A 57671-nucleotide genomic window follows, 5' to 3' on the forward strand; every position below is an offset into this window, starting at 1 on the left:
GGGCGGCTGCGCCGCCCCAACCCACAAACATAAAAAGAAACAGGACCAAAACCAATGTGAAACCGGACATTTCTATCTAGCCAGAAACCGGACATTTCAATCTGGCCTCGACAAAATTTGTGAGTCCCAAGTTCAGATGTAGGGTTTCCGCTAAATAGAAATGTCTGGTTCAGGTCTGCCCGAGGCGCATGCTATCCGCGCGCAACCCGGCGGAGCCTGCCATGAACGAGCCAGGACTGGTGACGATTAACCAGACCGGTAACGTCTCCAGAGCTTCAGGATCGCCACGTAGGCCAGAATCGCGACGATCAGATCGATGATGACCATGGTCGGAATATAGAGATTATCGGAGTCACTAATGCCGAGTCGGTCAGAGGCGTCAATCCAGAACATTATCTGGCCCTCAGGCATCGGTAACGGATACGTATGGACGTAGCGAACAGAAAGAAGAAATAATCCGATAAATAACGCTACTTTAAATATTCTACGGACAAGTGTCGCCATGCGCCGTTACCTCAATCGTTCCATATGCACGAATGCCTGAATTGCGAGCGGGGATAGTGAAGGTGTGCAGGAGTGCGCGTCTTATTTTTTCGAAATCTGCATAACCAGGGAGGGTAATGCAGCCTTTCGATAGACCGCGACCGCCTGCTGGATGCAAGCGGAATTGTCCGCGCTCGACACCATTAATCCAGGTGTGGTCATCGATAATGCCGTCGTCACGATAAAGTGCGAACCACTCTTCATGATTAGTACGTCGGCCGACTACGCCGCTCCAGATGTCTTTTGCATGCGCTTCAGTTCTGGATCTGAATCCGCCTGTTGGACGATCTACTATCCAATAGATCCCTGTTGGAAGCGGACCATTATCAGGCACCGTAGTACAGCCTCCTTTGTTCCGATAGATACCGTCACCTGAGTATGCTTTAAATGTACCAATGCCGGGAATAATCAATGAAGATCTGTCCTTATCGATTATAAATTTTCCATAAAACGCCAATTGATGCACTCCCCTTGTGTCGATTATTTAATCAGAATGCCACGTAAGAGAAAGCGCAAGGTATCTTAATAATGCCCTGTTGCTGATTAACATCAGACAATATGGAATTATTAAAAATCAGAAAATTCCTAATCCCACGGACAGAAAATTCCTGTATCGGCCCCCTGCAGGTTACTCGATCACCGTTGGATTTTCAGGCAGCGGAGAGTATGTACCGAATTACCTTGGGCTCGGCGCCGCCGAACCTGTCCCACTCGCGCGACCTCACTGATAGCCGTGGCTGCCGAGTACCTGCTGCATGTTGGAGCCTTCCCACGAACCGGACCGGCTATTCGTCATAGCCGCGTCCTCGGCCAACATGGCAAGCAACTTCGGCACAGTCATCGAACCGTGCGTCGTCTCGTTCGGGTCAACCCGGTTGCAGCTATCGACCACAACCTGCAGATCATTGTAGACAGCCTGTGGAATCTCCATCTCGATCTTCACGATGCCAGTCATCACGTCACTCCTGGATAAGCCGGAACGTATCCATACTCACACTGACTCTGTAGCGTCGCAGCTGGTCCGGGTGCGCGACGATCTCCGTCGTCACCTCGACGTCGTGGCCATCGTCGCTGAGTGCGATGAGGTGCTCACCCGGCACGACATACAGGTGGACTTGCTGCGACGGGCGCCGCGCCGCGGCTTCCTTACCGTCGACCCGCACGCGCTCCGGGGTCTGAGATATCCAAGCCTTAAAATATGTTCAACGTAAATTAAATTACCCCCCCCCCCAAATTTGTAGGTCCCAAATAGAAATGTCGTGTTTGCGGGTTCAGGCTGGTAGCCAGCATTCGTTGAGGAGCGCCGGCCATGAACGCTATTGTAGTGACTCAGTTGCATGAACCGCTCCCGCGGAGCAGCCATCCACTTGCAGTATGCTTTGCGCGTGCCCCCTGGCATGCGCCTTTATTTCGTGCCCGATGTCCCGCGTTGCACCCGGGATCGGGAGCATCCACTCTTGCGAACAGCAAAATGAATCTCAAGCAGCTGGAGTACTTCGTTCGTGTCGCCGAGTTGGGCAGCTTCGGCAAGGCTGCCATGCAACTGAACATGACCCAGCCGGCGCTTTCGCGTCAGGTGCGGCTACTGGAGACGGATCTGCGCGCGACGCTGCTGATCCGTAACGGACGAGGCGTTGTCCTGACCGAAATCGGCAAGCGTCTATTCGATCATGGCGTGAGCATCCTGCGGCTTGTCGCGAGCGTCACCGAAGACATCGAAGCCGCGCGCGACGAGCCGTCCGGACACATCGTGCTGGGACTACCGCCGAGCATGACCCGGCGGCTGACGCCGTTCCTTGTCGATACTTTCCGCCGCGAATTGCCGGCTGCATCGCTGGCCATCGTCGAGGGGCTTTCGACCCATCTCGTCGAATGGATTGCAATGGGCCGGGTGGATCTGGGCCTCATCCACAATCCCCAACCCAATCCGGCTATCGAGATCACGCCCGTGCTCGACGAGGCGCTTGGCCTCGTGAGCCGCGCGACGCGTGGCGATGCGAAAGCCAAACCGCTGCCCTTTTCCCAGCTCGCCGACTATCCCCTGATTCTTCCCGGACACACTCACGCGATGCGCCGGCTTCTCGACACCCAGGCGGCCATGTCCGGGGTGAAGCTGAATATCGCCCTGGAAGTTTCGAGCGTCCCGTCCATTCTCGATCTCGTCAATGCAGGCTACGGCCATGCCGTACTGCCCCAGACAGCGCTTGCCGCCTCGGATCGGCCGAAGGCATTCACGCTGCGCCCGTTCAAGGACCCCATGCTGACCAGTACGCTGTGTCTCGCGGAATCCGCGCACAAGCCGACCAGCCGGCTCGTGCGGCAGACCGCCCGGCTGCTGCGCGAGATCGTTTCCCATGCCGAATCGTTATAGCAGCTAGTAGGATCGTTGTACTAGGCAATGCATACCCCAATGGCCAGAATCGGGCCATGGAAAACTTTGCTGCTTCTGTTCGTTCCGACGCGAGACTTTCCGGCGTCTCGTCGATGGCGACCCGCCTGCTGCTCGCCGATATCGGCACGTTATACCGCGAGCAACGCGGTATCGACGTGCATTTCAGGTCTGTCGGCGGCGTCGATGCCGCGCGGCTCGTGCGTGACGGCCATCCCTTCGATCTTGCCGTACTCGCGAGCGACGCCATCGACGCACTGATCGCAAGCGGCCATCTCGTGAGCGACAGCAGGACCGATGTCGCCCGCTCGAACGTCGCCGTGGCGGTCCGCGCCGGCGCGCCCCATCCCGCGATCCATAACGCAAAGGCATTGCGCGAAGCGCTGCTCGGCGCGCATAGCGTGGGCTATTCCACGGGACCGAGCGGCACGGCCCTCATGAATCTGCTTGAAACGTGGGGGATTCGGGACGCCATGGCCGATCGCTTCGTGCTGGCAGCGCCCGGCGTACCGGTCGGCCAGCTTGTTGCCGATGGCGTCGTGGAACTCGGCTTCCAGCAACTCAGCGAACTCATGAATCTGCCCGGCATCGACGTGCTGGGAACCATGCCGCACGACTGCGCGATCGTGACGACATTCTCCGCCGCGCTTTGCACGGGTGCGGCTCATCCCGACCCTGCGCGCGATCTGCTTCAGGTCCTGCACTCAGCCATCACTGACGAACTCAAGCATCGCCACGGCATGGAACCCGCGTGAGCGAGCGCACTTCCCTTCTTCAAGAACTCCTCATGATTATCGACATACACGGTCACTACACGACGGCGCCCAAGGCGCTCGAAGCATGGCGCAATCGCCAGATCGCCGGCATCGCGGACCCCGCACAGATGCCGCGCGTCTCGGAACTCGTCATCACCGACGACGAGCTTCGCGAGAGCATCGAGAATAATCAGCTCAGCAAGATGCGCGAGCGCGGCTCCGACCTCACGGTGTTTTCGCCGCGCGCGAGCTTCATGGCCCATCACATTGGCGACTTCAACGTCAGCAGCACGTGGGCGGCGATCTGCAACGAACTGATCCATCGCGTCTCGGCGCTCTTCCCCGCTCATTTCATCGGCGCGGCCATGCTGCCCCAGTCGCCCGGCGTCGATCCGCGCTCGTGCATTCCCGAGCTCGAACGATGCGTGAGGGACTACGGATTCGTTGCCGTCAATCTGAATCCGGACCCATCGGGCGGTCACTGGACTTCGCCGCCGCTCACGGACCGGCACTGGTATCCGCTGTACGAAAAGCTGGTGGAGCTCGACGTTCCCGCAATGATCCACGTCTCGACCTCGTGCAACGCATGCTTTCACACGACGGGCGCGCACTACATCAACGCCGACACGACAGCATTCATGCAACTGGTTCAGGGCGATCTGTTCAGTGATTTTCCGACGCTCAGGTTCGTGATCCCGCACGGCGGCGGCGCTGCACCCTATCACTGGGGACGCTATCGCGGTCTCGCGCAGGAACTGAAAAAGCCGCTGCTCACGGAACATCTGCTCAACAACGTCTTCTTCGATACCTGCGTCTATCACCAGCCCGGTATCGACCTGCTCACGAAGGTCATTCCCGTCGATAACATCCTCTTTGCGTCCGAGATGATCGGCGCGGTTCGTGGGATCGATCCGGAAACCGGCCATTACTACGACGATACGCGGCGCTACATCGAGGCGACGCTCAACCTCAGTGCGGAGGAGCGTTACAAGGTCTACGAAGGTAACGCGCGCCGTGTCTATCCGCGTCTGGACGCGGCACTCGAAAAGAAGGAGAAACAGAATGTTTGAACTCGGCGTCGTACATCGCCATATCGAACGCACGGAGCCGGCGCTTGCCGGCGCATTCGCAAGCTACGGCTGTGCCACCGTGCACGAGGCCATGGGCCGTGTCGGTCTCATGAAGCCGTATATGCGTCCGATCTATGCCGGCGCCCAGGTTGCCGGTACGGCCGTCACCGTCCTGTTGCAACCGGGCGACAACTGGATGCTCCACGTCGTGGCCGAACAGATCCAGCCGGGCGATATCGTCGTTGCCGCGGTCACGGCGGAGTGCTCGGATGGCTATTTCGGCGACCTGCTGGCGACCAGCTTCAAGGCGCGCGGCGCGCGCGCGCTCGTGATCGACGCGGGCGTGCGTGACGTCAGGACGCTCACGGAGATGCAGTTTCCCGTCTGGAGCCGTTTCGTCAGCGCGAAGGGGACGATCAAGGCCACGCCCGGTTCCGTGAACATCCCGCTGGTGTGTGCCGGTGCGCTCGTCACGCCAGGTGACGTGATCGTGGCCGACGACGACGGCGTGGTCTGTGTGCCGCGCGGTATCGCGCAAGAGACACTCGAAGCCGCGAGGTCGCGCGAGGCCAATGAAGCGGGCAAACGCGAAAAGCTCGCCAGCGGCGTGCTGGGGCTCGATATGTACGGCATGCGCGAGCCGCTGGCGAAAGCCGGCCTCCGCTACGTTGATTGAGGAGACGCACATGTCCAGCATGAATTCCAGAATCACCACGGGTCCCTTCGAGAAAACGCCGGGTTGGCTCGACTGGTTGGAAAACCCGAGCCGCCCGCTATTCGCCCTGCCCGCCGGCGCCGTGGACACGCATTGCCACGTGTTCGGTCCGGGCGAGCAGTTCCCGTACGCACCGCAACGCAAGTACACGCCGTGCGATGCCTCGAAGGAACAGCTCTTCGCGCTGCGCGATCATCTCGGCTTTGCACGCAACGTGGTCGTTCAGGCGACCTGCCACGGGTCCGACAATCGCGCGATGGTCGATGCGCTGATTCATTCGAATGGGCGTGCGCGGGGCGTCGCCACGCTGCCTTTCGACGTTACCGACGCGGAACTGCAACGCCTGCACGACGTGGGCGTGCGCGGTGTGCGCTTTAACTATGTTCGGCGTCTCGTGGACATCACGCCTGCCGATGAACTGCTGAAAATGGCTCACCGCATTGCTCCGCTCGGCTGGCATGTCGTGATCTATTTCGAGGCACCGGATCTCCCGGAGTTGTGGGACTTCTTCACCTCGTTGCCGACTACCGTTGTTGTAGACCACATGGGGCGCCCGGATGTGACGAAGCCGGTCGACGGTCCCGAATTCGAGCTCTTCGTGCGCTTCATGCGCGAGAACCCGAACGTGTGGTCCAAGGTCACTTGCCCGGAGCGTCTTTCCGTTTCCGGTCCGGCTGCGCTGGATGGTCAGCGCGCGGCCTATCGCGACGTCGTGCCGTTTGCCCGCCGCCTCGTCGAAACTTTCCCGGATCGCGTGCTTTGGGGTACTGACTGGCCGCATCCGAACCTGACCGCGCACATGCCCGACGATGGCCTGCTGGTCGACTTCATTCCGCAGATCGCGCCGACGGCAGCGCTTCAGAAGAGCCTGCTGGTCGATAATCCGATGCGCCTGTACTGGCCAGAGGAAACCTGAACAGTTTTTCCCGCACTGCCTGGATTTCGTGGCGGGCATGGCAACGTGCCGTGACTCTCAGGCCCCTCGGGCCCGCCACTTCACTCATCGATAATACAAGGAGACATCCCCGTGCAATCCGCGCCTACCCAAGCCGCGGGTCTCGTACTCACCCCCTGGCAGAAATCGCAGGCAGTTGCGATGTCCTGTCTTGGCTGGGCATTCGACCTCTTCGACCTCTTTATCCTGCTGTACGTGGCACCGATACTCGCCACGGTATTCTTCGACTCGTCGCGGCAGATGCTCTCGCTGGCCGCAGTCTACGGTGCTTTCACGGCGACGCTGATCATGCGTCCGGTCGGCGGCTATCTGTTCGGCCGGTACTCGGATCGTCATGGCCGCAAGAAGACGCTGGTGGTCGCATCCGTCGGGGTGGGCGTATCGACGGCACTCATGGGCACGATCCCAACCTATCAGAGCATCGGCATCCTCGCGCCGATGCTCTTTTTGCTGTTGCGCCTGATTCAGGGCGTATATATGGGCGGAATGGTTGCGGCCACCCATACGCTCGGCACCGAATCGATCGGTCCGAAGTACCGGGGGTTGGCTTCCGGGATCATCTGCGGTGGCGGCTCCGGCATCGGCAAGCTCTTCGCCTCCCTTATCTTCGTGCTGGTGAGTGCCCTGATTCCGCCCGCGGCATTCACGGCGTGGGGCTGGCGCATCATGTTTTTCTCCGGCCTCGCGAGTTCGCTGCTTGGCCTGTTCGTTTTCACGCGCCTTCAGGAGTCGCCGCTGTGGCTCGCACTTGCGGCGCAACATCGGGCGGAACCGACGAGGCCGCAGAAGAAGGCCAGTGCGCTGAGCGGCGGCTTCGTGGGCATCACGGTCGGGTGCGTATTGCTGACCCTCGCCGGCGGCGGCCTGTCGTATCTCACTTCGGGTTACCTGCCGACATTCCTGAAGATCGTCAATCACGTACCGCACACCACGATGGGTATGATCCTGAGCGTGTCCGCCGTGTGCGTGAGCCTGACGTCGGTGCTGGCGGGCGCGCTCACGGACCGCATCGGCCGGCGGCGCGCGATGCTTTTCTACGGCCTGATCTCGTTGGTGTCGATCCCCTTGCTGTACCTCGGGTTGACCCATGCCGAGGGAATCGGCGCAATCGCGGTCTATACGATTGCACTCAGCTCCATCGGCACGTTCTGCTATTCACCGCTCGTGATCGTGCTCAATGAGCGCTTTCCGACTGCGATCCGTTCGAGTGGCACCGCCATCTCGTGGAACGTGGGCTTTGCCATCGGCGGCTCGATGCCGACCCTCGTCTCGCTGCTCGCGACCGACGTCGGCGCCCTGCCGATGACGCTGGCTACGGTCAGCGCGCTCGTCAGCCTCGTGTATCTGGCCGTCGTATTCCTGATGCCGGAGACGAAGGGCGCGATGGACGAATCTTCCGTGCCGGCGGCATAGCGGGTTTTCGCGGCATCGGGGCGTATCCGCTTCAGCCGGTACTGTCGTCGCTCCGATCCACCTTATCTCTTCGTTTCGATCCTGTCATCGGGGTGCGGCTCGTGGCCGACGCCCCGGACAGGTGTCGAAAAAATAACAATTAATCAGGATGACAAATCATGAATCAAAGCCCGGGATCCGGAAAGCTTCGTGCAATCAGCGTTGCCTCTCTCGCCTGTGCCTCTCTTGCCATGTGTGTGGGCGATGCGCATGCGGCCACGCTTTCAGGCGACGATTCGTCGTCGGTTAACCTGTACGGTTTGATCGGCACGTACGTTACCCAGTCGAAGCTCAGCACGACACCGAAGGGGACGGTTCAGATGGGCGGCGGCGGACTCACGACCTCATACTGGGGCATGAGCGGCAATGGGGCGCTGGGTGGCGGGACTCGCGTCATTTTCAAGCTCGAAAGCTTTTTTCGGCCCAATACCGGCCAGATGGGCCGCAACACCACCGATGGCCTGTTCTCGCGTAACGCGTATGTGGGGCTGGCAAACGACACCTACGGGACAGTCAAGTTCGGCCTGCAGACGACGCAGACGTATCTGAACCAGAGCATGCTCAATCCGTTCGGATCGTCCGTCGTGTTTTCGCCGCTCGTCGTGCAGTCGTACGTGGCAGGCTACAACGGACAGGTGATCGGCGATACCGTCTGGGGCAATACGCTCGGCTACTATTCGCCTTCGTTCTACGGGCTAACGGGTGTCGTTCAGTATTCGGTCAGCAGCGCGACGGGTCAGCAGGGGCGCGACAATCTCGGCCTGCACCTCGTCTACGAGCATGGGCCTGTGCAGGCCGCGTTTTCGGCTCAGCGGGTGCGAGGGGCGCCGAATTCTCCTGGGGTGGATCAAACGCTCTACCTCGCGGGTGCGACCTATAACGCGCAGTTCGCGAAGTTCTACGGCACACTCCAGACCACGAATACCACGACTTCGCACATTGGCACGCATACGTACCAGCTCGGCGTATCCGTTCCGGTGACTGCGGTATCGTACATACTCGCCTCATGGGCCACCACCCGGCAGAGCGCGTCATCAAACCAGGATTCGGTGCATAACACGGGATCGATCGGCTACGACTACTATCTCTCGAAACGCACGGATGTCTATGGTGTGTATTCGTACGACAGGATTTCCGCGCATCCTTCGGGCAGCACCTATGGTGCGGGGATCCGGCATCTGTTTTGATGCGAGGGGATTTCCGGTTCAGCTTCCCGGTCAACTTTGTCGCCATCCAGTCAATGACGCGACTTCGCAGTCTTTCGTGGCCTTTGCCCAATAGCGGAGCAACCACGCCACCGGCACTATGACACCACGGCATTGGTTCGCTGAAAGCGCTTCGTCGTAGAACAGTAGCTACCGCCCGCGAAAAACATGGCAGAAAGTAAAACGCCCGCTATACGCGGGCGTTCGTTTGTCCATCAATACCTGAATCGACCATCCTCGCCACACATTCCAGGACAACCCCGCAACCCGAAACGATCGATTCATCGAACCGCGCATCCCGCCGTCATGACGTCAATCAAACCGTCATCATGGCCGGATACGCGTATTTCCATCAGCCCGCTACCGAGATGCCGAAAACGTGCATCTTGCCGGCGCTGACATTCGCGGGCAGCGTCACGCTCTGCACGATCTTGGTCGGGTCGATCGCGATCGCCTGCGAGAACAGATAGCTCTTCGTGTTGTCACGGGCACCCGACGCGTTGTTGCGATAGGTCATCGTCACCGCGGCCGTATTCGTCAGCGTGCCGCCGCCGCCATTCAACGTGCCGTCGTCGAGCGTCAGCGATGCGGAGAGGCTCGTGCCGTCCGTGTAGTGGACCGTCACCGTGCCGGTGCTCGGCCCGTTGCCCGATGCGCCGAGGAACACGAGGCTCGAACCCTTCGAACCGGCCGGCATGTCGATCGTCTGACCGGCCACGACCACGTTATCGAGCGACTGCTGGTTCTGCGTCAGGTTGACCGGCAACGAGAACGTTGCGCCGAGCGTCGTCACGCTGCCCGACGAACCGATCGCTGCCACGAGGGCCGTCGTCGACAGGCTGTTCAGGCTGCCGTCGAATGCCGCGCCGGTACCGGCGGTAGCGCTGCTGCCGTCGAGGCTGAAGCCCTGGTTGTTGAAGGCGTCGGCGAGGCTCGTGTATTCAGGCAGACCGAACGACGGCGGCGGATTGGACGGATCGGTACCCCAGCTCGATGCCGAGCTGCCCATCGAATAGGCGAGCGAGCCGCCGTTCGAGACGTCGGCAAACGACAGCCACGGCGCATTGGCCGCCTTGCCGTTGACCATCAGCGACTGCACGTAGTTCGAGTTCGGTGCGCCAGGAGCCGTGATCTTGATCTGCTTGCCGTTCTCCAGCGTGATCGTGGCTGCTGCAACCTGCGGGCTATGCAATGCGAAACCCGCCACGCCGGGGACTTCCGGATACATGCCGATCATCGCCCAGACATACCAGCTCGACATCGCGCCCATATCGTCGTTGCCCGGCAGACCGCCCGGCGTCGCCGCGAACTGCGTCGTGACGATTTTCTGAATCAGGTCGGACGTCTTGGACGGTGCGCCAGCCCAGTTGTACACCCAGGGAATCGCAAACGAGGGCTCGTTGCCGATGTACAGGTAAGGCGACCCGTTGCCGGCATTGAGCTGGGTCTGCATGGTGTCGAGGCGTGTCTGCACCGTGCTGTTGCCACCGAGCAGCGAGACGAGTCCGGAAAGATTCCAGGGCACCATCCACGTGTACTGCTCCGCGCTGCCTTGCTCGTAATTGTCAGTACTGCTCTGGGTTTCGTTCGTGTATGCCCCGCCCGTCGTACGCGCGGTGAGCAGCGGCGGCGTATCGGCGGTGTCGATCGAGTACTGCCAGCCGGCCGAACGGCCCAGCGCCTGCTTCGCCATCCACGTGTTGCCGAGCGCGGCCGCAAATTGCGAGGCGGCGAAATCGGTCTGGTTGTATTCGAGGCTCGACGACGCGATCGCGCTTTCGCCCGACGTGATGTAGCCGAACTTCAGATAGGTCGACCGCCCGCCGTTCACGCCGATCGTGCTGCCGCCCGAGTTCTTGCACACGGCCAGGTTGTTCGTGTTCAGCTGCGCCATGATGTGATTCAGCGCGCCGGTCGTGTCGAACTTCTGCGCGCCGAACGCGTACGCGGTCGCCACGATGTTCGTGCCGCCGTCGCCGACCATCGTGCCCGAATCGTAGTTGTCGTTGACCCAGCGCGGAATCGCACCGCACTGGTCCGCGTCGTTGAGCAGCGACTGCACCATGTCGCTCGTCTCGGTCGGGAACAGCATTGCGCGCAACGGCATCTGCGAACGATAGACGTCCCAGTTCGAGAAGCCGGTGTACTGCGCGTTCTGGCCGTTGGCGACCGTGTGGACCGTACCGTCGAAGCCGAGGTACTGGCCGTTCGTGTCGCTGAAGATGCTCGGCGCCCACAGCGCGTGGTAGAGCGCCGTGTAGAAGTTGGTCATCGAGTCGCTCGAACTCGGCGTGATGGCGATCGTGCTGAGGCGCTGATTCCAGGCCGTGTCGGCGGCATTCTTGATGCCGTCGAAGTCCCAGCCGGCATTCTCGGTGTCGAGATTCTGCTTGGCATTGGCCATGCTGACGTACGAAATGCCGACCTTCACGAGCACTTGCGCGCCCGGCGCAAAGGACAGGTCGGCAACGCCGGCGCTGACCGTCGAGGACTGGATCGGCTGGCTGAACTCGGCGTAGAAGTAAACCGGCACGCGGCTCGACGAGCTTTCGAAATTGCCGCCCACCGTATAGCCCGCGACTTCGGTGCTCGAGATCTGGGTAATCTGACCCGTCGTCGATTGCAGCGTATTGGTGCGGGTGGTGTCGATATGGATGAACGCCGGGTTGTTCGCCGGGAACGTGAAGCGCCCGAAGCCCGTGCGCAGCGTGGCGGTCAGCTCGACCTTCACCGAGTTGTCGAGCGCGACGGCGTAGTAGCCGGGCTTGGCCGTCTCGTTCGTGTGCGAGAACGTCGGCGTCAGATTCGCGAGGCTGGTGGTCGCGACAAACGGAATTTCACCGTCGTTGCCCTGCCCGCCGGTGCCGCTCATGTGCGTCAGACTGAAACCCGCGATCGAGTTGAGGTCGTAGTAGTAGCCAGAGGGCGAACCCGGTTCGGCGGTGGAGCTGGAAGCCGGCGTCGTATTGGTATCGGGCCCCCACTGCACCATGCCCGACGGCAGTCCGGCCGCCGGCAGCGTGTTGCCTCCCGCGCCGTGCGCAGTCGGCGTCGGCGAAGTGCCCGGCGCCGTGCCGATCAGCGGATTGACGTATTGCGTCAGCGACTGCGCGACCGGCGGGGTCGTCGAGCCACCCGACGGCGGCGTCGTGGTCGACCCGCCAGGCGAGGTCGGCGATCCGCCCTGCGGCGATGACGGCGACGACGGAGCCGTGTTGTTCGTGCTGCCCCCGCACCCCGCCAGGATTAATGTGGTAAGTGTTCCTACCGCCCCAAGCCGTATTTTATTTAACATACCCAATTGCCCTATTAAAAATAAAATATCCGGCGTACGTTACGCCGCCAGATTCCGTTAATTCATTCTTATTGATCTGAAACTACATGAATAAACTGGGCGGACAACGGCCTCGCCAACTGGAACGGTCTCCCGGTCCGGTTACGAAAAGGCAGCGCAATCCATTTGGAATATCGCGATGGGCGGCATTATCAGTGTGAAATATAACGATTTCGTTTAATAAACATGACTGGGGCGTGAAGGTGTCAGGTATTCGTAAAGTAATGGGGAAAACGCTTTACCGTGTTTCGCGGCGCATGCCGCAGCGGTCGCGACGTGTGTTGATGGTGAGGAGACGACGGATGGTTTCGTGCTTCAGTCCGTTGCGAAGACCGGTATCGCGATAGCGCGTCAGGCACGAAGGTAGCAGTCGTGTCTTGCTGCTTCACTCGTTCTTGAAGCCGCCTGTCACGATCGTTGCGTAGTGCTGCGCTGCGGGCGCACCCATGTGTTCCGCTATAACAAGGATCGCGCACTCTCTTCTTTCCGTGAATTCCGCAAGTGCACATTGCAATAATCCACTTAATCGATAGGAGAGCTTGTAATCGCAATCCGCGAATCCAGATTCTTGCCGTGCATCAAATACGCCACGAGAGAACATCTCCCGCGTCTTTTCGCTGTCGATAAAACCTGCGGATATTTCCCTTTGCTTTTAATCCGGCATACACTGAATTCAACCTTCTTCCATCGGGCTTGCTTCTGCTTTACCGCTGCCGTTCCTCGGGAACGGATGTTGTTTGCCGTGCTTCGCGAGCCGACGCAAGCCGGGCCGGTTCGTGACCCATCATCATCTGAACGGGACGATCATCATGGCCAATACGAATTACATGGCGCGCAAGACCATCGCCGATATCGTCGGAAGCGCCGACGTGGAAGGCGCCCACGCGCTGTCGAAAACGCTCGGCGCGGCCAGCATCACGGCAATGGGCATCGGTGCGATCATCGGCGCGGGCATTTTCGTGCTAACCGGCACGGCCGCCGCACAATTCGCAGGCCCAAGCATCACGCTGTCGTTCGTGCTGGGCGGCATCGCGTGCGCGTTCGTCGGCCTGTGCTACTCGGAACTCGCGGCGATGCTGCCCGTGTGCGGCAGCAGTTACACGTACACCTATGCGACGCTCGGCGAGATCTTCGCGTGGATCATCGGCTGGGACCTGATCCTCGAATATGCAATGGGCGCGGCGACCGTCGCGGTCGGCTGGTCGGGCTATATTGTGAGTCTGCTGCGCAACGTGGGCATCAACATTCCACCGGCTCTCGCCGCCGCGCCCGGCACCGTCGTCAAGCTCGCCGACGGTTCGAGCGTCACCGGCCTCGTCAATCTGCCGGCCGTGCTCATCGTCGCGATCCTCACGACGATGCTCGTGCTCGGCACCAAAGAATCCGCGCGGCTCAACAACGTGATGGTCGCGATCAAGCTCGTGGTGGTGGTGGCGTTCATCGCGATCGGCGTGTTCTTCATCAAGCCCGAAAACTGGCATCCGTTCATTCCGGCCAATACCGGGCAGTTCGGCAGCTTCGGCATGAGCGGCATTCTGCGCGGCTCGGCCGTGGTGTTCTTCGCGTTCATCGGTTTCGATGCGGTGTCCACTGCCGCGCAGGAAGCGCGACAGCCGCAACGCGACATGCCGATCGGCATCCTCGGTTCGCTGGTCATCTGCACGGTGCTCTATATCCTCGTTGCGGGCGTGCTCACCGGGCTCGTGCCCTACGCCGATCTGAACGTTCCCGATCCGATCGCGAAAGGCGTCGACGCGATCGGCCTGAACTGGTTCGCGATCCTGATCAAGATCGGCGCGCTGACGGGGCTGACGACCGTGATTCTCGTGCTGCTCTATGGACAGAGCCGCATCTTTTTCACGATGTCGCAGGACGGCTTGCTGCCGCCGCTCTTTGCGAACGTGCATCCGCGTCTGCAGACGCCGTATCTGAGCCAGATGCTGATCGGCGCGGTCGTTGCGGTGGTCGCCGCGTTGACGCCGATCGGCGTGCTGGGCGAGATGGTCAGCATTGGCACGCTGTTCGCGTTCATCCTCGTGTGCGGCGCGGTGATCTATCTGCGCCGCAGCGATTCGAACGCGATGCGCCCGTTCCGCGTGCCCGGCGTGCCGGTCGTGCCGGTGCTGGGCATCCTGTTCTGTCTGCTGCTGATGGTGGGGCTGCCGCTCATTACATGGTTGCGGCTCGTCGTGTGGCTCGTGATCGGGATGGCGATTTATCTGTCGTATGGGCGCAATCATTCGGCGCTGCGGAATCCGGAGCGGCGCCGGTGAGCGATTGGGGGGCCGGGCGTTTGCGGAAAGTGCTGCGCCTGGCTCTTTTTCTTGTGCTTCTTATGAGGTTGGTCGTTCAACCGAAATCGGCAGAATACTTAGCTCTGCAATTTTTCAGAGTTTTCCGATTTTTCTTATCTCTACCTTGCCCTACTCTGCGCACTCCACGACTTGCTGCTTGAAAGCAGGAGTGCCGTTGTCGACGCGTCAATGAACGGTAAATCCAGCCAGGCAGTTTTTTGAATCAATATAAGAGGCACATTGACCGGTTTCCGTACCGCTGCAAAATATATGAGAAAAATTGCCACGAAGATATTGGCCGCTCCGGTTCTCGTTGCGCTATCCATGATTGGCGGATGGCAACTGACCTATGTAATCGACAGATTGCCTTTCAATATGCCGGACTCGGTGGATAGGTTCATCGCTTCTGTCTGCTACAGGCAACGACGAGCTTGCCAATCCCGACGATATGGAAGTACTCGTCCTGCTGCTCTACTGGGCACTGGCCACGCTATTTGTCGGCACACTTCTGTATTTAGCTGCTCGGGTGGCGTGCCATTTGCATGCGAGAAAAAACTCACAGAAATCCATTTAAAAAGCATCGTCATGCAAAGTTCTCATTTGTGAATTCATTGTCGTTTCTTGTGAAATTTACTTAATTGTGAATTCAATGACATCTCTCCTGTTGCGAGTTTATTCAACTCGCAACACCCAAAATAAATTGACAAGTTATCCAGACAATGTACGATCAACGGAAATCTTTTCGGGCATTGTCGTGTCCGCCCGTTCAATAGCGCCTGGCGCAATCAAGCATAACGCCGTTAAACCGTAGTCGATCTCACGCGTAAAAAGAGTAGTGCCTTCACCGAGGAGTCTCTCTTGCTCTGCTCCGCATACCGTCTGCGTAGTCGTGCCGTACTGCTTCTGATCGCGGGTTTGCCGCTACTCGTTGCCGGTTGCAACGACCGGCAGGAAGCCCCCACCGCCGCATCGATGCCGCCGCTCCCCGTGCTCGTCGAAACGATCTCGACTACGCCTGTCGCCGATGTGGTCGAACTGCCCGGCCGTATCGAGGCGGTGCGCACCGCGGAGATTCGCGCACGCGTCGACGGTATCGTTCAGCGCACGCTCTACCAGGAAGGCACGGACCTAGCGGCCAACGCGCCGCTGTTTCAGATCGACCCCAGCGACTATCGCGCACAATTGCAGCAGGCGCAGGCGGCACTCGCGCGTGCGACCGCCGTACGCGACAACGCGGCTTCGGTTGTCGATCGCTTCAAGCCGCTCGTCGGCCGCCATGCGGTGAGTGCGCAGGAATACGACGCCGCGCTCGCGACGCAGCAGCAGGCCCAGGCCAACGTTGCCGATGCTCGGGCAGCCGTTTCGCTGGCGCAGCTACGGCTCGACCGCTGCATCGTGCGCACGCCGATCGCCGGGCGCGCGGGCCGCGCGCTCGTCACCGAAGGCGCGCTGGTGAGCGCGGGCGCGGCCACCCTGCTCACCCAGGTCAATCAGCTTACGCCGATCAACGCCGTGTTCACGCAGTCGAACACAGCAATCCTCGACATCGAGCAGCAGATCCAGTCGGGCGCGCGCAAGCCGACCGACATGAAGCACGTCGAGGTGCAACTGATTCTCGCCAACGGCCAGGTCTACAGCGAGCGCGGCTTTCTCGACTTCGCCGATCTCGTCGTCGATCCGTCCACCGGCACGCAGACCGTGCGCGCGCAATTCGCCAATCCTGCGCGCACGCTATTGCCGGGGCAGTTCGTGCGCGGGCGCATCATCGCGGCGGGCAATCTGCGCGGCATCCGCATTCCCGAGCGCGCGGTGCAGCTCGATAACGGCGTGGCGAGCGTCGCGCTCGTGGCCGACGACGGCACCGTGGTTCGCCGCAACGTCGATCTCGGCGAACAGGGCGAAGGCCGCTGGACCGTGCGCGATGGGCTCAAGGCCGGCGAGCGTCTGATCGTCGATGGCTGGCAGAAGGTGCAGCCGGGTCAGCGCGTCGAGGCACGGCCCGTGACCGACGGGCCACCAGCGTCGCCCGCCGCCGCTTCGATCACGCACTGACGGGCCCGCCGATGAATCGATTCTTCGTCGCCCGTCCGGTCTTCGCGTGGGTCATCGCCCTCTTCACGGTGCTGTTCGGCGGGATCGCGGTTGCGCTGCTGCCGGTCGAGCAGTATCCCGATGTTGCCCCGCCATCGCTGAGCATCTCGGCGGTCTTCAGCGGCGCCGATGCGCGCACGCTCGAACGCACTGTCACCTCGATCATCGAGGACGAGATGAACGGCATCGAGAATTTTCTCTACATGTCGTCGGTGAGCCGCGCCAACGGCACGATGCAGATCACGGTCGTGCTCAAGCCCGGCACCAATCTCGACATCGCGCGCAGCCAGGTGCAGGACCGCCTGAGCCGTGTCGAGCCGCGTCTGCCGCTCGAAGTCCGGCAGATCGGCGTGAGCGTGACCAAGGCTTCATCCGGCTTCCTGATGCTGCTCGCGCTGCAGGCGACCGACGGCGCCACCAACGCGGTCGCGATGGGCAACTTTGCGTCGAACAATATCGTCAACGAGTTGCGCCGCATCGACGGCGTCGGCGACGTGCAGCTTTTCGGCTCGTCGTACGCGATGCGAATCTGGCTCGATCCGCGCAAGCTCGCGGGCTTCGGTCTCTCCGCGAGCGAGGTGTTGCAGGCGGTCCAGGAACAGAACAGTCAGACCGCGGGCGGTGGCCTCGGCGACCAGCCGATCGCGCCGGGCTCCGAATTCACTGCACAGATCGTCACGCAAAGCCGCTTCTCGACGCCCGAGCAGTTCCGCGAGGTCATCGTGCGCGCCAATCCGGACGGTTCGACCGTGCGCCTCGGCGACGTCGCTCGCGTCGAACTCGGCAACGACAGCTACGGCAACCGGCTGACCGTGAACGGCAAGGCGTCGGCCGGCATCGCGATCCAGCTTGCGAGCGGTGCCAATGCGCTTGCGGTTGCCAGGGCGGTGCGCCAGCGCATGACCGAGCTGGAGCCAACCTTCCCGCGCGGCATGACGTGGACCGTGCCGTTCGACACCACGCCGTTCATCACGACTTCCGTGCACGGCGTCATGCAGACGATGGTCGAGGCGCTGCTGCTCGTGACCGTCGTCGTGTTCCTGTTCCTGCAGGACTGGCGCGCGACCGTGATTCCCACGATCGTCGTACCGATCGCACTGATCGGCACCTGCGCGGGGCTCTATCTGTTCGGGCTGTCGATCAACATCCTGTCGCTGTTCGGCATGGTCGTCGCGATCGGTATCCTCAACGACGATGCGATCGTCGTCGTCGAAAACGTTGCGCGCATCATGCGCGAGGAAAAACTCAGCGCGCCGCGCGCGACCGTCAAGGCGATCGGCCAGATTTCGGGCGCGGCGATCGCGAGTACGCTCGTGCTCGTCGCCGTGTTCATTCCGATGGCGTTTTTCCCCGGCTCGACGGGCGGCATCTACCGGCAGTTCTCGGTCACGCTGGCCGTGTCGATCACGCTCTCGACGCTGCTGGCGCTCACGCTCGGCGCGGCCTTGTGCGCGGCACTGCTGCGCAGCGAAGAGGCCAGCGGGCCGCCGAAAAACGCGGCCTCGCGTCTACTGCAGCGGGTATTCGACGGCTTCAATCGCGGTCTCGACGCGGGCACCGGCCGCTATATCGGCGGCGTCGATTCGATGCTGCGCTCGCCGTTGCGCTGGCTGTTCGTGTTCGTCGCGGCCTGCGTAATCACCGCGTATTTCTTCGTACGCCTGCCGACCGGTTTTCTGCCGACCGAGGATCAGGGGCATATCTTCGTCACGTATACCGGCGCGCCGGGTTCCACCGAGCAGCGCACGCAACGCGCGGTCGATCAGGTCGAGGCGTTCTTGCGGCGACAGCCGCAGGTGCGCAACGTCGCTTCGGTAACCGGCTTCAGCTTCTTCGGCCAGGGGCAATCGGCGGCGATGTCGTTCGTCGATCTGAAGCCCTGGAACGAACGCTCCGGCGAGGCGAATTCGGCCAGCGCGCTCGTGCGCCGCGCAAATGCCGCGTTCCGGCAGATTCCCGAGGCCGTCATCTTCGCGCTCGATCCGCCGCCGATTCCATCGCTCGGCAATGCAACCGGCTTCACGATGAAGATCCAGGACCGCAGCGGCGTTGGCGGCGAAGCGCTGCAGCAGGCCGCGCGGCGCATGATGATCGAGGCATCGCAAAGTCCCCTGCTCGCAGGCGTGCGTACCGAGGGCATGCCCGAAGCGCCGCAGCTTTACGTCGATATCGATCGCGTAAAGGCGCGCGCGCTCGGTTTGCAGATCGGCCAGGTCAATCAGGCGCTCGCGCTGACGTTCGGTTCGAACTACGTGAACGACTTCGTATTCGAGGGCAATGTACTGCGCGTGCTGCTGCAAGCGGATGCCGAGCAGCGCATGCGCGACGAGGACGTGACCTCGCTGCGCTTGCGCAACAACCGCGGCGAAATGGTGCCGTTCTCGGCGTTCACGCGCGTGCGCTGGATTTCCGGGCCGCAGCAGCTCGAACGCTATAACGGCTTTCCCTCCGCGACGCTGTCGGGCCAGGCCGCTGCGGGCCGTTCGAGCGGCGCGGCGATCGCCGAGATGGAGCGTATCGCCTCGCACGTGCTGACCGGCAATCTCACCTACGAATGGACCGGCACCGCCTTCGAGGAAAAACAGGCGGCCGGCCAGATCGGCATGCTGCTCGGGCTCTCGCTCGTGGTCGTGTTCCTGCTGCTCGCGGCGCTCTACGAGAGCTGGGCGATTCCGGTGGCGGTGCTGCTGATCATTCCGTTCGGCGTGATCGGCGCGGTGCTGCTGACGATGCTGCGCGGCCTTTCCGCGGACGTGTACTTCAACATCGGGCTGGTGACGATCATCGGGCTCGCGGCGAAGAACGCGATTCTGATCGTGGAGTTCGCCATCAAGGAGGAATCCGAAGGAACGGATGCGATGACGGCCGCGAAGAACGGCGCACAACAGCGCCTGCGTCCAATCCTGATGACGAGCGTCACGTTCGTGCTCGGCATGCTGCCGCTCGTGCTCGCGACCGGCGCGGGCGCGGCGAGCCGGCGCGCGGTCGGCACCGGCGTGATGGGCAGCATGTTGACGGCGACGCTGTTCGGCATCTTCTTCACGCCGCTGTTCTATGTGGCTACGCGCCGCTGGCTGAGCCGCAAGAAACGGCCTGTCGATCTCGACGACGACGATTCTCCGACACCCGCGTCGGCACCCGTGCCGGGAGCCGGAGAATTAAGCGGAGGGTCACGCGATGCGTAAGCGACCCTACAGGAACTTGCCTACGCGCCTGATGCTTCCGCTTTTCTGCTGTTCGCTGGCCGCCTGCAATTTTGCGCCGAGGTATCAGCAGCCCGATCTGCCGATTGCCGATCACTTCGACATGATGGAGACGGTCAATCCGGCTACCACGCATCTCGCCAGCGAGATCGACTGGCAAACCTTCTTCGCCGATCCGCAACTGAAGCTGCTGATCGAGGCGGCGTTGCAGCACAACCGCGATCTCGCGGCGTCGATGGCGCGCATCGAGCAGGCGCAGGCGTTTTATCGCATCCAGAACGCCGCGCGTTTGCCGCACGTCAATGCCAACGCGAGCGCCACGCGCACCAAGGCTCCGCTCGGCTCGATCGACCCCGAGTTCGACAACACCGACGTATCGGTCAAATTCAATCAGTACAACGTGCAAGCCGCGGTGACGTCGTTCGAACTCGACTTCTGGGGACGCGTGCGCAACATGAGCGAGGCGGCCCGCCGCCGATATCTCGCGAGCGTCGAGGCGCAACGCGCGTTTCGTCTGTCGCTGATCGGCAACGTCGCGGCGAACTACTACGCGATCCGCTCGGGCGAAGAAGGCGTCGAACTCGCGCAGCGTACGCTCGAAACGCGCCGCTATGCGCTCGATGTCGCGAAGCTGCGGCTCGATGCGGGCGTTACGTCGACGGTCGATTACGAACAGGCCGCCGTGCTCGTCACGCAAGCGCAGACGCAGCTCGCGGAGTTGCAGCGGACCACCGCGCAGCAGCGCAATCTGCTTGAAGTGCTGGTCGGCGGACCGCTTGGCGATACGCTGCCGCTCGCAACGCCGATCGCCGACGCGAGGCAGTTCGGCGACCTCGACCCGGGGTTGCCGTCCGGGCTGCTCGTCAATCGTCCCGACATCCAGCAGGCCGAGCAGCAACTGCGCGCGGCGGATGCCGATATCGGCGCGGCGCGCGCGAACTTCTTCCCGCGTATCGCGTTGACGGGCAGCTTCGGCTACGTGTCGCCGGAACTCGGCGACCTGTTCGTGCCCGGCAAGCAGGCGTGGTCGGTCGGTGCGCTCGTCGGCATGCCGATTTTCGATGCGGGTCAACGTCAGGCGCAACTGGCGCAGGCGCGCGCACGGCGCGACGAACTGGTGGCCGATTACCAGCGCACCGTGCAGAACGCATTTCGTGAGGTATCCGATGCATTGATCGGACGGCAGCGCTACAAGGAACAGATCGCGGCGCAGGAGCAGGCCGTCGAGGCGCAGCGGCAACTCGCCGAAACAGCCGAATTGCGCTATGAGAACGGGATCTCGATCTATCTCGAGGTCGTGGACGCGCGCCGCAATCTGTTCTCGGCCGAGCAGCAACTGATCCAGTTGCGCGCGACCGCTTTGCAGAATGGCGTATCGCTGTATGTTGCACTGGGTGGCGGCCCCGATGCGCCTCGTACGCCTGATGCGTCAGGCGACGTGCCGCCCACTACGGTGCAAGGCACGTCGCAGCGAACCTCACAGGTGAACGGAGCGCATCCGCCCAATTGATCGAGGCACGCGCGCTTCCTGGGCGTCGTGCCCGCCGCCGGCATTGCGCCGGAGGGTCAAACCGGTCAGCCGAGCGTGACGTCGACCGATGCTTCTTCGCCATTGCGCACGACGGTGAGGGACACACTGTCGTCGGCCTGGGCGATCATGCGCTTCAGTTGCTCGACGCCGTGAATCACTTTGCCGTCGACCGCAACGATGATGTCGCCGGCCTCGATGCCGGCCTCGGCGGCTGGGCCTGTGGCCTGTTGCACGATCACGCCACCCGGCAACGACGCTTCCTGCTGCTCGTCTTCGCTGAGCGGACGCACGGCCACGCCGAGACGCGGACGGCCCTGTTGCTGCCGAGGCTCCTGCTGCATGCGCGGTTCGGCCGACGCCACGTCGGACGACTGCGCGCCCACCGTGATCGACAGCTTGCGCTCGCCGCCATTGCGCCATACGTTGAGCGTCGCGTCGGTACCGGGCGACAGTTGCGCGACCTGCCCGACCAGTTCGGTCGTGTTGCCGATCCGCTTGCCGTTCACGGCGACGATCACGTCGCCCTGCCGCAAGCCGGCCGCCTGTGCGGGGCCGCTCGGATCGACCGAGCCGACCAGCGCGCCGGCCGCCGAATCGAGGCCGAGCTTCTTCGCCTGCTCGGCGCTAAGCGGCTGCACGCCCACGCCGATACGGCCGCGAGTCACGTGACCGGTACTCACGAGCTGGTCTTTCACGTGCATGGCCGCGTCGATCGGAATCGCGAACGACAGGCCCTGGAAGCCGCCGGTGCGAGAATAGATCATCGAGTTGATGCCGATCACTTCGCCGTTCAGATTGAACAGCGGACCACCCGAGTTACCGGGATTGACCGGCACGTCGGTCTGGATAAAGGGGATAGGACTGTCGTCCGAGAAGGAGCGCGATTTCGCGCTGATGATGCCCGAGGTCACCGTGCTGTCGAAGCCGTACGGCGAGCCGATTGCCACCACCCATTCGCCGACCTTGCTGTTGTCGGGATTGCCGATCTTCACGGTCGGCAGATTCGTCGCTTCGATCTTCACCACGGCGACGTCGGTGGTCTTGTCCTTGCCGATCACACGGGCGCGGAATTCGCGGCCGTCCGTGAGTTTCACGCTCACGCTGCTCGCGCCGTCGACGACATGGTTGTTGGTCAGGATGTACCCGTCCTGGCTGATGATGAAGCCCGAACCGAGCGCTTCGCCACCGCTTTTGCGTTCGCCGTTTTCATCGACGGACGCGGCCTCTTTCACGCCGATATGCACGACCGCCGGGCTATAGCGCGACACGATGCCGGAGAAGTCCGGCGCGGACGAACGGGACCCGATGATGTCCGATGCCGCACGCAGCGATGACACCGGGCCTTGCGCATCGCTGACGGATGCATCGGCATTGCGATGGCTAAGCGTATAGGCGCCGCCGATCGCGAGTACGACGCAGACTGCCGCGCTGCCGCGCCAATATTTCTTGGTGGTCATAGTGGGAGATTGTTGCGATGGGTTACGAGGTGGATGCGTAATGTAGTGGCCCCCACTTAAAGCAGTCTTAAAGATAGTGAGCGATCTGAAAGCACCGCAGAAGGCGCTCGCGAGTCCTGTTTTGCAGGCTTATCCGTACATCACACGCGTTTGCGGCGAGGATTGCGCAGGTCTTTTTTCCGCGCTTTTTCATCTCGGCCCCCGTGATTTCCCCAGGATTGACCTCACCGGAAGCGGTTCCGATAATAGCCATATCGTGGACTTAATATCCACATTGTGGACATTCGGTAATTTCACAAGGAACTCCCATGCCCGAGGCCAATCGCTCCGAGATGACGCCGTACCAGTTGCCGTTCCCCAAGGAAGCGCAGCAGGAAATCGTCGTGCCCTTCGCCATTCCGACCGATGAGCGCGTGTGGGTGCCGCAAGCCGAAAACGTGTCGTTCCGGCCGCTGTGTCTGAATGCGTCGCAGGGTTACTGGATGAATCTGCTGCGCGTGCGCAAGTCGGGCGTGCTGAGCCGTCATCGTCATCCGCAGAGCGTGCACGGCATGGTGCTCAAGGGCCGCTGGCGTTACCTGGAGCACGACTGGGTCGCCACCGAAGGCAGCTACGTATACGAGCCGCCGGGCGAAACGCATACGCTCTACGTGCCCGACGACGTCGAGGAAATGATCACGTATTTTCAGGTCAACGGCGTGATGTTCTATTGCGACCCGTACGGCAACTACACCGGCTACGAGGACGTGTTCACGAAGATCGACATGTGCCGCAAGCACTACGCGGCGGTCGGTCTCGGCGAGGACTACGTCGACCAGTTCATCCGATGAGCGCGCCCGCCATGCGTACCCGCGCCGCCCGATACGATTTCTCCGGGCGCATCGCGGTCGTGACCGGCGCGGCCACCGGCATTGGCCGCGCGATCTGCGAGGCTTTCGCGCGCGATGGCGCGGTAGCGCTCAACTGGGACCGCGTGCCGGGCGCCGAGGACACGCCCGATGTGCCTCGCCACTTCGAGGTCGACATCACGCAGCCCGCGTCGATCGAGGCCGCGCTCGCCGCGACGCTCGACGCTTACGGCCGCATCGACTACCTCGTCAACAACGCGGGTTTCGCGGGGCCGACGCTGCCGCTCGACGAATACGATCCGCTCGAATGGCAGCGCGTGATCGACGTGAACCTGCTCGGCACCTATCACGTGAGCCGCTTCGTCGTGCCGGCGATGCGGCGCGCGAACGCCGGGCGCATCGTCAATGTTGCATCGCTTGCGGGCAAGGAAGGCACGCCGAATGCGTCCGCCTATAGCGCGGCGAAAGCCGGCGTGATCGCGATGACCAAATCGCTCGGCAAGGAGCTCGCGCAGACCGGCATTCTCGTGAACGGCATCGCGCCCGCCGCGGTGCAAACCACCCTGCTCGAACAGATGTCGCCGCAACACGTGCAAACGATGATCGACAAGAGCCCGATGAAGCGGCTCGGCACCGTCGAAGAAGTCGCGCAACTCGTGCTGTGGCTTTGTTCGGATTCCTGCTCGTTCAGCACGGGTGCGATCTTCGATCTGTCGGGAGGGCGCTCGACCTATTGACGCCCACCGGCGAGCTTGCAGAAAAATCTTGTAGAAAAACCGCGGCATGGCAGCACCATTCCTACATCGGCAGGACACCTTGCGCAGGAGACAAACATGCTTCAGAAGTCACAGCGTCTGAAACGGATCCAGGTGGTCGCGGTCGTCTTCCTGACGGTTGCGGGCATCGTCAACTATCTCGATCGCAGCACGCTGTCGATCGCGAATCATCTGGTGAGCGAGGAACTGCATCTGTCGGCCTCGCAGATGGGTTTGCTGCTGTCCGCGTTTTCTCTTTCGTACGCGTTCGCGCAGTTGCCGGTCGGCGCACTGCTCGATCGTTTCGGCTCGCGCGTGATGCTCGGGCTCGGCATGCTCGTATGGTCGGTCGCGCAGGTCGCGGGCGGCTTCATTCAGACGCTCAATCACTTCCTGAGCGCGCGCGTCGTGCTCGGCGTGGCCGAGGCGCCGCTCTTTCCCGCCGGCGCGAAGGTCGTCAACGAATGGTTCGCGGTGCGCGAACGCGGCGCACCGATCGGCACGTTCATTTCCTCGTCGACCGTCGCGCCGATGATCGCGCCGCCGCTGCTCACCGTGCTGATGCTTTCTTTCGGATGGCGAACGATGTTCGTCATCATGGGTGTGCTCGGCGTTATCGTCGCGGTGGCGTGGTACATGGTCTATCGCAATCGCAGCGAAATCGCGCTGACGGAAGAAGAAACCGCGCACCTCAACGAAGGCGCCAACGTCGCGGAAAATCCGCAGGGTCTGAGCTGGGCCGAATGGGGCGCGCTCTTCAAGCTGCGCAACACGTGGGGCATGATTTTCGGCTTCATGGGCGTGATCTACATGGTGTGGCTGTATCTGACGTGGCTGCCGGGCTATCTCGAGAACGAGCGGCATCTGAGCATTGCGCACACCGGCTGGCTCGTGTCGATTCCGTATATCTTCGGTACGATCGGCATGGCGAGCAGCGGCTATATCGCCGACGCCCTGCTCAAGCGCGGCATGGCGCCGATCCGCAGTCGCAAGTGGCCGCTGTGCATCGGCCTCGTCGGCGCCGCGGCGTTCACGGTGCCGGCCGCGTACACGCCGAGCACGACGCTCGCCATCGTCTACGTGTCGCTCGCGATGCTGTTCGTCAACCTGTCGAGCGGCAGCGCGTGGGCGCTCGTCAGCGTCGCGGCGCCGCGCCACCTGGTGGCGTCGCTCGGCAGCATGCAAAACTTCGGCGGCTATCTGGGCGGCTCGTTCGCGCCGGTCATCACGGGCATCGTCGTCGATCAGACGCACTCGTTCGTCAATGCGCTGCTGATCAGCGCGGGCGTCGCGTTCGCCGCGGCGCTCGTCTACCTGTTCGTCGTCAGGGAAGTGGCGCCCGTGCCGCTGTCCGGTTCGATCGAGACGCAACCGACCTGAACCTTCGCCCGACCACCCTCCAGAAGCTGCGACTCACATGACATTCCAGAACGATCTACTCGAAGGCAAGACCGCATTCGTGACGGGCGGTTTTTCCGGCATCGGCGCGGCAATCGCGAATGCGCTCGCGCAACTCGGCGCACACGTCGTGGCAGCCGGTGTGCCGTTGCCCGAAGGCGCGCCGGACGCATTGAACCGCGCGGTCCGGCGCGTCACGCTCGACGTGCGTTCGGACGACGACATTGCCGCCGCGCTGCACGCGTTCGAACGTCTCGACATCGTGGTCAATTGCGCGGGCGTCATCAGCCGTGGCGACGAGCATCGGATCGACGTGTTCGAGCGCGTGATGGACATCAACCTGCATGGCACGATGCGCGTCTGCACGGCCGCGCGCGCCTTGCTGAAGGCGTCGGGCGGCTGCATCGTAAACACCGCGTCGATGCTGAGCTTTTTCGGCGGCGGTCTCGTGCCCGCCTACAGCGCGAGCAAGGGCGCGGTCGCGCAGTTGACCAAGTCGCTCGCGCTCGCCTACGCGGCCGACGGCATCCGCGTCAATGCGATCGCGCCGGGCTGGATCGCGACGCCGCTCACCGAGGCGCTGCAGAGCGACGACGGCCGCTCGCAGGCGATTCTCGAGCGCACGCCGCTGCGCCGCTGGGGTACGCCCGACGAGGTCGCGCAGGTTGCGGTGTTTCTCTGCACGCCGGCGGCGTCGTTCATGACGGGCGCGATCGTCGCGGTCGACGGCGGCTACCTCGTCGCGTGACGGCATGAAGCGGCGTCGCGATCGTTCGGCCGTGCGAATGAAGGCATAATGGCCTCCCCGCGCCCTGCTCCTGTCCGATGCCGACTTCCGCTGCAAAAAACGTGTCCAGACCTGCTGCAAAAACCGCCTCGAAGGCCGTGGCAAAAACCGCTTCGAAGCCGGGTTCAAAGCCCCCCTTAAAGCCCACCTCAAAGCCGGGCTCCCGTCCCGCCACGCGCGCCGCCACGGCCGACGCCGTCGCCGGAAAAATCGGCACCGGAGCCGACAGCAAAGCCGTGGCCGGCGCGGCCGCATTCTCGAAGTTCATCGCGGTGTTGCAACTGATCGCCGATGCGCAGACGCCGCCCAACGTCGCGAAGCTGAGCGCGGCAAGCGGCTATCCGCGTCCGACCGTGCATCGCATCGTGGCCGCGTTGCAGGCCGAGGGGCTGATCGTCGCGACGGGCAGCGGTAGCACGTTCGGCCTCGGCCCGCGGCTGATCAACCTCGCGAGCCATAGCTGGGAGCGCTCGGACCTGCGGCTCGCCGCGGTCGACGCGTTGATGGCACTACGCGACGTCACGGCCGAGACGATCCACCTCGCGGTGCCGAGCCAGGGCGAGATGGTCTACATCGAAAAACTCGAAAGCCCGCACGCGGTGCGGATGGCGTCGCGCATCGGCACGCGCGTCTCGCTGACGTCGAGTTCGGTCGGCAAGGCTTACATGGCGACGCTCGGCACGGCCGAACGCGAGGCGCTGCTGAAGGACGCGCCGCTCGTGCGTTTTACCGAGCACACGCTCACCGATCTCGACGCGGTTCGCCGCGAACTCGACGCTACCGCGCAACGCGGCTACGCGGAAGACCGCGAGGAAAACGAGGTGTCGATCTGCTGCTACGGCGCGGCGATTCGCGGTCCGGACGGACGCGTGGCCGGCTGCGTGAGCATCAGCATGCCGACGTTCCGCCGCCGCGCTGACGCGCGCACGAGCTATATCGAGCCGCTGCTCGCGGCATGCGAGGCTATCGCGCGGCGGCTCGGCCCGGCGAGCGGGCGGTAGCGGCCAGGGTTGCCTGCGGTAATCGTTACCGCCGTTGTATAAGGACCGCAGATCGGCCGCGCGCCGGCGCGAGGATGCCGCCGCGCCGGCCGAAACTGCTATTCTTCCTCTCGCGCGCCCCGATCGGGCCGCCCGCCGCCCACAAGCGGCAGACCCCGACAGCCTCCCGGCGGCGCTCACGCGCCCGACTTCGCAAAGACAGGAATACGCATGTTCGGTTTTCTGCGCGGCTATTTTTCCAACGACCTCGCGATCGACCTCGGCACGTCGAACACGCTCATCTACATGCGCGGCAAGGGCATCGTGCTCGACGAGCCCTCGGTCGTGTCGATCCGCCAGGAAGGCGGCCCGAACGGCAAGAAGATCATCCTCGCCGTCGGCCGCGAGGCGAAGCAGATGCTCGGCAAGGTGCCGGGCAACATCGAGGCGATCCGCCCGATGAAAGACGGCGTGATCGCCGATTTCAACATCACCCAGCAGATGATCAAGCGCTTCATCCAGATGGCGCACGAGTCGCGACTCTTCGCGCCGTCGCCGCGCATCATCATTTGTGTGCCGTGCGGCTCGACCCAGGTCGAGCGGCGCGCGATCAAGGAGGCCGCGCACAGCGCGGGCGCCTCGCAGGTCTATCTGATCGAGGAGCCGATGGCCGCCGCGACCGGCTCAGGCCTGCCGGTGTCGGATGCGACCGGCTCGATGGTTGTCGACATCGGCGGCGGCACGACCGAGGTCGGTGTGATCTCGCTCGGCGGCATCGTCTACAAAGGCTCGGTGCGCGTCGGCGGCGACAAGTTCGACGACGCGATCGTCAACTACATCCGCCGCAACTACGGCATGCTGATCGGCGAGCAGACCGCCGAGGCGATCAAGAAGGAAATCGGCTCCGCGTTTCCGGGCTCCGAGGTCATGGAGATGGAAGTGAAAGGCCGCAATATGTCCGAGGGCATTCCGCGCAGCTTCACGGTGTCGAGCAACGAGATTCTCGAGGCGCTGACCGATCCGCTGAACCAGATCGTGTCGGCCGTGAAGATCGCGCTCGAGCAAACGCCGCCGGAACTCGGTGCCGACATCGCCGAGCGCGGCATCATGCTGGCGGGCGGCGGCGCGCTGCTGCGCGACCTCGACCGCCTGCTCGCCGAAGAGACCGGCCTGCCGGTGTTCGTCGCCGAGGCGCCGCTGACCTGCGTCGTGCGCGGCTCGGGCATGGCGCTGGAGCGCATCGAGAAATTCGGCGGTTCGTTTTCCTACGATTGATGCGTGCGTTGCGGTGCGGGCCGCCTTGCGCGTGGCCGTGCACCGTTACCGCGACCGCCGCAACGACTATCCACCCCGGCAACATGACGACCCTGCCCGACTACGAGCCCCCCGCCAACGAAAACGCGCTGCTGCTGAAGTGGATTCGCCGCGCGCGCGAATCACAGATGAGCCATTACGACATGGCCGACCGGCTGTCGGCGCGCGAGCGCCGCATCGGCTGGCTCGTGACGGTGTTGAGCGCATTCGTCGGCACGGCCGTGTTCGCGTCGCTGAGTACGCCGCCGTTGTCGATCGGGATGAGGATTTTTGTCGGGCTCGTCAGTGTGACGGCCGCGGTATCCGCGGTGTTGCAGACGTTCCTGCGCTATGCCGGGCGCGCCGAAAAGCATCGCGCGGCCGGTGCGCGCTATGGCGCTGTGCGGCGCAGGCTCGAAGCGGTGTTTGCCGGCGACGCCGACGCGCGCGACGCGCACTACCTGGCCTCGATCCGCATCGAACTCGACCGGCTCGCCGAGGATTCGCCGAACGTGCCGCCGCGTGTTTTCTATCGCACGCAACGCGCGCTGCTCGCGGACAAGGCGCGCGGGCGCGATGCGTGAATGTGGCTCATGAAGGTGACCCATGAGGGCGGCACCTGAAGGCGATGCATCACGGCAATTGACGGCAAGGCATGAAAACGCGGCAGCCGGCGCCGCGTGACGCATGCCCTTGCCTTTACCGTTCTCCTTACCCGCCGCTCACAGATCGTCGGCGCTGATCCCCAACTCGCCCGCCATGCGCCGCACGACGGCCTGCAGCCGACTCACCTCGTCGGCAAGGCGCTTCTGTTCGGCCTTCAGCGATTCGAACGCGGAAAGTGGCACGCTGTCGTCCTCGGCCGCGGACAGCGCGGCCTCGCTCACGCTGACCTCGCCGCACAGCAGATGCGTCCAGCGATGCTCGCGCTCGCCCGCCATGCGCGGCAGCCTGACGACGCGCGCCGGATCGTTCGCGGCCAGTTCGTCGAGAAACGCCTCGACCGAGGAGATATCGGCGAAACCATGCAGGCGCGCGCTATTGAGGCGCAGCTCGGCGGCCGTTTGCGGACCGCGCAGCAGCAGCGTGGTCAACAGTGCGACCGACTGCCCCGGCAGACCGTAGACGCGATTCATGTTGTGCTCGAAGCGCGGCACGCGGCTGCTGCTGCCTTCGATCACGAGGCTCAGACGCTTTAATCCGTCGATGGCGGTCATCACCTCGGCCTCGGTCGCGTTCATGACCGGCGCGCGGCCGGTCTTCTGATTACAGCCGAGCGTCAGCGCGTTCAGCGAAAGCGGATAACTGTCCGGCACGGTGTGCTGTTTTTCGACGAGCACGCCGAGCACGCGCCCTTCGAGCGCCGTCAGCGCGCGGATCGAGGGACGGGAAGAAGCGTCGGGAATGGAGTTCATGGGGGAATGCCGGGTCTCGTGGTGGATGCGCGCGCCCTGCTGCGGCTAGCCGCGCGTTCGGTCGGGTGGGCACTATGATAAACGGCCCGGACCGGCGCGCGGCGTCAATCGTGAGGCCCGGCGAGGCGCGGCCTGGTTCGGCCCGCTTCGGTCGATTCCGCCGGCTCCGATTCATCCGCTGCGTTTCCCCAGGTGCGTGTCCTCAGGTGCGTCTCGCATACTTGAACGTGCCCTGCGCGCTCGCGATCAGCAGCCGGCCGTCCACCCAGGCCTCGCCGCGCGAAAAGAAGATCGAGCGGCCCGCGCGTTCCAGAAAGCCCTTCGCGGTGACCGACGCGCCGAGTCCCTTGTCGAGATAGTTGGTGGTCAGCGACAGCGTGAAGCCATGCCGAGGGGGCTGCCCAGGCGGCGCGTAGAGCCCCGCGTAGCCGGCCGCCGCGTCGAGCAGCGTCGCGATCGCGCCGCCTTGCAGCACGCCCTGGCGGTTGAGCTTGCTCGCGTCGATCGGCATGAGCAGTTCCGCGTAACCGTCGCGCCATTGCGTGAGACGCACGCCGAGGGATTCGAGGAAGGGATTGTCGATGGGAAGATCGGACATGGTGCGAGGAGCCTGAACTGTTCTGGAACGAAACGTGAGCATACCCGCGATCCGCCCGCGATTGCGACGATTGCGACGAACCGTGTGCGCCTGGTGCCCTGTCTGTGCCCTGTCCGCGACGCGCGGCAGGAACCGTCGCATCTGCTAGTGTTGCGGGATCAGCGTTTCTTTCGTGGAAAACTCATGCCGTCCATGCGCTCCGCCGCCCGCCGAAGCGCTCGCCTCAGCGATGCGCAGATTGCCGCCGAAGCCGCTCGCCGTCTTGCATGGGACGCGGCCGTCCCGCCGCACGCCGTGCGCGTGAAGGTCCGGCGCGGCCACGTGACGCTTTCCGGCGAACTGCGGGACGCGCGCCAGCGGCGCGCGATGCTCGAAGACGTCGCGCGCCTGTTCGGCGTCACCGGCGTGACGGATCGCACCGTCGCCGCAACGCGCTAGCGCGGGCCCGCACCAGGCGATTGCGCGGTTTCGTCGCGCAGCAATGCCCGGCAATGCCGCGCGATCTGCTTTTCCTCTTCGGTGTGCAGCACCCTCACCTTTCCCGCCAGGTCGTTCGGACCGCTCGGATCATTTTCGGCCAGTCCGAGAAACGCGAGTCCCTCGCACACGCGCCGCCGCACCTGCGCGCTGTGTTCGCCGATGCCGCCCGTGAACACGAGCAGATCGATCCCGCCAAGCAGCGCCGCATAGCCGCCGATCGCCTTGCGCACCGCGCTCGCGAACGCATCGATGGCGAGCGCGGCTTGCGCGTCGCCGGTGGCCGCGCGCTTTTCGAGCGCCTGCATGTCGCTCTCGCCATCGGCGTAACCGGCCAGGCCGCTGTGGCGATTGAGCAGCGTTTCCAGGGCATCGGCATCGAGCTTTTCGGCACGCATCAGATACAGCAGCACGCCGGGATCGAGGTCGCCCGAGCGCGTGCCCATCGGGATGCCGCCGGTCGGCGTCAAGCCCATCGACGTATCGACCGATTGGCCGTCGAGCAGCGCGCAGACGCTCGACCCATTGCCGAGATGCGCGAACACCGCGCGCGGCGGCAACGCCGCGCCCAACTGCGCGACGAGCGATTCGTACGAAAGCCCATGAAAACCGTAGCGGATCACGCCGGCATCCGCATAACGGCGCGGCAACGCGAATTGCGCCGCGCGCGGCGGCAGCGTCGCATGGAACGCCGTGTCGAAGCACGCGAAGTGCGTGGCGTCGCCGAAGATTTTCGTCGCCTCGTCGATCAACGCGAGCGCCGGCGGTATATGCAGCGGCGCGAAGTGCAGCGCTTCGCGTAACCGGCGCCGCACCTCGCCGGTAAGCCGCTGGTGCGTGCGCAGGTGCGGACCGCCATGCACGACGCGATGCCCGACCGCCACGGGCCGCGCATGATGCTGCTGCGCGAGCACTTGCGAGAGCTTTTGCAGCGCGTCGGTTTGCGTTTCGAGTCGTTGCTCCTGCTGCAATAGCACGCGGCCGTCGGACGCCTTGATGCGCAGGCGGCCGTCGCCGCGCCCGATGCCTTCGGCCGCGCCTTCGAGCAGCAGCGCTTCGTCATCGTCGGCATGAGCGGTATCGGCGGCATGAGTGCCACGAGCAGCACGAGCGAACAGCCCGAACTTCAGCGACGACGAACCGCTGTTGAGTACCAGAATCGTCTGCTCCTGAGCGTCGGTGTGCATGGCGTCCTCGCTCAGCCTTTCCACGTCCAGTTGCGGATGTCTTCCTTGTCGATGCCCTCGGCGTGCGCATACGCGAGATGCTCGATGATCTGCCCGCGCAGCCACTCCTTCGTATGATCGCCGACGCCGCGCAGCGCCGGCACGCGGTCGATCGCGTCGATCGCGAGCGTAAAGCGGTCCACGCCGTTGATGATCGCGAGTTCGAGCGGCGTGTTGATGTTGCCCTTCTCGCGATAGCCGTGCACGTGCAGGTTCGCGTGATTCGCGCGGTTGTACGTGAGCTTGTGCACGAGCGACGCATACGAATGGAAGTTGAAGATCACGGGCTTGTCCGTCGTAAACAGCGAATCGAAATCGCGGTCGGACAGCCCGTGCGGATGCGCATGCTCGGGCATCAGCCGGAACAGGTCGACCACGTTGACGAAGCGGATCTTCAGCGCGGCGAAACGCTCCTTGAGAATCTGCACGGCGGCGAGCGCTTCCATCGTCGCGATGTCGCCCGCGCAGGCGATCACGACGTCGGGCTCGACGCCCTGGTCGGTCGAGGCCCAGTCCCAGATGCCGATGCCCTTCGTGCAATGCGTGACGGCCGCGTTCATGTCGAGATACGTCAGATGCGGCTGCTTGTCGGAGACGATCACGTTCACGTAGTCGCGCGAACGCAGGCAGTGATCGGCGACGCTCAGCAGCGTGTTCGCGTCGGGCGGCAGATAGATGCGCACCACGTCGGGGCTCTTGTTCGTGACGACGTCGAGAAAGCCCGGGTCCTGGTGCGTGAAGCCGTTGTGATCCTGGCGCCACACGAGCGACGTGATGAGCAGGTTGATCGACGGCACCGGCTGCCGCCAGTCCAGTTCGCGCTTGGCTTTTTCGAGCCACTTCGCGTGCTGGTTGAACATCGAGTCGATCACATGGACGAACGCCTCGTAGGTCGCGAAAAGCCCGTGGCGGCCGGTCAGCGTATAGCCTTCGAACCAGCCTTCGAGCGTGTGTTCGCTGAGCATTTCCATCACGCGGCCATCGGGTGACAGCTCGCCGCCGTCGGCGTCGCTCTCCTCCATCCCGGCAAGCCAGGTCTTGCCCGACGCCTCGTAGACCGCCTGCAGCTTGTTGCTGGCGGTTTCATCGGGACCGAACAGGCGGAAGTTCGTCATGTTGTTGCGCATCACGTCGCGCAGGAACGTGCCGAGAACGCCGGTGGACGAGATGTACGAGGCGGCGGGCCTCTTCACGTCCACCGCGTAGTCGCGAAACGGCGGCATGTCGAGCGCCTTGCAGAGCAGCCCGCCGTTCGCATGCGGATTCGCGCTGATGCGGCGCGCGCCGTCGGGCGCGAGCGCGCGCAGTTCCGCGACGAGCCGGCCATCGGCGTCGAACAGCGTGTCGGGGCCGTAGCCGCGCATCCAGTCCTCGACGATCTTCAGGCTCTTGCGATTGGTCGCCGGATCGAGCACCGGCACCTGGTGCGCGCGCCACGAACCTTCCACCTTGTGGCCGTCGACTTCCTTCGGCCCGGTCCAGCCCTTCGGCGAGCGCAGCACGATCATCGGCCAGCGCGGCCGCGTCGGGTCGTTGTTCTGGCGCGCATGCTGCTGGATCGCGCGGATTTCGCCGATCGCCTGTTCGAGCGTCGCGGCCATCTGCTGATGCATCGTGTCGGGATCGTCGCCTTCGACGAAATACGGCTTGTGGCCGTAGCCGACCAGCAGCGCTTCGAGTTCCTCGCGCGGAATGCGCGCGAGCAGCGTCGGATTGGCGATCTTGTAGCCGTTCAGATGCAGCACCGGCAGCACCGCGCCGTCGCGGATCGGGTTGAGGAATTTGTTCGAATGCCACGACGTGGCGAGCGGACCGGTTTCGGCCTCGCCGTCGCCGATCATCGCGGTAACGATCAGCCCGGGGTTGTCGAACGCGGCGCCGTAGGCATGCGAGAGGCTGTAGCCGAGCTCGCCGCCTTCGTGGATCGACCCCGGCGTCTCCGGCGTGCAATGCGAGCCGATGCCGCCCGGGAACGAGAATTGCCGGAAGAAGCGCCGCAGGCCGGCTTCGTCCTCGCCGCGGTCGGGATAGATTTCCGAGTAACGGCCTTCCAGGTAGCAGTGCGCGAGACTCGCGGGCGCGCCATGACCGGGACCGGACAGAAAGATCACGTCGAGATCGAGCTGGCGGATCAGGCGGTTTAGATGCACGAGCACGAAGCTCTGCCCCGCGTCCGAGCCCCAGTGGCCGAGCAGCCGGTTCTTGATGTGCTCGGGCTTCAGCGGTTCGCGCAGCAGCGGGTTGTCGCGCAGATAGATCATGCCGACCGACAGGTAATTGCAGGCGCGCCAGTAGCGGTCCATCTTGCGCAGCGTGTCGGCGTCCAGAACTGGCGGCGGATTGGGATGCGAGGTTGCTTCGGCCATGGCGTCACTCCTCGAAAAGGACTGCAAGCAGGTTGGCGGGTGTTGAAGCAGGTGTTGCGGTGGATGTTGCAGCGGATATTCGCGCGGCGGCTGGCGTGAAACGGGCGCGGGCCGCGCTGTCTGATGTGGCTTCGGGTGCGCGTTGCTGTCATGCGTGGTGCATCGCGGGGCGGACACGAACTACGGACACGAACGCATGATTCGACAGCGCGCGGCGCGGCGGCACGGGATGCCCGGTGCGGCGCACGCGGGCGATCCACGGTCGCGCTCGTCAGGAATCTGACAGGCTGGCCGTCGCATGGTTCGGTGCAATCCGGCGTAATTTGGTGCAATTCGGTGTAATCGCGCGGAAGCTGCCATGCGTGACGCGAATGTATTAAGCTGCACAGGCTTCGTGCCGCGCGCAACCGGTGCTTCAGGCGCCGGGCATGGCTGTCATGCATTGCCGCCGCGCATTGTCACGGTATCGGATGCTCGCCATCTCCTCCTTGTTTCAGATCAAGCCCGCCATGTCGACATCTAAAGGTCCACTCAAAGTACTGACCGTTCTTATCCTCTCGCTCGTGTTGCCGGGCATCGCGCTTGCCGTGCTGATCGGCGTGTTCGGGCTGGTCGTCAAGCTGTTCGGCCACGGCTAGCGGCGAGCCTCGCGGCCGGCCCGCGAAGGCATGAGCGCATAGCCCGCGCCCAGGATAACCCGCACCTAAGCCTTCGCGCTGCGCAGCAGCGTATCGATATCGATCTCCGCCAGTTCGCCGATCCGCTCCACCGTCACGTCGGCAGGCGGGTTGTTCGCGATCTCCTTCGGATCGAACGCATAGTGTCCCTGGCGCGGAAAGACCGTCGTCAATTTCGTGCCCCAGGTCTTTTTCATCGCGCTGAGAATCCGCAGCTTGTCGTCGACCATCACGTAATGGCGCGCCGGATAGCACTCCATCACCTGATCGAGCATCAGTTCCTTGTGGATGTAGATCAGCACGCGTCCGTCGACTTCGTCCCACAGGCCCGAGCGCGCGACCTTGCGCGGCTGGAACACGACGTCGCCGTCGGACAGGATCACCGTCGGTCCGCGCGTCGCCAGATGCCGCAGCGCGTCGAGCGCGCCCGGATAGAGCCGGTTCGCAAACGGATAGTCGATCAGGAACGAGGACATCAGCAGCAGGCGCGTGTCGCGCGGATGCTCGGTCCGATAGCGTTGCAGCGCGCCGAGGTAGTCGGCGTAACCGAGTTCCGTGCGCAGGTTCTCGAAGATTTCCCAGTAACGCGCGCTGTTCTCTTCGCCGAACTCGTGCGTCATGTGTTTGCGCAAGTCCTGCAACACGTGATCGTTGTCGAGCAGCGTGTTGTCGCAGTCGAGCAGAAACACGACGTCGTGCGGCGTGGCGGTGGTGACGGGCATTGAGGCTCCTTCTTTCCATGATTTCGCGCGCGCATTGTCGCGCGGGCGGGGTGATCCTGCCGAGGGTTGTGCCGATCGGCTTTGCCGATGGCGCCATGAGGCTACGGCTCAAGTGTCCTCAGGTGTCGTTTCGCCGACGGTTTGCGGACGGGCACGTCGCCGGCTTGCAGCGCGCGCTAGCCGTTCTGCCCGCCGTCCGGCGTGGCGGGTTTCTCGACGTGGCCGCCGAAATCGTGACGCATCGCCGACAGCACGCGGTTCGCGAAATCGGCGTCGCCGCGCGAGCTGAAACGCGCGAACAGCGCGGCGCTCAGCACCGGCGTCGGCACGCCTTCGTCGATCGCGGCCGCGACGGTCCAGCGTCCCTCGCCCGAATCGGACACGCGGCCCGCGTAGTTTTTCAGCTCGGCGTCGCCCGCGAGCGAGCCCGCGATCAGATCGAGCAGCCATGAGCCGATCACGCTGCCGCGCCGCCACACTTCGGCGATCTCGGCGAGATTCAGGTCGTACTGGTAAAGCTCGGGACGGCACAGCGGCGAGGTTTCCGCATCGGCTTCGCGCGCGTGGCGGCCGGCGTTGGCGTGGCGCAGAACGTTGAGGCCCTCGGCATAGGCGGCCATCATCCCGTACTCGATGCCGTTGTGGACCATCTTGACGAAATGCCCCGCGCCGTGCGGACCGCAATGCAGGAAGCCCTGGTCGGCGGTGCTTGCGTGGCGGGTTTCGCTGCCTGCTCCACTACCGGCGGCATGATTGGCCCCGCCATTGACTGCATTGCTGGCGGGATTCGTCGCGCGGCCCGGGGTCGGTGGCGCCGCGCCGACGCCCGGTGCGAGCGCCGCAAAGACCGGTTCGAGCCGCTGCACGATTTCGGTCTCGCCGCCGATCATCAGGCAGTAGCCGCGCTCGCGGCCGGCCACGCCGCCGCTCGTGCCGACGTCGACGTAATGAAGTCCGCGCGCGCCGAGTTCTTCCGCGCGGCGGATGTCGTCGTGATAGTAGGAGTTGCCGCCGTCGATCACGACATCGCCCGGATCGAGCAGCGGCACGAGTTTTTCGAGCGTCTCGTCGACCACCGCGGCGGGCACCATCAGCCACACGGCGCGCGGCTTGTCGAGTTGCGCGACGAAATTCTCAAGCGAGGTTTCGCCGGCGATGCCTTCCTGCCTGAGCCGGTCCACCGCCGCCGGCTGCACGTCGTAGACGACGCATTGCTGAGCGCCCTTCGTCAGGCGGCGCACCATGTCGGCGCCCATACGTCCCAATCCAATCATGCCTAGCTGCATATCTCGCTCCGGAAGGTGCTGCGTTGCGGGTCTGATTTACAGGTTTTCTGACTGTGGCGCTGCGGTTACGTGCCCCGTACGGCCGTTTTTTTATGAGGGAGACCGCTGGCCGCGGTCGGGTCGCATGACGACGCACGCGCCGTGGCACGTCATCGTGACACATCGATCACTGTAGTCGCGCCGATGCGCGCGTGCCGGACAACATGGCCGCTGCGGAACATCGGCGTCGCGACACAACCTATGCATAGCCTACGCGAGCGCGACGGCGTCCGCGTGACGCGACCGCCCGAGGCCTTGCTTTTTTATTTAGGTTACTTCACTCACTTCACTCGCTGCGCTCCGGCATGCGCCCCCCGCGTCGCGCGAGCCACCTGGCATACTGCGCCGCGGCAAAGCGCCGGATCGCGCGCCACATCAGCGGATAGCGATACCCCGGCACCGCGAACAGCACGAGCGCGCACAGCCCGAGCAGACCGCAGAACAGGAACGTGCCGCGATAGCTGAACGCCTGCACAAGCAGCCCCGACAGCACGCCCGACAGAATCGAGCCGACCCGCGCCGCGTTGAAGAACAGCGCGGTCGCGCGGCCCGGCGCATGCGGCATCAGGTCCTGCACGTAGGTCATGCCGAGGCACGAGGTCACGGCGACCACGAACGCGTTGAGCATCTGCATCGGGATCAGCACGTTGATGCTGCCCGCCAGCGACATCGCGACGAAATACACCGCATGCACCGCTGCGCACGCGGCGAGCCAGTTCGGCTTGTGCAGCGACGACGACTTCGCGCCGAGCGCGAGCATCATCGGGATTTCGGTCAGCGCGCCGAGGCCGAGCATGACCGACACGTCGAGATGCGAGCCGTTCAGGCCGTGCACGATGTAGAGCGGCAGCACGATCATCGTCGCGTTCGCGGCGAGACCGAGCAGCGTCAGCGCGGCCACCGCGCGCATGATGTCGTTAGCGGAAGCTGTCGGCAGCGTTTCGTGCGCGTCCTCGCCCGGCGCGGTCAGCGGCGGCACGGTGATCGACGCGGACGGCTCCGCGGCGGTGTCCTCGACCGTGTGATCGCCGAGGTGGCTTTGCGGCTCGCGCATGCGCCAGACGATGAACGCGCAGGTCGCGAAGCTCGCGGCCGCGAACAGGAACAGCCCGTAGAAGCTGGTGGCCGCGAGCACGAGCGCGCCGACCGACGGCCCGAACACCCACGCCGCCGACAGAATGGTCCGCAACGTCGCGCTCGCGAACACGCGCTCGGCGGGGTCCGGCACCGGCAGCGCCGCGCGGCTGAACGAGAACACCATCGAGATCGCCGAGCCGCCCGCGCCAATGAAGACGATGCCGACCACGAGCAGCAGCCGGTAATCGCGCACTACGCAGAGCGAGAGATACCCGAGCGCGGCCGCGACGAGCGCGGCCAGCAGCAGCGGCCGATGCCGCCCGCTCGCATCGCTCCAACGCCCGGCGAGCGTGCTCGCGAGCACGCCGCTTGCGGCGATCAGCGTCATGAAGATGCCGAGCCTGAGCGGCGTCATGCCGGCGCGCTCGACGCCGAACAGCGACAGATACGGAGCGGTGAACGACATCGCCACACCGAGCATGAGGGTGGCGGCGGCCAGCGGCTTGAAGCCAGGGATGTAAAGCAGGCTGAAAAAACGCGAAGTTTTCAACACGGAGGCGGTGAGGTCGGGTGGAGCGGGCCTGACAACGCCGCAAGGCGCCTGACGGCACGATAGGCCCCGGGCGTCGGGGCCGGAACGACCGGGGCATTATCGACCCGGAGCGCGGGTTGCGTAAACTTTTGGGAGGGTGTCCCAAATACGCCGGAATGACCGCCGGCACGACGCCCGAAACCGGGAAATTCACCCAAGCCTCGACCGGCTGGGACGACAGGAACAATACGACTGGCGCCACCCGGACTGATTTCCTGAAATACTTCGAGTTTTACCGCTGGAATTTCATGGAGTTCAACCATTGATAGCGAGTTCTGCGTTTCTGGGCTCGGCGTCGGCGCTGGCCGACGGAGAGGCCGCGTATCTGCTCTGGATAATCGGCGTCTTCTCCGTTGTCGCGTTCCTGGTCGGTTTGCAGAAGGATGCGGGTAGCACGCGCTGGGTGCGCACGCTTCAATCGGTGGGACTGCTCGCCCTTCCCGCGCTGTTGCTCCTCGGGATGGTCGTCTCCATGATTCCTCCGGCATGAACCTAGGTGGTCAGATAGGCTGAGCGATTCCCTTTCGCACCACCCGGCAGGCTTGCCAATAACATCTCTCGAAGAAGGCCACGCTGGACGCGTGCGCTCAACGAGGCAACCCTCGTAGTGCGTTATGGGCCGTTTTCTGAGGCGCCTGCTACTTGCGGTGCTTCGCGCGCATTCGCTGCGCCGGCGGCGTGCCCTTCCCCGTCCACCTCACATCACGACATAACCCCGCTGTTCGAGCGTCCAGCGATGCCACCGGTTGCCATACGCACCGCATGCGATGCCGAACACAACCGACAGCACGAGTCCGATCAGATCGGCCGTTGTGCCCCACAGGCCGAACGCGAACAGGATCAGGTTGATCGCAAGCATCACGAACGCGGCAAACCACATTTTCTTCGACAGCGCCCAGATAAAGCCGAGCAGACACGCTCCCCAGCTGAAGCCGGTCGCGACCGCGACGGTTTCCGTGGCGCCGGGACGTTGCAGATAAATTCGCGCTTCCATGTTCTTTCCTGAATTCCTTGCCCTGATTTGTTTCCGATTCGCTCCTGAACCGTTCCCGCGAGGGCGGGTGGCGCGTGGCGGTGCGATGGCACGCGCTTCGCTTTTTAACACGCCATGACGACAAAATGCCGAGCGAAAGCGCACTGCGTGCCGCCCGCGCCGCCTTCCATGACGACCCGCGGCATAGCTGTTACGCTTGACGAATCCCGACGCCGAGCCTCGCGCCCTATTCGTCGTCAAGGCGCGAAGAGCACCGCGCCAGCGGCACGCGCGATCTCTCCATCCGTACCGTACCCGGAGCCCGCATGACATCCCCGACCGCCTATTCCCCGCAAGCGCCCACGCGCGCCGAGCTCGACGCGCTGCCGGGCGTCACCGTCGTCGAATTCGGCACGAACTGGTGCGGCTATTGTCAGGGCGCGCAGGCATCGATTGCGAAGGCGCTCGGGCCGCACGCCGGGCTCAGGCACCTGAAGGTCGAGGACGGCCCCGGCCGCGCGCTCGGCCGCTCGTTCAAGGTCAAGCTGTGGCCGACGCTCGTGCTGATGCGCAACGGCGCCGAACTTGCGCGCGTGGTGCGTCCGACGAGCGCGGCCGATATCGAGGACGCGTTCGCGGCGCTGTGAACGGCTTTGATGCGCATCGAGGCGGCAGTGCGCGCGTCGCGGCGCGGTATTGTCGTGCCATTGCGCTCGCCTTCTGGCCGTTCGGTGGTTCGGTTCAGTTGGCGAGCCGTGCCGTTCCGCGCCTCGGCTTCGCTGCTTCATCGCGGGCAGTCATCGCCGGCAGGCGCGATCGGCCCACGTTTCCGCTATCCGCTTTGCTGTCGTTTCCCGTTCATAGCACGTCTCTCATGCGCCAGGCCATTCACCATCTGAGCATCAAGGCCCGCAGTCGCGGGCTCGTCGAATTTACCGATGAAGCGCGCCGTTTCGTCGCCGATCAGGGCATCTCGACCGGTTTGCTGACGCTGTTTTGCCGCCATACGTCGGCCTCGCTGCTGATTCAGGAGAATGCCGACCCGTCCGTGCAGCGCGATCTCGAACGCTACTTCGCGAGCCTCGCGCCCGAAGACGCCGGGCGCTACGAGCACGACGCCGAAGGCCCCGACGACATGCCCGCGCACTTGCGCACCGCGCTCACGCAGGTGCAACTGTCGGTGCCCGTCGAACACGGACGGATGGTGCTCGGCACATGGCAAGGGTTATATCTGTTCGAACATCGCCGGCATACGCAGCCTCGCGATATCGTGCTGCATCTGCTCGGCGAATGATGCGGCGCCCGCGCGCTCCAGGCACGGCATGCGAGGACCGCCGAGATAGTTCATCGGGTCGTTCACCGACCTGACGGTTCGAGGGCCGGTTGGCTCGCCCGATCGCCAACCATGCCGGATAACCTGAAGCCTGATAGTCTGAGCCTGGCAGTTTGGACATCAGCCGCTTTTTTTCAGCTTTCTGATTCTTTTCGTACAGACGCACACGCATCGCGCCAAGGAAACTGTCCCCGCCTCTTCACCGCGCCCCGGATCGAACGGAGCCAACCTAAGGGAGCACCTCTCATGGATACCCGTAGCGAACTGCAAGCCACCGTCGACGCGATGGTCCAACCCGGCAAGGGCCTGCTCGCCGCCGACGAAAGCGGCCCGACCATCGCCAAACGCTTCAGGACGATCGGCCTCGAATCGACCGAGGAAAACCGCCGCGCCTATCGCAACCTGCTGCTCACGACGCCCGGCCTCGGCGACTTCGTGAGCGGCGTGATTCTCTACGCGGAAACGCTCGGCCAGCAAGCCGACGACGGTACGCCGTTTCCGCAAGTCGCCGCCGCCAACGGCATCGTGCCCGGCATCAAGGTCGATCTCGGCAAGGTGCCGCTCGCGCTCGCGCCGGGCGACGAAATCACCGAAGGGCTCGACGGCCTCGCCAAACGCTTCGTCGATTACAAACGGCAAGGCGCGCGCTTTGCGAAATGGCGCGCGGTCTACAACATCACGGCGAGCCTGCCGAGCCGGCTCGCGATCGAGGCGAACGCGGATTCGCTCGCGCGCTATGCGGCGATCAGCCAGGAAGCCGGCATCGTGCCGATCGTCGAACCCGAAGTGCTGATGGACGGCGAGCATACGATCGGGCGCAGCGCGGAAGTGACCGAGGCCGTGTTGCACGAGGTTTTTCATGCGCTGCATCGGCATCGCGTGGTGCTCGAACATATCCTGCTGAAGCCGAGCATGGTGCTGGCCGGCTCGGAACACGCGCAACCGTCGACGACCGCTGAGATTGCCGCGGCGACCGTGCGCGTGCTCAAGCGCACGGTGCCCGCGGCGGTGCCGGGCATCGTGTTTCTGTCGGGCGGGCAATCTCCCGAGGAAGCGACCGCGAATCTCGATGCGATGAACCGGCTTGGACAATTGCCGTGGAATTTGAGCTTCTCGTATGGGCGTGCATTGCAGGAGCCGCCGTTGCAGGCCTGGGGTGGACAGGCGGGGAATGTGGCGGTCGCGCAGCAGGCGCTGCTCAAGCGCGCGCGGCTCAATGGAGCCGCGGCGTTGGGACGGTATGAGGCGGGGATGGAGAAAGAGTGAGCGTCCGCGGATTGCCTAGAACTGCGAAGTCAGCTGAAAGCCGAGCGTGACGCGCGTAGTTGGAAATCCTGACGGTTTATAGACCGGTGTGCCGGCGAACAGATCATAGGCAAGCGCGCTCGCCTTTGCCGATACGCTGCCCTTCACGCCGATCACCGCACCCGCGAGTTGCGATCCGGCGAGATAGGCCGCGTTCGGGCCGAACACATGGCCGTAGTCGAGACCTGCGTATAGCGACTGGCCGGTGGCGCCGATCGGCCATTGCAATTCATTGCGCCAGAAGAAGCCACGCTCGGCGGCAAGCATCGTTTCGCCGTCGAAGCCGCGCACCGTGTAGCGGCTGCCGATCGTCAGATCGTCGATATAGTTCACCGTGGTCGCCGTCAGGTTGCCGCCCGCGACGACCGCCACGTCGAAGCCGGTCAGATTGCCGCTGGCGTCGAGCCGTGGCGTGCCGGTCGTCAGAATGCCGCGCGTCGTATTGATGAAGCCGCCGCCATCGACGACGATGCCCGAGCCGTTCGCCACCACCACTTCCGCTTTATTGCCGGCGACTTCGAGATAACCACGCAATTGACTCGGTGAATTGCTATTGACCTGATTCAAAATGATCCGCGCCGATTGTCCCGGCGACAGATTCGGATTGCCATTGATCTGCCCCGCCTGCTGCGTCTGAACGATGGTCGGCGAGTTATTCAGAATCACGCCCGGCTTTTGCACGTCGAATTGCGAATACGTGTTGACCGAAACCCCCGCGCCACCCGGCTTGTTGATATTGACTTGCGGCAAACCGTTCTGCGTCTGGATGACCGTTGGCGCATGCGCACCCGCGCCGACCACTTGCGCGTCGACGGGCACGGGCGCCGCGCCAAACGCGAGCAGCGCGCCGAAAACCGCGGGCCTGAGCGCAAACAGCGAGATTTCCGGGAATTGTGCTGCGGGACGATGAGGACGGGTTTCACCCGAATCCGCTTTGCCTGCCGCGCTGGCGGTTTCGGCCACGGCGACCAGCATGCCCCGAATCCGGCTATATACCAGCCGAAACGTATTCTGATTCATTGCCTGTTGCTTCGATTTATCCGATTGAATGGAAATTAACTCAAATCAGAAAATCGAATTACAAACAAGCGTCAACTTTTATGCGTATATGTAAATATAATTATAAATAGGGCGAATCTGATTGATATATTCGTATAAATTAAAATAAAAAAGAGAAAATAAAATTCGGATTTCCGTAGAATTTATCAAAGACGGAATATCGAATTTTCAGGAAATTATCGCCAGCATATAGCGCAGCCGGCACCGATACAACCCGCTACGCCCCGCACGCCACCAACGCATGCAGCTCGTCGATATCGAAGGGCTTCGCGAGAATCGCCACGCCAAGCCGGCGCGCGCGTTCGAGTTCGTCGGCGTAACCGGTCATCAGTGCGATCTTCTGCGACGGCCACGCGCTGCGGACTCTCTCTGCGAGGTCGATGCCGTTGAGCTTGCCCGGCATCTGGATGTCGGACAGCACGAGTTCGAAGCGGGCGCCGCCGCTCAGCACGTCGAGCGCCTGATCGGCGGTCGGTTCGTGGCGCACCTCGCAGCCGAAGGTTTCGAGCACCGCAGTCACGCCCGCCGCAACGTCCTCGTTGTCCTCGACGAGCAGCACGGCGCCGGCGGGCATCAATGCTGGCTGCTGCGCATCGGCGCTCGCGGCCGCTGCGCCACGCTCGCGATAGCGCGGCAGATAGAGCCGCACCGCCGTGCCGCTGCCCGGCACGCTGTCGATCTTCGCGGTGCCGCCCGCCTGCTCGCACATCGACAGCACCTGCGCGAGCCCGAGCCCCGTGCCCGAGCCGCGCAGCTTGGTCGTGAAAAGCGGTTCGAACGCGCGCCGCGCGACCGCGTCGGGCATGCCCTCACCATCGTCGGAGCAGGTAATCAGCACATATTCGCCGTCGGGCAGCAGCGTGTCGCTGCCGACGAGCCGATTGTTCTGACAGCGGATCACGAAGCGCCCGCCATGCGGCATCGCATCGGACGCGTTCACCGCGAGATTCATGATCGCGAATTCGAGGTCGGTGGGATCGGCCAGCACCTGCCACAGGTTATCAGGCATCCTGAGCGAAAACTCGATCGTGTCGCCGAGTGCCGCGTCGATCAGCGGTGCGGCCGCGGGCAGCCAGTGCACGAGATCGACCGGCTCCTGCTTGAGCGGTTGCTTGCGCGCGACGCTCAGCAAACGCCGCGTCAACGATTCGGCGGCTGCGGTCGCGCGTGCGACCGCATGCACTTCCTTCCCGACATCGTTGAAATGCTTGAGCCGCGCCAGCTCGGTGTTCGCCGAGACCACCATCAGCAGATTGTTGAAATCGTGCGCGATATTTGCAACCAGGTTGCCGAGCGCGCCCATGCGCAGCAGTTGCCGGCTCGACGCTTCGGCGGAAAGCCGCATCGCGACCTCGCCCTGCCAGCGCTCCCACGCACGGCGCTCGCCTTCGAGCTGACGCAGCGAATAGACCACGAGCAGCCAGATCGCGATGCACGGCACGGCCGTGAGTGCGGCGATGGTCAGAAAGTGGCTGCGCCATGCGGCTATGATCGACGACGTCGCATACGCGCTCAGCACGTAGAGCGGATAGTCGCCGACGCGGCGAAACGCGACCAGCCGCTCGATGCCGTCGGCGGTCGAAGTCAGACGCACGTGGCCGAACAGCTGCTTGTCGCGCAACGCCGCGGTAAACGCGGTGTGGATCGGTTGGCGGACGCCGGCCGGCCACGCCGGATAACGCACGAGCAGATTGCCGTCCTGGCGATACAGGCCGAGCGCGAGCGCCGGGTCGCCGTCGGTCAGTTCCTGGTAGAAGCGCGAGAAGTACGCGTTGCGCAACGCCACCGTGACCACGCCGAGAAACTGGCCGTTCGTGTCCGAGCGGCCGATCGCGGTCGTGAACACATCGGTCTTCGAGAGCGTGCTGTACATCGGCAGCGAAAAATACGGTTGCGGGCGCATCGCCTTCGCGGCGAGAAAGTCGTCGCGCTGGCCGATCGACATCGCCGGCGCCGGATACGCGAGGCTCGATACGAGCAGATCGCCGTTCACGCCGACCAGCGCAATCGACGACACTTGCGGAAAATCGCCGCCGATATCGCGCAAGCGCCCATGCAACCCGGCTTGCTGCGCGCGGATTTGCGTGTCGTCGGAATTGCCGAGCAGATCGACGATGCGCGAGGCCATCTGCCGGTTCAGGTCCAGCACCTTGACGGCCTGCTCTTCGGTCACGCGCACGAGCCGGTCGATCACGTCGTCGGCATCGGCAATGCGGCGCTCGTAATCGAAATAGCCATAGCCGGCGAGACAGACGAGCGGAAACACGATCGACACGGCGAGCACGATCAGCAGCATGCGCCGCGTCGCCGCGAAGTTGCGCGAAGGCATCGGAAAATCGACTGCGACACGTTCCGCACGCTGCACGGTCAGTCACTCCATGAAAATGACATACGACGAGAGAAAGCATTGCACCTCAGTTCGCGCCCTGCTATTCGCATGGTGCGGTTCGCGTATTGCTGTTCGCTCGCTAATTCGTTTTACTCCGGAATTTACCGCACTTCCCCGTTTTGTCCCAAGCGCGTCGGCAGCGTGATCGGGTTCGCGGTTCGGGGCCATGTTCGGCGATGGCTCAGGCACACGCTCAGGCACACGGATTGCTACTTGCCGAACGCTCACCTGCTCCACAGCACGGCTCCCGCAAGCGCAAGCGACGCGGCGAAGCGTCAGGCACCCGGTGCGGCCGACGCGCCCTCATCGGACGTGAGCTGTTCTTCAAGCCGGTCGAACACGCGCTGCGTCGCGCGGCTCGGCGCTTCGAGCGCGAACAGCAGCAGCGAGCGGCCCGTCACCTGATAGGCGTCGCCCGCGCGGAATTGCGGCAGTTCCGCACGCACCGGCATGTTCGTATCGACGAGACAGGTCCAGTGTTCGCCTTCGGGAATCTCGGGCAGCGTGAAATTGACCACGTCGTGATGCGCGTTCAGGACGAGCAGCAAGGTCGCATCGGAAGCGAGGCGGCGAATGCCGCTCGCCTGCGCGCGGCCGTCGATCACGAGGCCGAAGCAGCGCATCTGCGGATCGTCCCACTGCTCGTGCGCGATGTCGGTGCCGTCGGGCGACAGCCAGCGCGTATCGGTCACGTCGAGCGCTTCGTTGTACTCGCCGGTGAGAAAGCGGCCGCGCCGCAGCACCGGCAAACGATGCCGCAGCGTGGTCAGATTGCGCACGAATTCGGTCAGCGCGCGGCCATCGTCGTCGATCGCATCCCAATCGACCCAGCTGATCTCGTTGTCCTGGCAATACGCGTTGTTGTTGCCGCGCTGCGTGCGGCCGAATTCGTCGCCCGCGAGGATCATCGGCGTGCCTTGCGACAGCAGCAAGGTCGCAAGCAGATTGCGTTTCTGGCGCTCGCGCTGCTGGCGGATGTCGGCGTCGTCGGTCGGTCCTTCGACGCCCATGTTCCAGGATTTATTGTCCGAGTGGCCGTCCTTGTTGTCTTCACCATTTGCTTCGTTATGTTTATCGTTGTAGGAGACGAGGTCGTTGAGCGTGAAACCGTCGTGCGCGGCGATGAAGTTCACGCTGGCCCACGGCCGCCGGCCGCGATGATTGAATTTGTCGCCCGATGCGGTGAGCCGTGTCGCGAGATCGGCGGCCTTGCCTTCGTCGCCCTTCCAGTACTCGCGCACGGTGTCGCGAAAGCGGTCGTTCCATTCGGCCCAGCCCGGCGGAAAACCGCCCACCTGATAGCCGCCCGGACCGCAATCCCACGGCTCGGCAATCAGCCGCACGCTGGAGAGCACCGGGTCCTGGCGGCAACTGTCGAGAAAGCCGCCGCCTTCATCGAAGCCATGCGTCTCGCGGCCGAGAATCGTCGCGAGATCGAAACGGAAGCCGTCGACCTTCATTTCCGTGACCCAGTAGCGCAGGCTGTCGGTGACCATCTGCAGCACGCGCGGATGCGACAGGTTCAGCGTGTTGCCGGTGCCGGTATCGTTGATGTAGTAGCGCGCCTCGTCGGGCAGCAGACGGTAGTACGACGCGTTGTCGATGCCCTTGAACGAGATCGTCGGGCCGCGTTCGTTGCCTTCGGCCGTGTGGTTGTAGACCACGTCGAGAATCACTTCGAGGTCGGCCTGATGGAAACGGTCGACCATCTCCTTGAACTCGCCGACCGAATCGTTCGACGATGCGAAGTAACGCGGGTCGGCCGCGAAGAAGCCGATCGTGTTGTAGCCCCAGTAGTTCGTCAAACCTTTATCGAGCAGATAGCTGTCGTTGACGAAGGTCTGGACCGGCAGCAGTTCGACCGACGTCACGCCGAGGCCGCGAATGTAGTCGAGCACGGCCTGCTGCCCGAGCGCCGCGAACGTGCCGCGCAAATGCTCGGGCACTTGCGGATGACGCTTCGTCAAGCCGCGCACGTGGGTTTCGTAAAGAATCACGCGCTCCCACGGCAACGCGTTGCGCTCGGGATGCGTCCACGAGAAGTTGGCGTCGACCACCTTGCATTTCGGCACGAAGGCGGCGCTATCGCGTTCGTCGAACGAAAGGTCGCCGTCCGGCGAGTCGAGCGTATAGCCGAAAATCTCCGGCGCCCACTTCAGTTCGCCGATGTGCGCTTTCGCATACGGATCGAGCAGCAGCTTGTTCGGATTGAAGCGATGGCCGTTCTCCGGCTCGTAAGGACCATGCACGCGATACCCATAGACCGCGCCCGGTTTCAGATTCGGCACGAACACGTGCCATACCTCGTCGGTGTACTCGGGCAGTTCGATGCGCTCGATTTCGTGCTGCCCCGTTTCATCGAACAGGCATAGTTCGACTTTCGTCGCATGTGCCGAGAACAGCGCGAAATTGACGCCGCTGCCGTTCCATGTCGCGCCGAGCGGAAACGGCGAGCCTTCCGAAATGCGCGTCGAGTAGTGAGCCGGAGTTGACATAGGAGCGGTTCCTGTGGACGCGAGGGACGTTATCGCGGCGTTGGTATTCGTTGCGTATGGCTTCGCCGCTATTCCAGCGTCGGCGGTCGAACGGCGATGCGGCCATTTAGTCACGCCGCGCAGCCGGCCCGCTCATGCAGCAATTTACAGACCTGAAACCATGCCTGATCTGCCATGCCGTTCGCTCGCCCCGTTGCGGGCTTCACGCAAGCTCCTGCGGGCGTGACAAATGTCAAACGTCTAGGCGGTACGAGAGCGCGGCAAAGCGGCCCCGTATCAAGCGGAGATCAATCGGAAACTCATCGGAACCGTTCTTTCACAATGGCCCGGCCACATGCAGCGCCGCCGCCGATTCGAGCACGCGCAGCAGACGCTCGGGCGTCAACGGCTTCGCGCAATGGGCATCGAAGCCGGCGGCTTTCGCGCGCGCGCGGTCTTCGCGTGACGCAAATGCCGTACACGCAACCAGCAACATATGTGAAGTCTGGGAATGAGCGCGCAGCCGGCGCGCGAGTTCGAGCCCGTCGAGCCCCGGCATCTTGATGTCGAGCACCACCGCGAACGGCTGCCATTCGCGCGCCATGTCGCAGACGGCAAACGGATCATCGAGCGCGCGGCAGTCGAAGCCGTCGGCGATCAGCAGCATCTGCAACGCCTCGGCCGCTTCGCGGTAGTCGTCGACCACCAGCACGCGACGATGCGCGGCCATCGCGTAGCGGATCGGCCGCCACACGAGTACGTCGTCGTTGCTATCCACGCTGTCGTTGAACGTCATTTTTACTTGCCTTATTCCATTCCGCTCTGACGGGCATTGCCCCACACGGCAATATCTGCTCCCGTCTCCCTTGCGCAATCGTTGTATTCGCCGTTAACCCCGTTCAAACGCCGCGACCAACGCGGCGCGCCCGCATACCCGCGAGGAATGCGGTTCAGCTTGCCAATTCACTACGGCGTTTAAATGACACGGCTCGCGACAGACGCATGCGCGCCATCGTTCGAACGCACTGTCCTCGTGCGACCGCCCCGCTCAAGGGCCCGGCACGATGTCGTTTTAAAAACGGATTGAGGGGATGTCGTTTATAAGCCGCTTGCGCTCTTGGCGGCGCACATCGATAAAGCGGTCATAACCACAGCATAAGCGACGCCGCCGATAAAAAAATGCTCGACATGTTAGGGGTTTGCGCTCTGCGGGTTATCCCGCACGATAGGCCGGCTCATATATGCGGACAGGTATCCGGCCCGGTACGGCGATAAGCAAGCTGTATTCCCGGGGCGCGGCCGCGCATGGGGTCGCGGTCCTGCTTACGATATTCCGCTTACGGTATATAAAGCAAACAGACGTGCCGGGAGCGGCCGCCACCCGGCGGCCCCGGTCCGTATCGCGAGACTTCATGCCGCTTTTTCTCGACCAGCATGCGCTGTATATCGCCAAACATCCCGGCCGTTTCGTGTTGCAGACGCTGAAAGCCTTTCGCGCGAACCAGGGGCTGCTGCTGGCGGGCGCGGTGGCGTATTACGCGCTGCTGTCGATCGTGCCGCTGCTGATCCTGGTCGTCATCGTGCTCTCGCGCGTGGTGCCGCAGCCGCTCGTGCTCGATGCACTCGGCCATCTGTTGCGCTGGCTCGTGCCGGGACAGTCGAATGCGCTCGTGCGCGAGCTTGCCAATTTTCTCGAGCATCGCGCAGTGATCGGCTGGGTACTGCTGCTCACGATGATCTTCTTCAGTTCGCTCGCGTTTACCGTGCTCGAAAACGCGATGTCGCTGATCTTCGTGCATCGTGTCGTCGTGAAGCGGCGGCACTTTCTGATCTCGGCGCTGCTGCCTTACTGCTACATCCTGTGTCTCGGCATCGGCCTGTTGATCGTGACGTGCGTGTCGAGCGCGCTCGAAACGATCGGCGCGGAAGGGATCGAACTGCTCGGCCTGCACGTGCCGCTCGCGGGCTTCTCGCGCATCGTGCTGTACGTGCTCGGGCTCGCCGGCGAAATCTTCGTGCTGACCTCGATCTATCTCGTGATGCCGGTCGGGCGTCCTTCGATCAAACACGCGCTGATCGGCGGCGTCGTAGCGGGCGTATTGTGGGAAATCACGCGGCACGTGCTGGTCTGGTATTTCGCCACGCTCTCGCAGGTGAGCCTCGTCTATGGGTCGCTGACGATGGCGATCGTGATCCTGCTGAGCTTCGAATGGCTCGCCACGCTGCTGCTGTTTGGCGCGCAGGTGATTTCGCAATACGAGCGCTTCGGTCATGAACCGCTCGATGCGCCGCAACCGCGCATAGAAACGGGCTGAGGGTACTGCTTGAATGGAGCGAACGAAACTTGCCGCGAGCAACACCGCCTGTTTCTCGCGGTTTGTCGCGTTATGTGGGAACCGTGCGCAATGAAAGACCATGCGAAGTTCGACGCATCGCAGGGGGCAGGCATCGGGAGGCGGCTGTTAAAATAACGCGCGCATTGCATGTGCTTACTGCACGCCGCCTGTTGCATGCCACTACGTCCCTGCCCTCACACACATGCCGCAATTTCTCCAGACTGAAGCCAAGACGTTCGGCGTGACTCCGTTAATCACGTGCGCCGATGCTTGACGAAACCCGCATCACGCGCGCGCTCGGCGCTCGCGACATCACGCCCGATACGCGCCAGCGCGAAGCAATCGGCGCGCTCGCGGCCCTGCTCGGCGCACAGCAGCAGGCTCGGCGTGCATGGTCTTCGTCCGCATTTGCCTCGCAAGGCGTCTATTGCCACGGGCTGCCCGGACGCGGCAAAAGCCTCGTCGTCGATACGGTGTTCGAACTCGCGCCGTGCCGCAAACGGCGTCTGCACTTCCACGAATTTCTGCGCGAGATGAACCGGCGGCTCGTCAATGCGCCGCGCAGCGACGACCGTCTCGGCGATGTCTCACGGCAATGGCTCGACGGCATCGAGTTGCTGTGCTTCGACGAATTCCACGTACACGACATTGCCGATGCCTTCCTGATGGGCCGCTTTCTCGATACCGCAATCGGCCTCGGCACGCGCATCGTGCTCACGTCGAACTACGCGCCCGACGATCTGCTGCCCGACCCCGAGTTTCACGAGCGTTTCCTGCCGACCATCGCGCAGATCAAGCGCTGCTTCACCGTCATCCATTTCGATGGCGCGCGCGATTATCGCTTCGGCGGCGAAGCGGCAGAGGTGCCGCGTTTCTTTGCGCCGCTCGACGCGGCGAGCCATGCGGCGCTGCGCGCTATCTTCGCGCATCATGAACGCGACGCGCGTATCGAACCGGTCACGCTCAGCGCGGCGGGCCGGCCGCTTGCCGCGCGCGCCGCGGGCAATGCACTGCTGTGGGCGGACTTCGAGCCGCTCTGCGTGGCAAGCCGTTCGCACCTCGACTACCTCGATCTCGCCGGGCAATGGCAAGGGATCATCGTCGACAATCTGGATACGGCCGCGCTTGCGCAGTCGCATACGTTGCAGCGGCTCGTGTGGCTTATCGACATCGTCTACGATCGCAAGCGCGCGCTGTTCATCGCTTCAGATCAACCGATCGAGTCGGCGCTCGTCGGGCTCGAAGGCGCGCATGATCTGTCGCGCACGCTGAGCCGGCTGGCGGAGATGCAGTCGCGCGCGTATCGCAGCACGCTCGATGGCACTCGCGACGACAACAGCATGAACGCTGTTAACGCATCGTGAACACGGTACACGGTGCCGCATAGATCGCACACGCCACATCGGGCGCTTCGGGTTCATGTAAATCTTGCATTTCGATTCGAAATACGCGTTCACGGTCGTACGGAATCTGATGGCGCTCGCGGAAGCCGATACGAGCAGTAAGGCGCCGATGGTGACGATTCCGGCGAATTGATTAGCCGGTACGATGCTTCTTCAGATGCCGTTTCAACATAAAAAGCGCACTCGACAATACGACCGCGACGACGATGCAGTACGTGAGGAATAACAGAAAAAGGCCGATTGTCTCGATGTCATCCGGATCAAGCGGGTCGAGTACACCCGCCAGGTGCATACCGGCCCGAATAGTGACATCGAGCCAATACGGCATGTCAAAGGAAAACGGCGAGAGAAGTTCTCCCAGCCACCAACCGCCGGCTACCGACGCGCCGAGGAATGCCAGCACACATGCAGTACACCAGACTATCCGTTTCATCGAATCTCCACCGTACCGTCAGCGTGCAACGCGCTGCCGGGTACCTGAAAAAATGGCACCTTATAGCACGCTCGGTCAACGGTGAATCTCAATAACGGCCCGGCCAGAAATTGCTGGACCTGGTCGGTGCATTGCTACGCACCGACCTGCCAATATCACCCATTCCCTCCACCCCTTACCCTCTCGATCTGCTGCTTCGCCACCCCATACACCCGTTCCGGCGTAAAGCCGAATTTCTTCTTCAGATCGGCCAGCGGCGCCGATGCACCGAACGTATGCATGACGACCTGCGCGCCGAACTGTCCCGCGTAGCGATCCCAGCCAAGCGCCGCGGCCTGTTCGACCGCAACGCGCGCCTCGACGTCGGCGGGCAGCACCGACTCCCGATACGCGCGGTCCTCGCGCTCGAAGATGTCCCACGACGGCATCGACACCACGCGCGCCGCGATGCCCTCGCCCTTGAGCTTCTCGTACACGTCGACGCAGATCGAAACTTCGCTGCCGCTCGCCATCAGAATCACCGCGGGCTTCTCGCCGGCGGGGGCATCGGCGAGTACATAGGCACCGTGCTGCACGCCGCTCGCGGCCGCATAGCGCTGGCGGTCGAGCGTCGGCAGCGGCTGGCGCGTCAGAACGAGACACGACGGCCTGCGCGGATGCGCGAGCGCAACGCGCCACGCCTCGGCCGCCTCGTTCGCATCGGCGGGGCGCAGCACCGTGAGTCCCGGCACGCCGCGCAACGACGCAAGCTGCTCGATCGGCTGATGCGTCGGACCGTCCTCGCCGACGCCGATCGAATCGTGCGTGAACACATAGATGGCCGGCACTTCCATGATCGCCGAGAGCCGAATCGGCGGCTTCATGTAGTCGCTGAAAATCAGGAACGTCGAGCCGTACGGCCGCAGATTCGATAGCGCGAGGCCGTTCACGATCGCGCCCATCGCGTGCTCGCGAATGCCGAAGTGCAGATTGCGGCCGCCATAGTCGTCCGCTTCGAAACTGCCCGCGCCCTCGAATTTGAGGTTGGTTTTCGTCGACGGGGAAAGATCCGCCGCGCCGCCGAGCAGCCACGGCACGCGCGCGGCAATCGCATTGAGCACCTTGCCCGACGATTCGCGCGTGGCGATGCCCTTCGCGTCGGCCTCGAAACTCGGGATGTCGCTGTCCCAGCCCTGCGGCAATTCATGTGCTTCGATCTGCGCGAATTCGCGCGCGAGGTCCGGATACGTCTTCTTACAGGTTTCGTATTGCGTCTGCCATTGCTCGCGCGCCGCCTTGCCGCGCGCGCCGAAACCTTGCGCAAAGCGTTCGTGCACGCCATCCGGCACGTAGAAGAATTTATCCTCGGGCCAGCCGTAGGCTTGCTTCGCGAGCGCGACTTCTTCGACGCCGAGCGGTTCGCCGTGCGCGGCCGCCGTGTCCTGCTTATGCGGCGCGCCCCAGCCGATCAGGCTATGCACCACGATCAGCGTCGGCCGGTCCTGCACGCTCTTCGCCTCGACGAGCGCCGCTTCGAGCGCGGCCGTGTCGTTCGCATCGTCGACGTGCAGCGTGTGCCAGCGATAGCCGCGAAAACGGCTCTCGACATCGTCGCTATACGCGAGGTCCGTATGGCCTTCGATCGTCACGCGATTGCTGTCGTAAATCCAGATCAGGTTCGACAGCTTCAGATGCCCCGCGAGCGAGGCCGCTTCGTGCGAGATGCCTTCCATCATGTCGCCGTCGCCGCATAGCGCGTAGACGCGGTAATCGAACAGCGGCGCGTCGGCCTTGTTGAAACGGTTCTCGTACCAGCGCGCGGCCATCGCCATGCCGACGCTGTTGCCGAGCCCCTGGCCGAGCGGTCCCGTGGTCGTCTCGACGCCGGTGGTCATGCGGTATTCGGGGTGGCCCGGCGTCCTGCTGCCGAGCTGGCGGAAATGCTCGATGTCGTCGAGCGATACGGCCGGCCCGCCGGTGGGCTGGCCGTGCTCGTCGACGGCCTTCACGTTGGCCAGATGCAGCAGCGAATACAGCAGCATCGACGCATGCCCGACCGACAGCACGAAGCGGTCGCGATTCGGCCACAACGGTTCGTCCGGGTCGTAGCGCAGATGGTGTTGCCACAACTGGTACGCGACCGGCGCCAATGCCATCGGCGTACCGGGGTGGCCGGAATTGGCTTTCTGCACGGCGTCCATCGACAGCGTGCGGATCGTGTTGATGCACAGCTGATCGAGGGCGGGATCGTTTTGCATGGGACGCTCCTTGTTCGGCAATTCGGAGGACAGCCGGAACGCACGGCGCGGCGCTCGCGCGTACCGGCGCATGGGATCGACGTGGAAGCTCGCGTGGGAACATGCGCAAAAGCATGCCGGGGACAGCGCGCGAAAACTCACGCACGGGAGCACACGTATGAAAAATCGCGGCGAAGCTCACCGATGATGCGCCGATATGCGTGAATCTGCACGCATTCACATGGCCGCCAACATGGGCCGTTGCGTGGCGGGTCGCCCTGATTGCACGCCCCCGTCGCTCAACCGCTCAACTCTCCGGCGACGCGCGATCCGCCGCGACGATCTCGCGGCCATAGTCGATCGCCGCTCGCCGCGCTTCGTCGGCGGTCGCGTAGGGGCCGATCTGCGGCGCGCCGTCGAATGGAAACAGCACTTTCCGGTCAGCCTTTCTGACGACCTTCAATCCACCTATGTAACGTCCGTCGCCGGTTCCATGATAGCTGGCGTAAATCTCGAAGTCGTCGTCAGCCACGTCGGCCTTGTGTCTTGCCATGTGCATGCCTCGTCCTGGGTTTCCCATCCATGCGGCCCCGTTGCGGCGATATCCACTGCCGCGTACGCACTTCGCGAGATCGCGATCTCGCGCGCGACGAAGGCAAGCAATACCCGTTCCTCGCAGCTCGGCTCGCTCATACACGCACATGCATACGCGCACTCAACGACGGGCGCACTCTCGCGGCGGAAAGCCTGGGTATTGAAAGCGGAAGAACCGGACGGATTCGCGACACGCAGGCGTTCGAAAGCCGCCCAAGATAAGATAGTCGGCAAACCGGCCCGAGCCAAATCAAAACATCGTTTGTCATTCGACATTTTTTTGCCATGAGCATGCCCGACCTGCCTGAAAGCGAAGACGGAAACAAGGACGAAAACCTCGGCCTCTATCGGCGCGCGACGCAGACCGGCGCCGAATGGTGGCGCGTGAGCGTGGCCGACCGGCCCGAGACCTATCGCCTCGAACACGGTGTCGACGACGGGAACGGCGCGGGCGGGGTCGATATCGATCTCGTCGTCGATGCGGAAAATCTGCGGGCCAAGCAGAAGAAGTGGCGCCGCGAGGGTTTTGCGATCGACAGCGGCGCGGCCGGCAACGATCCCGATGCGCGGGCGCGCGTCGCCTTCATGCCGGAGTTGCAGCGGGCCAGCGCGAAGAGGCTGGCGGAGCAGTCGCGCGGGTCCGGGGAAGCCGACGCAGCAACGCAGGCCGAAGCGCACGGCACCGTGCGCATCGGCGACGTCGACGTCCCTTGCGGCATGCCCCACCCGCTCGTGCCGCGCATGAATCCCGCCTATCTGTTTTCGGCGCGCTTTAACGACATCGTGGCCGACATCGTCGAGAACCGCCGCGTGATGCTGATCGGCCACACGGGCGCGGGCAAGACGAGCCTCATCGAACAGGTTGCCGCGCGGGCGCGGCACGGCGTGCTGCGCTCGAACATGAACGGACAGACGACGGTCGGCGATTTCGTCGGCTTCTGGACCGTCAAGGGCGGCGAGACCCTGTGGGTCGACGGCGTGCTGCCCACGGCGATGCGCGAGGGCCTGTGGCTGATCGTCGATGAAATCGACTTCGCCGAACCGTCGATTCTCGCCGCGCTGACCGCCGTGCTCGAACCGCAAGGCCGTCTCGTGCTGAAGGAGAAAGGCAACGAGATCGTCGCCCCGCATCCGGCGTTCCGCCTCTTCGCGACCGCGAACGCGGTCGGCGCGATGAGCCAGTTCCGCCATCTGTACCAGGGCGCGAATCTGATGAACGAGGCCTTTCTCGATCGCTGGCGCGTCTACCTGCTCGACTATCTGACGCCGGCCGAGGAAACCGACGTGCTGCTGCGCACGCTCGCGCCGTATATGACGCGCGCGCTCGCCGTCACGCTTGCCGCGATCGCCGCCGACTGCCGCGCCGCGTTCGCGCGCGAAGACCTGTCGAGCGCCTTCTCGACGCGCCGGCTGCTCGACTGGGCCGAACTGATGCTGCGCACCGGCGATCCGGAGCGCGCGGCGGGTCCGGCCATTTACGCGAAGGTAACGCCCGAGGATGCCGCGCTGATTCGCGGCATCGTCCGTCATCACATCGCGCCGGCTGTTTGAGCGCCGGGAGCGGAAGCGATACGGAAGAACGGCACGGATGAACGCACGGCACCCCGCCCCCACCTCGCGCAACGC

General features: G+C 63.6%; 49 protein-coding genes and 1 pseudogene (1 of these 50 running past the window's edge). 29 read left to right on the forward strand and 21 right to left on the reverse strand.

Annotation, left to right across the window (positions count from 1 at the left end):
- Positions 1 to 246 precede the first annotated feature (246 nt).
- The 4 genes from F3J20_RS02310 to F3J20_RS02325 all read right to left on the reverse strand — a co-directional run bounded on the left by F3J20_RS02310 (position 247) and on the right by F3J20_RS02325 (position 1706).
- The gene (locus tag F3J20_RS02310) at positions 247 to 504 is read right to left on the reverse strand and encodes a hypothetical protein (RefSeq protein ID WP_167041952.1); all 258 of its coding nucleotides are present in this window, start codon (positions 502 to 504) and stop codon (positions 247 to 249) included.
- Positions 485 to 1000 carry a DUF2778 domain-containing protein gene (locus tag F3J20_RS02315; RefSeq protein ID WP_167042011.1) on the reverse strand — a complete coding sequence of 172 codons (516 nt, stop codon included), beginning with the start codon at positions 998 to 1000 and terminating at the stop codon, positions 485 to 487. The genes F3J20_RS02310 and F3J20_RS02315 overlap by 20 nt, the downstream gene beginning before the upstream one ends.
- Positions 1001 to 1264: 264 nt before the next feature.
- Positions 1265 to 1498, reverse strand: a complete 234-nt coding sequence (locus F3J20_RS02320) for a hypothetical protein (protein ID WP_167281681.1) — start codon at positions 1496 to 1498, stop codon at positions 1265 to 1267.
- Positions 1499 to 1502: 4 nt separating this feature from the next.
- Positions 1503 to 1706 carry a hypothetical protein gene (locus F3J20_RS02325; protein ID WP_167281682.1) on the reverse strand — a complete coding sequence of 68 codons (204 nt, stop codon included), beginning with the start codon at positions 1704 to 1706 and terminating at the stop codon, positions 1503 to 1505.
- A 308-nt stretch (positions 1707 to 2014) separates the two neighbouring features.
- Here F3J20_RS02325 and F3J20_RS02330 point away from each other — a divergent pair, with 308 nt between their 5' ends.
- The 7 genes from F3J20_RS02330 to F3J20_RS02360 all read left to right on the forward strand — a co-directional run bounded on the left by F3J20_RS02330 (position 2015) and on the right by F3J20_RS02360 (position 9066).
- Entirely contained in the window at positions 2015 to 2914 is a 900-nt protein-coding gene (locus F3J20_RS02330) for a LysR family transcriptional regulator (protein WP_167041950.1), read from the forward strand.
- Between the two features lie 113 nt (positions 2915 to 3027).
- On the forward strand, positions 3028 to 3687 hold the full coding sequence (locus F3J20_RS02335) for a substrate-binding domain-containing protein (RefSeq protein ID WP_167042010.1): 660 nt from the start codon (positions 3028 to 3030) through the stop codon (positions 3685 to 3687).
- A gap of 32 nt (positions 3688 to 3719) precedes the next feature.
- Entirely contained in the window at positions 3720 to 4757 is a 1038-nt protein-coding gene (locus F3J20_RS02340; protein ID WP_167281684.1) for an amidohydrolase family protein, read from the forward strand.
- A complete protein-coding gene (ligK, locus tag F3J20_RS02345; protein ID WP_167281686.1) occupies positions 4750 to 5433 on the forward strand; it encodes a 4-carboxy-4-hydroxy-2-oxoadipate aldolase/oxaloacetate decarboxylase in 684 nt (227 codons plus the stop codon). Before F3J20_RS02340 ends, ligK begins: the two co-directional genes overlap by 8 nt.
- A 19-nt stretch (positions 5434 to 5452) precedes the next feature.
- A complete protein-coding gene (locus F3J20_RS02350) occupies positions 5453 to 6388 on the forward strand; it encodes an amidohydrolase family protein (protein WP_167281687.1) in 936 nt (311 codons plus the stop codon).
- A 111-nt stretch (positions 6389 to 6499) separates the two neighbouring features.
- On the forward strand, positions 6500 to 7840 hold the full coding sequence (locus tag F3J20_RS02355) for an MFS transporter (protein ID WP_167281689.1): 1341 nt from the start codon (positions 6500 to 6502) through the stop codon (positions 7838 to 7840).
- A gap of 158 nt (positions 7841 to 7998) precedes the next feature.
- Positions 7999 to 9066 carry a porin gene (locus F3J20_RS02360; RefSeq protein ID WP_167281690.1) on the forward strand — a complete coding sequence of 356 codons (1068 nt, stop codon included), beginning with the start codon at positions 7999 to 8001 and terminating at the stop codon, positions 9064 to 9066.
- 370 nt (positions 9067 to 9436) lie between these two features.
- Here F3J20_RS02360 and F3J20_RS02365 read toward each other — a convergent pair whose 3' ends face one another.
- The gene (locus F3J20_RS02365) at positions 9437 to 12379 is read right to left on the reverse strand and encodes a GH92 family glycosyl hydrolase (protein ID WP_167281692.1); all 2943 of its coding nucleotides are present in this window, start codon (positions 12377 to 12379) and stop codon (positions 9437 to 9439) included.
- A gap of 848 nt (positions 12380 to 13227) precedes the next feature.
- On the opposite strand from F3J20_RS02365, the gene F3J20_RS02370 reads away from it, so the two are divergent.
- The 4 genes from F3J20_RS02370 to F3J20_RS02385 all read left to right on the forward strand — a co-directional run bounded on the left by F3J20_RS02370 (position 13228) and on the right by F3J20_RS02385 (position 21516).
- On the forward strand, positions 13228 to 14691 hold the full coding sequence (locus tag F3J20_RS02370; protein WP_167281693.1) for an amino acid permease: 1464 nt from the start codon (positions 13228 to 13230) through the stop codon (positions 14689 to 14691).
- An 879-nt stretch (positions 14692 to 15570) separates the two neighbouring features.
- Entirely contained in the window at positions 15571 to 16764 is a 1194-nt protein-coding gene (locus tag F3J20_RS02375) for an efflux RND transporter periplasmic adaptor subunit (RefSeq protein ID WP_167281695.1), read from the forward strand.
- An 11-nt stretch (positions 16765 to 16775) separates the two neighbouring features.
- The gene (locus tag F3J20_RS02380) at positions 16776 to 19988 is read left to right on the forward strand and encodes a multidrug efflux RND transporter permease subunit (RefSeq protein ID WP_167281697.1); all 3213 of its coding nucleotides are present in this window, start codon (positions 16776 to 16778) and stop codon (positions 19986 to 19988) included.
- Positions 19989 to 20019: 31 nt separating this feature from the next.
- The gene (locus F3J20_RS02385; protein WP_240162679.1) at positions 20020 to 21516 is read left to right on the forward strand and encodes an efflux transporter outer membrane subunit; all 1497 of its coding nucleotides are present in this window, start codon (positions 20020 to 20022) and stop codon (positions 21514 to 21516) included.
- Positions 21517 to 21581: 65 nt separating this feature from the next.
- Here the strand turns inward: F3J20_RS02385 and F3J20_RS02390 are convergent, their stop codons facing one another.
- A complete protein-coding gene (locus F3J20_RS02390) occupies positions 21582 to 22994 on the reverse strand; it encodes a trypsin-like peptidase domain-containing protein (RefSeq protein WP_167281700.1) in 1413 nt (470 codons plus the stop codon).
- 308 nt (positions 22995 to 23302) lie between these two features.
- Between F3J20_RS02390 and F3J20_RS02395 the strand changes: the two genes are divergently transcribed.
- The 7 genes from F3J20_RS02395 (at position 23303) to F3J20_RS02425 (ending at position 29639) form a co-directional block, all read left to right on the forward strand.
- Positions 23303 to 23824 carry a 2,4'-dihydroxyacetophenone dioxygenase family protein gene (locus tag F3J20_RS02395; protein WP_167041924.1) on the forward strand — a complete coding sequence of 174 codons (522 nt, stop codon included), beginning with the start codon at positions 23303 to 23305 and terminating at the stop codon, positions 23822 to 23824.
- Positions 23821 to 24579 (forward strand): SDR family NAD(P)-dependent oxidoreductase, encoded by a 759-nt coding sequence (locus F3J20_RS02400; protein ID WP_205192819.1) that lies wholly within the window; start codon positions 23821 to 23823, stop codon positions 24577 to 24579. Before F3J20_RS02395 ends, F3J20_RS02400 begins: the two co-directional genes overlap by 4 nt.
- Before the next feature lie 96 nt (positions 24580 to 24675).
- Positions 24676 to 25977: an MFS transporter gene (locus tag F3J20_RS02405; protein ID WP_167281702.1), complete on the forward strand. Its 1302-nt coding sequence runs from the start codon at positions 24676 to 24678 to the stop codon at positions 25975 to 25977.
- 37 nt (positions 25978 to 26014) lie between these two features.
- Complete coding sequence (locus F3J20_RS02410) at positions 26015 to 26743, forward strand: SDR family oxidoreductase (RefSeq protein ID WP_167281703.1); 729 nt, start codon at positions 26015 to 26017, stop codon at positions 26741 to 26743.
- A 248-nt stretch (positions 26744 to 26991) separates the two neighbouring features.
- A complete protein-coding gene (locus tag F3J20_RS02415) occupies positions 26992 to 27783 on the forward strand; it encodes an IclR family transcriptional regulator (protein WP_167281845.1) in 792 nt (263 codons plus the stop codon).
- Between the two features lie 210 nt (positions 27784 to 27993).
- A complete protein-coding gene (locus tag F3J20_RS02420; protein WP_167041916.1) occupies positions 27994 to 29037 on the forward strand; it encodes a rod shape-determining protein in 1044 nt (347 codons plus the stop codon).
- Between the two features lie 83 nt (positions 29038 to 29120).
- The gene (locus tag F3J20_RS02425) at positions 29121 to 29639 is read left to right on the forward strand and encodes an SLATT domain-containing protein (protein ID WP_167281705.1); all 519 of its coding nucleotides are present in this window, start codon (positions 29121 to 29123) and stop codon (positions 29637 to 29639) included.
- A 138-nt stretch (positions 29640 to 29777) separates the two neighbouring features.
- Here F3J20_RS02425 and F3J20_RS02430 read toward each other — a convergent pair whose 3' ends face one another.
- Together F3J20_RS02430 and F3J20_RS02435 are read right to left on the reverse strand one after the other, a co-directional pair.
- Entirely contained in the window at positions 29778 to 30470 is a 693-nt protein-coding gene (locus F3J20_RS02430) for a YceH family protein (protein ID WP_167041910.1), read from the reverse strand.
- A gap of 202 nt (positions 30471 to 30672) precedes the next feature.
- Positions 30673 to 31068: a PaaI family thioesterase gene (locus F3J20_RS02435; RefSeq protein ID WP_167041907.1), complete on the reverse strand. Its 396-nt coding sequence runs from the start codon at positions 31066 to 31068 to the stop codon at positions 30673 to 30675.
- A 183-nt stretch (positions 31069 to 31251) separates the two neighbouring features.
- On the opposite strand from F3J20_RS02435, the gene F3J20_RS02440 reads away from it, so the two are divergent.
- Positions 31252 to 31506 (forward strand): BON domain-containing protein, encoded by a 255-nt coding sequence (locus F3J20_RS02440; RefSeq protein WP_167281707.1) that lies wholly within the window; start codon positions 31252 to 31254, stop codon positions 31504 to 31506.
- Here the strand turns inward: F3J20_RS02440 and F3J20_RS02445 are convergent.
- Together F3J20_RS02445 and F3J20_RS02450 are read right to left on the reverse strand one after the other, a co-directional pair.
- Positions 31503 to 32732, reverse strand: coding sequence for an acetate/propionate family kinase (locus F3J20_RS02445; RefSeq protein WP_167281708.1), 1230 nt, complete (start codon positions 32730 to 32732; stop codon positions 31503 to 31505). The two genes, F3J20_RS02440 and F3J20_RS02445, sit on opposite strands and share 4 nt — an antisense overlap.
- An 11-nt stretch (positions 32733 to 32743) precedes the next feature.
- A complete protein-coding gene (locus F3J20_RS02450; protein WP_167281710.1) occupies positions 32744 to 35137 on the reverse strand; it encodes a phosphoketolase family protein in 2394 nt (797 codons plus the stop codon).
- Between the two features lie 509 nt (positions 35138 to 35646).
- Here F3J20_RS02450 and F3J20_RS32360 point away from each other — a divergent pair.
- The gene (locus F3J20_RS32360) at positions 35647 to 35775 is read left to right on the forward strand and encodes a hypothetical protein (RefSeq protein ID WP_275691437.1); all 129 of its coding nucleotides are present in this window, start codon (positions 35647 to 35649) and stop codon (positions 35773 to 35775) included.
- A gap of 65 nt (positions 35776 to 35840) precedes the next feature.
- Here F3J20_RS32360 and F3J20_RS02455 read toward each other — a convergent pair whose 3' ends face one another.
- The 3 genes from F3J20_RS02455 to F3J20_RS02465 all read right to left on the reverse strand — a co-directional run bounded on the left by F3J20_RS02455 (position 35841) and on the right by F3J20_RS02465 (position 39491).
- Entirely contained in the window at positions 35841 to 36536 is a 696-nt protein-coding gene (locus F3J20_RS02455; RefSeq protein ID WP_167281711.1) for an HAD family hydrolase, read from the reverse strand.
- Positions 36537 to 36712: 176 nt separating this feature from the next.
- Positions 36713 to 37822 (reverse strand): phosphogluconate dehydrogenase (NAD(+)-dependent, decarboxylating), encoded by a 1110-nt coding sequence (gene gnd / locus F3J20_RS02460; protein WP_167281713.1) that lies wholly within the window; start codon positions 37820 to 37822, stop codon positions 36713 to 36715.
- Positions 37823 to 38147: 325 nt separating this feature from the next.
- Entirely contained in the window at positions 38148 to 39491 is a 1344-nt protein-coding gene (locus tag F3J20_RS02465; RefSeq protein WP_167281715.1) for a sugar efflux transporter, read from the reverse strand.
- A 116-nt stretch (positions 39492 to 39607) separates the two neighbouring features.
- Between F3J20_RS02465 and F3J20_RS02470 the strand changes: the two genes are divergently transcribed.
- Positions 39608 to 39796 carry a hypothetical protein gene (locus F3J20_RS02470; RefSeq protein ID WP_167041274.1) on the forward strand — a complete coding sequence of 63 codons (189 nt, stop codon included), beginning with the start codon at positions 39608 to 39610 and terminating at the stop codon, positions 39794 to 39796.
- Positions 39793 to 40020, forward strand: coding sequence for a hypothetical protein (locus F3J20_RS02475; protein ID WP_167281716.1), 228 nt, complete (start codon positions 39793 to 39795; stop codon positions 40018 to 40020). The genes F3J20_RS02470 and F3J20_RS02475 overlap by 4 nt, the downstream gene beginning before the upstream one ends.
- A gap of 207 nt (positions 40021 to 40227) precedes the next feature.
- Here F3J20_RS02475 and F3J20_RS02480 read toward each other — a convergent pair whose 3' ends face one another.
- Positions 40228 to 40524 (reverse strand): DUF2628 domain-containing protein, encoded by a 297-nt coding sequence (locus tag F3J20_RS02480; protein WP_167041883.1) that lies wholly within the window; start codon positions 40522 to 40524, stop codon positions 40228 to 40230.
- 305 nt (positions 40525 to 40829) lie between these two features.
- Between F3J20_RS02480 and F3J20_RS02485 the strand changes: the two genes are divergently transcribed.
- The 3 genes from F3J20_RS02485 (at position 40830) to F3J20_RS02495 (ending at position 43102) form a co-directional block, all read left to right on the forward strand.
- Positions 40830 to 41150 carry a thioredoxin family protein gene (locus tag F3J20_RS02485; RefSeq protein ID WP_167041881.1) on the forward strand — a complete coding sequence of 107 codons (321 nt, stop codon included), beginning with the start codon at positions 40830 to 40832 and terminating at the stop codon, positions 41148 to 41150.
- 227 nt (positions 41151 to 41377) lie between these two features.
- Positions 41378 to 41797, forward strand: a complete 420-nt coding sequence (locus F3J20_RS02490) for a secondary thiamine-phosphate synthase enzyme YjbQ (RefSeq protein WP_167281718.1) — start codon at positions 41378 to 41380, stop codon at positions 41795 to 41797.
- Between the two features lie 285 nt (positions 41798 to 42082).
- Positions 42083 to 43102 (forward strand): class I fructose-bisphosphate aldolase, encoded by a 1020-nt coding sequence (locus F3J20_RS02495; RefSeq protein WP_167281720.1) that lies wholly within the window; start codon positions 42083 to 42085, stop codon positions 43100 to 43102.
- Between the two features lie 99 nt (positions 43103 to 43201).
- On the opposite strand, the pseudogene F3J20_RS02505 reads toward F3J20_RS02495, so the two are convergent.
- The 4 genes and pseudogenes from F3J20_RS02505 to F3J20_RS02520 all read right to left on the reverse strand — a co-directional run.
- Positions 43202 to 44161: pseudogene (locus F3J20_RS02505) on the reverse strand (ShlB/FhaC/HecB family hemolysin secretion/activation protein); the annotation flags it as partial.
- Between the two features lie 256 nt (positions 44162 to 44417).
- Complete coding sequence (locus tag F3J20_RS02510) at positions 44418 to 46565, reverse strand: ATP-binding protein (protein ID WP_345889831.1); 2148 nt, start codon at positions 46563 to 46565, stop codon at positions 44418 to 44420.
- 299 nt (positions 46566 to 46864) lie between these two features.
- Entirely contained in the window at positions 46865 to 49084 is a 2220-nt protein-coding gene (gene glgX / locus F3J20_RS02515; protein ID WP_167281723.1) for a glycogen debranching protein GlgX, read from the reverse strand.
- Positions 49085 to 49400: 316 nt separating this feature from the next.
- On the reverse strand, positions 49401 to 49859 hold the full coding sequence (locus F3J20_RS02520; protein ID WP_167041866.1) for a response regulator: 459 nt from the start codon (positions 49857 to 49859) through the stop codon (positions 49401 to 49403).
- A 616-nt stretch (positions 49860 to 50475) separates the two neighbouring features.
- Here F3J20_RS02520 and F3J20_RS02525 point away from each other — a divergent pair.
- Together F3J20_RS02525 and zapE are read left to right on the forward strand one after the other, a co-directional pair.
- Positions 50476 to 51378, forward strand: a complete 903-nt coding sequence (locus tag F3J20_RS02525) for a YihY/virulence factor BrkB family protein (RefSeq protein WP_167281725.1) — start codon at positions 50476 to 50478, stop codon at positions 51376 to 51378.
- Between the two features lie 287 nt (positions 51379 to 51665).
- Positions 51666 to 52763, forward strand: a complete 1098-nt coding sequence (zapE, locus tag F3J20_RS02530; protein ID WP_167281726.1) for a cell division protein ZapE — start codon at positions 51666 to 51668, stop codon at positions 52761 to 52763.
- 172 nt (positions 52764 to 52935) lie between these two features.
- Here zapE and F3J20_RS02535 read toward each other — a convergent pair whose 3' ends face one another.
- The 3 genes from F3J20_RS02535 to F3J20_RS02545 all read right to left on the reverse strand — a co-directional run bounded on the left by F3J20_RS02535 (position 52936) and on the right by F3J20_RS02545 (position 56004).
- On the reverse strand, positions 52936 to 53235 hold the full coding sequence (locus F3J20_RS02535) for a hypothetical protein (protein ID WP_167281728.1): 300 nt from the start codon (positions 53233 to 53235) through the stop codon (positions 52936 to 52938).
- A 155-nt stretch (positions 53236 to 53390) separates the two neighbouring features.
- Positions 53391 to 55472: a transketolase gene (gene tkt / locus F3J20_RS02540; RefSeq protein ID WP_167281730.1), complete on the reverse strand. Its 2082-nt coding sequence runs from the start codon at positions 55470 to 55472 to the stop codon at positions 53391 to 53393.
- A gap of 286 nt (positions 55473 to 55758) precedes the next feature.
- Positions 55759 to 56004 carry a DUF6723 family protein gene (locus tag F3J20_RS02545; RefSeq protein WP_167041851.1) on the reverse strand — a complete coding sequence of 82 codons (246 nt, stop codon included), beginning with the start codon at positions 56002 to 56004 and terminating at the stop codon, positions 55759 to 55761.
- A 326-nt stretch (positions 56005 to 56330) separates the two neighbouring features.
- On the opposite strand from F3J20_RS02545, the gene F3J20_RS02550 reads away from it, so the two are divergent.
- Together F3J20_RS02550 and F3J20_RS02555 are read left to right on the forward strand one after the other, a co-directional pair.
- Complete coding sequence (locus F3J20_RS02550) at positions 56331 to 57596, forward strand: AAA family ATPase (protein WP_167281732.1); 1266 nt, start codon at positions 56331 to 56333, stop codon at positions 57594 to 57596.
- Positions 57597 to 57633: 37 nt separating this feature from the next.
- A protein-coding gene (locus F3J20_RS02555) for a cobalamin biosynthesis protein CobT (protein ID WP_167281733.1) crosses the window boundary here: on the forward strand, positions 57634 to 57671 show its beginning. 1723 nt of this gene lie beyond the right edge of the window; 38 of the gene's 1761 nt are visible here — the first part of the coding sequence; the start codon lies at positions 57634 to 57636; its stop codon lies beyond the right edge, outside the window.

Origin of the sequence: Paraburkholderia sp. Cy-641 (genome assembly GCF_011752945.1) — a bacterium.
GTDB lineage: Bacteria > Pseudomonadota > Gammaproteobacteria > Burkholderiales > Burkholderiaceae > Paraburkholderia.

Excerpts from the sequence above, each read along its gene's own strand:
- F3J20_RS02330 (WP_167041950.1), top strand. The coding sequence starts at position 2,015 with ATGAATCTCAAGCAGCTGGAGTACTTCGTTCGTGTCGCCGAGTTGGGC.
- F3J20_RS02385 (WP_240162679.1), top strand. The coding sequence starts at position 20,020 with ATGCTTCCGCTTTTCTGCTGTTCGCTGGCCGCCTGCAATTTTGCGCCG.
- F3J20_RS02545 (WP_167041851.1), bottom strand. The coding sequence starts at position 56,004 with ATGGCAAGACACAAGGCCGACGTGGCTGACGACGACTTCGAGATTTAC.
- tkt (WP_167281730.1), bottom strand. The coding sequence starts at position 55,472 with ATGCAAAACGATCCCGCCCTCGATCAGCTGTGCATCAACACGATCCGC.
- F3J20_RS02480 (WP_167041883.1), bottom strand. The coding sequence starts at position 40,524 with ATGGAAGCGCGAATTTATCTGCAACGTCCCGGCGCCACGGAAACCGTC.
- F3J20_RS02485 (WP_167041881.1), top strand. The coding sequence starts at position 40,830 with ATGACATCCCCGACCGCCTATTCCCCGCAAGCGCCCACGCGCGCCGAG.
- F3J20_RS02425 (WP_167281705.1), top strand. The coding sequence starts at position 29,121 with ATGACGACCCTGCCCGACTACGAGCCCCCCGCCAACGAAAACGCGCTG.
- F3J20_RS02320 (WP_167281681.1), bottom strand. The coding sequence starts at position 1,498 with ATGACTGGCATCGTGAAGATCGAGATGGAGATTCCACAGGCTGTCTAC.
- F3J20_RS02495 (WP_167281720.1), top strand. The coding sequence starts at position 42,083 with ATGGATACCCGTAGCGAACTGCAAGCCACCGTCGACGCGATGGTCCAA.
- F3J20_RS02360 (WP_167281690.1), top strand. The coding sequence starts at position 7,999 with ATGAATCAAAGCCCGGGATCCGGAAAGCTTCGTGCAATCAGCGTTGCC.
- F3J20_RS02400 (WP_205192819.1), top strand. The coding sequence starts at position 23,821 with ATGAGCGCGCCCGCCATGCGTACCCGCGCCGCCCGATACGATTTCTCC.
- F3J20_RS02395 (WP_167041924.1), top strand. The coding sequence starts at position 23,303 with ATGCCCGAGGCCAATCGCTCCGAGATGACGCCGTACCAGTTGCCGTTC.
- F3J20_RS02420 (WP_167041916.1), top strand. The coding sequence starts at position 27,994 with ATGTTCGGTTTTCTGCGCGGCTATTTTTCCAACGACCTCGCGATCGAC.
- zapE (WP_167281726.1), top strand. The coding sequence starts at position 51,666 with ATGCTTGACGAAACCCGCATCACGCGCGCGCTCGGCGCTCGCGACATC.
- F3J20_RS02445 (WP_167281708.1), bottom strand. The coding sequence starts at position 32,732 with ATGCACACCGACGCTCAGGAGCAGACGATTCTGGTACTCAACAGCGGT.
- F3J20_RS02365 (WP_167281692.1), bottom strand. The coding sequence starts at position 12,379 with ATGTTAAATAAAATACGGCTTGGGGCGGTAGGAACACTTACCACATTA.
- gnd (WP_167281713.1), bottom strand. The coding sequence starts at position 37,822 with ATGCAGCTAGGCATGATTGGATTGGGACGTATGGGCGCCGACATGGTG.
- ligK (WP_167281686.1), top strand. The coding sequence starts at position 4,750 with ATGTTTGAACTCGGCGTCGTACATCGCCATATCGAACGCACGGAGCCG.
- F3J20_RS02310 (WP_167041952.1), bottom strand. The coding sequence starts at position 504 with ATGGCGACACTTGTCCGTAGAATATTTAAAGTAGCGTTATTTATCGGA.
- F3J20_RS02405 (WP_167281702.1), top strand. The coding sequence starts at position 24,676 with ATGCTTCAGAAGTCACAGCGTCTGAAACGGATCCAGGTGGTCGCGGTC.
- F3J20_RS02390 (WP_167281700.1), bottom strand. The coding sequence starts at position 22,994 with ATGACCACCAAGAAATATTGGCGCGGCAGCGCGGCAGTCTGCGTCGTA.
- F3J20_RS02370 (WP_167281693.1), top strand. The coding sequence starts at position 13,228 with ATGGCCAATACGAATTACATGGCGCGCAAGACCATCGCCGATATCGTC.
- F3J20_RS02335 (WP_167042010.1), top strand. The coding sequence starts at position 3,028 with ATGGCGACCCGCCTGCTGCTCGCCGATATCGGCACGTTATACCGCGAG.
- F3J20_RS02340 (WP_167281684.1), top strand. The coding sequence starts at position 3,720 with ATGATTATCGACATACACGGTCACTACACGACGGCGCCCAAGGCGCTC.
- F3J20_RS02450 (WP_167281710.1), bottom strand. The coding sequence starts at position 35,137 with ATGGCCGAAGCAACCTCGCATCCCAATCCGCCGCCAGTTCTGGACGCC.
- glgX (WP_167281723.1), bottom strand. The coding sequence starts at position 49,084 with ATGTCAACTCCGGCTCACTACTCGACGCGCATTTCGGAAGGCTCGCCG.
- F3J20_RS02520 (WP_167041866.1), bottom strand. The coding sequence starts at position 49,859 with ATGACGTTCAACGACAGCGTGGATAGCAACGACGACGTACTCGTGTGG.
- F3J20_RS02440 (WP_167281707.1), top strand. The coding sequence starts at position 31,252 with ATGCCGTCCATGCGCTCCGCCGCCCGCCGAAGCGCTCGCCTCAGCGAT.
- F3J20_RS02455 (WP_167281711.1), bottom strand. The coding sequence starts at position 36,536 with ATGCCCGTCACCACCGCCACGCCGCACGACGTCGTGTTTCTGCTCGAC.
- F3J20_RS02430 (WP_167041910.1), bottom strand. The coding sequence starts at position 30,470 with ATGAACTCCATTCCCGACGCTTCTTCCCGTCCCTCGATCCGCGCGCTG.
- F3J20_RS02435 (WP_167041907.1), bottom strand. The coding sequence starts at position 31,068 with ATGTCCGATCTTCCCATCGACAATCCCTTCCTCGAATCCCTCGGCGTG.
- F3J20_RS02525 (WP_167281725.1), top strand. The coding sequence starts at position 50,476 with ATGCCGCTTTTTCTCGACCAGCATGCGCTGTATATCGCCAAACATCCC.
- F3J20_RS02550 (WP_167281732.1), top strand. The coding sequence starts at position 56,331 with ATGAGCATGCCCGACCTGCCTGAAAGCGAAGACGGAAACAAGGACGAA.
- F3J20_RS02380 (WP_167281697.1), top strand. The coding sequence starts at position 16,776 with ATGAATCGATTCTTCGTCGCCCGTCCGGTCTTCGCGTGGGTCATCGCC.
- F3J20_RS32360 (WP_275691437.1), top strand. The coding sequence starts at position 35,647 with ATGTCGACATCTAAAGGTCCACTCAAAGTACTGACCGTTCTTATCCTC.
- F3J20_RS02490 (WP_167281718.1), top strand. The coding sequence starts at position 41,378 with ATGCGCCAGGCCATTCACCATCTGAGCATCAAGGCCCGCAGTCGCGGG.
- F3J20_RS02535 (WP_167281728.1), bottom strand. The coding sequence starts at position 53,235 with ATGAAACGGATAGTCTGGTGTACTGCATGTGTGCTGGCATTCCTCGGC.
- F3J20_RS02410 (WP_167281703.1), top strand. The coding sequence starts at position 26,015 with ATGACATTCCAGAACGATCTACTCGAAGGCAAGACCGCATTCGTGACG.
- F3J20_RS02350 (WP_167281687.1), top strand. The coding sequence starts at position 5,453 with ATGAATTCCAGAATCACCACGGGTCCCTTCGAGAAAACGCCGGGTTGG.